This window comes from Halomonas sp. NCCP-2165 (assembly GCF_023708045.1).
Classification (GTDB): Bacteria; Pseudomonadota; Gammaproteobacteria; order Pseudomonadales; family Halomonadaceae; genus Bisbaumannia; species Bisbaumannia pacifica.
In genome coordinates this window covers 1-56,639 of sequence record NZ_BRCY01000011.1, presented here as the reverse complement: position 1 = coordinate 56,639, position 56,639 = coordinate 1, and the positions used below count along the sequence as shown (strand labels likewise).

Genomic DNA, 56,639 nt, shown 5'->3' with positions numbered 1-56,639 from the left:
GTGGCCCAGTAGTCCTCGCGGCCCCAGGCATCGAGATCGTCCACCCAGCGAATGCGCCGGTTGAAGAAGTCGTTGACCTCGCCAAGCCGGGTCGGCAGGTCCGCCTCCTGGAGCCGGCTCAGCAGGTTCAGCCAGGCCTCCAGCGCCGCCAGCCCCGGCTCCCCATAGCGCGATCGCATCTGCTGCCTGAGTCGCGAGGCATCCATGATCGCCGTGGCGGCGTGGGGCCCCAGCAGTCCGGCCAGCAGCACGCCGGCTCCTGCCATCAGGAAGCGGCGGCGAGTCAGCGATGACGGGGCCGGAGCATGCATCGGGCGGGCGACTCCCCTGGGTGACATACTGTTTCAGAATGTATCCAGTCTAGCAGTTGGGGAGCGCTGCCAGGGTCACCGTCGGGCGGTTTCTCCGGGGCCGACCCAGAGTCGCAGGCGACCCAGCCAGGTCAGGTGTGCCGCGCGTTGCCGCAGGCTGGCGGCCAGGGGTTCCAGGGCGACCTCGGCGGTGGACGCGTCGATATAGAGGGAAATATCGATACGGTTGTCCAGGTAATGCAGGTCCAGCGCCAGCCGTGATTGCCAGCAGGGCTCGTCGCCCCAGGCCTCGGCGAGCCGCGCCTCGACCTCACGGCGCAGGGGCAGGCCGGGCTGATGGCTATGGGCCAGCATATTCTGGTCGTCTTCGGGGTCGATATGGAAGGTCACGTCATGCAGGTCGGGGAAGGCCTGGCGCAGTCGCCGGCTCACCTCGTTGCCGATCTCATGGGCCTCGGAAACGCTGATGCGTGGCGGTACCACGATATGCAGATCGAGCAGCACATTCCCGCCCACGGTCCGGGTGCGCAGGTCATGGATGCCGCGGACCCCGGGCACCCCTTGCCCCTCCTGGCGCATCGCCGCCTGCTGGCTTTCCGGTAGGGCGGTATCGATCAGTTCCTGGCTCGACTCCCACAGCAGGCGCCCGCCGATCTTGCCTACCAGCAGGGCCACCAGCACCGCGGCCACGGCATCCAGCCAGCCATGGCCGAACTGGGCGCCGACCAGGCCCACCAGGACCACCACGGTGGACAGGGCGTCGCTGCGCGAGTGCCAGGCGTTGGCCTCCAGCAGCTTGGAGCCTATGCGTCGCGCGGTGCGCAGGGTGTAGTGGTAGAGCCACTCCTTGATGGCCAGGGCCACGACGGCCAGCAGGATGGCCCAGAGGCCCGGGGTGGGGATCGGCTCGCCGGTGGATAGCCGCATTACGCTGGCCCAGGCGATGCCCCCGGCCACGAAGAGCAGCACGCTGCCTAGCCACAGGGTGGCCAGGGTCTCGATGCGTCCATGGCCATAGGGGTGGTTGCGGTCGGGGGCCTGGTGGCCGAAATGGGTGGCGGCCAGCACGAAGGCATCGGTTCCCAGATCCGAGAAGGAGTGGATGCCGTCGGCCACCAGCGCCGCCGAGCCCACCAGGGTGCCGACCATGACCTTGAACAGGCCCAGCAGGCCGTCGAAGGCGGCGCCGACCAGGGTCACGCGGCGCGCTTCGCGTCCCTTGTCGGCCGGCTCGAGAGGGGAAGCATTAGCCATGGTCGGTGTCCTGGGCGGTTCGCCGGTTACAGCCTGCCGGCCCGGTTGAGCACCGGGTTGGCATATTGGGCCAGCCACCAGTCGCGCAGGTGGGCCGGCACCTCGGCCAGGCGCGCCTCGAAGCGGCGGCGATCCGCCTCGGTCACCTCGCTGAGATCGAGCAACTCCCGGCGCAGCCCTTCCTCGATGCCCTCGCTGGCCTCCAGGGCCAGGTAGTGGCTGGGGAAGAGGTGGTAGCCGGCCAGCACCTGGCGATCGATCTCGGCGGTCACCGCCTCGGCGGAGTCGAGGTCCTGTCTCAAGCCGACAGGCGTCCCGAAGTGAAGCCGGATGCGCCCCTTGGGGCCGGTGATGCCGGCAACGATGGAGCGGATGTCCTCATACTGGACCTTCTCGTAGCGTCCCTCGGTATGCAGGGCATGCAGCTCGTGGGCCTTCTGCAGGTCGCAGGGATCGTACTCGTAGCTGATCGACACCGGCACCAGGCGCAGCTCGCGGACCGCCTCGCCGATGCCCAGCGTCTTGTCCTGCTGGCGGCGCGCCATGGTCAGCATCTTGATGATCGCCGGGTCGGCACGGTCGATACCGTCCTTGGCACGCCCCTCCCGCTGGGCCATCCAGATGGAGTGGTTGTCCTCGATGATGGAGTGGCGGATATAGGCGGAGAGCCGCTGGTAGGCGGCCAGCATGGCGCGCTTGCCTCGGGCGCTGCGCGGCACGATAAAGCTCTTGTTGAGGCGCATCAGGTCGCTGACATAGGGCTTCTGCAGCAGGTTGTCGCCGATGGCGATGCGCACCGTGTTGCGCCCGGCCAGGTAGAGGGCGTAGTTGACGAAGGCCGGATCCAGGGAGATATCCCGGTGGTTGCCGATAAAGAGATAAGCGGTATCGCCATCCAGGGCATCCAGGCCGGTCACTTTGAAGGCGTCGGTGGTGGTGCGGATCATGCGCTGCATATAGCCGGCGATGCGCGCCTGGAAGTCGCGCACGCTGGTCACGCCGCGTACCTCACGGCGCACGACGAAACTGGCCAGGGTGCGTGCCAGGCCAGGGGCGAAACGGGCCAGGCGCGGCAGTTTGAACTGGGTCAGGGCGTCGAGCAATTCCGGGTCGCGGGCCAGGCGCGCCAGGACCTCGGCGACCTCGTCGTCATGGTAGGGGCGAATCTCGGCGAAGGGATCCGGGGTGTCGTTCGATGCTTGTGTCACGGGGCTATCACACGCTCGTTATTGTTGGGCCAGGGTGGCGGTGCCACCCTCCTGGGCACTGGCTTCACCGCCCAGCCAGCGGGTCAGTTGGCTGATGACCGGAGCCAGGGTCTGGGCCATCAGGGCGAAATCGGTCTCCAGGCGCAGGATGGCATCGTCGCCATCGTCGGCCTGGGCCGCCTCATCGATCACCGCATCGGCGAAGCGCAGCGACTTCAGGGCCAGGTCGTCATGCAGGGTCCAGGCGAGCTGGCCTTCCACCTCCAGGGCGAGACGCGTGACCTGGCGGTCGTTCTCCAGCAACTGCTTGATCTCGTCGCTGTCCAGGTCCATCTGCCGGGCGCGCACCACGCCCTCGTCCTTGGCCTTGAGCTCCACCTGATCACCGAGCACCAGCCCCTCGGGGCGCTGTTGGGGATCGCCGAGCCAGGCGGTCATGGCGCGGATCGGCAGCATCTGGGTGGCCAGGGGGGTGACCTTGAGGCTGCCCAGGGTCTGGCGCAGCAGGTCGAGGATCTCCTCGGCGCGCTTGCGAGAGCTGGCATTGACGCCGATCAGGCCGCCGCGAGTATCCCACCACAGGTCGAGGCGCTGGCTGCGCACGAAGGCGCGAGGCAGGAACTCCTCGTAGACCTGCTCCTTGATGGCCTGGCGCTCGCGGCGGGGCAGGGGGCGACCCTCGGCGGCCTCGCGGTCGGCGGCGCGTTCCTCGACCTCCTCGCGTACCACGGCGCTGGGCAGCACGCGCTCCTGACGCAGCGCCGAGAGCAGTCGATGGCCCTGCACCTCATGCACGAAACGGGGGCTGGTGCGCCCGCCCGGGGTGCGCCACCCCAGTCGGGTCGCCTCGCTGCCGCCCAGGGGGCGAAAGGCCTGTTCGGCGAGCCGCTCCTCCAGGGCCTCCAGCGGGATGACCTCGGTGTCATGCAGTCGATAGAGATGCAAGTGCTTGAACCACATAGCCAGTCCTGGGCGAAAAAAGGAGGCCTATTATGGCCAAAGGCAGCGACGGGTACCAGCGCGCGGGTGGCATATCGATCGTTTCAAACTTATGTTTGATTGCCACCGTTCGGGACCCTAGACTCGAGGTCGGCGTCACGATCACAACCCAAGGAGTCCCCGATGACCGCTCCCCTGACCCATACCCGGCTTCGCGTTCGCGGCTACCACCTGGATGGCTATGGTCACGTCAACAATGCCCGCTACCTGGAGTTCCTCGAGGAGGGCCGCTGGGCCTACTTCGACGAGCGTCCCGAGGTGGCGCGGTGGTTCGCCCCGGGGGAGGTGGCCCTGGTGGCGGTCAACCTGAATATCGATTACCGCCGGGCGGCGGTGGCCGGTGATGACCTGGAGGTGCAGACGGCTCTGGCGGCCCTGGGCGGGCGCAGCGCCAGGATGCGTCAGCGTATCCTGCGTCGCGGCGATGGCGACGTGGTGGCCGATGCGACCCTGACCTTCGTGCTGCTGGATGTCGCCAGCCAGCAGGCACTGCCCATCGAGGGGGCGCTGCGCGAGGCCCTGGCGCCGCTGGTGGTCGATCTCGATACCCTAGCCTGACCTAAAACAGTTGTTCTGGCGCTCCGTCAAGGTGTGGCTGAGGGGCGCTGGGGGCAGGCCGGAGCAAAGCGTCTTTTTCAAGGACGAAAAAGCCGAGCGCCCAGGGAGGGGTTCACAGCGTCTTTGCGCGGGGCCGGCCTTCCGGAGCGCCTGCCCGCAGGGTAGCCCCGGGCCTCTATAGAGAAGAACGCTAATGCGATAGCCCCGTGTGTCCCCGCCGCCCCGCTGCCCTTGAGGGTGGGGCGGTGGTATACTCCGCCCTTGCTGTCACGACGCTAACGCCGTCGCGCCAATCTGTCGCAGTACAAGGATTCGACGACCCATGGGTGAGATCGCCAGAGAGATTCTGCCAGTCAATATCGAGGACGAGCTGAAGCAGTCGTACCTCGATTACGCCATGAGCGTGATCATCGGCCGGGCGTTGCCGGACGTGCGCGATGGCCTCAAGCCGGTGCACCGCCGCGTCTTGTTCGCCATGAACGAGCTCGGCAACGACTGGAACAAGGCCTACAAGAAGTCTGCCCGTGTGGTCGGCGACGTCATCGGTAAGTATCACCCCCATGGGGATAGCGCCGTCTATGACACCATCGTGCGCATGGCCCAGGACTTCTCCATGCGCCATGTGCTGGTGGATGGTCAGGGCAACTTCGGCTCCATCGACGGCGACAGCGCCGCCGCCATGCGTTACACCGAGGTGCGCATGGCGCGCCTGGCCCACGAGCTGCTGGCCGACCTCGAGAAGGACACCGTCGACTGGGTCGACAACTACGACGGCACCGAGCGTATCCCCGAGGTGCTGCCCACCAAGGTGCCCAACCTGCTGGTTAATGGCTCCTCCGGCATCGCCGTGGGCATGGCCACCAATATTCCGCCCCATAACATGGGCGAAGTCATCGACGCCTGCCTGGCGTTGATCGACGACTATACCCTCAGCGTCGATGACCTGATGGAGTACATCCCCGGCCCCGACTTCCCCACCGGCGCCATCATCAATGGCCGCGCCGGCATCCTCGAGGCCTATCGCACCGGTCGCGGGCGCATCTATGTTCGCGCCCGCCACACCATCGAGCACGACGACAAGAGCGGCCGCGACCATATCATCGTCACCGAACTGCCCTACCAGGTGAACAAGGCGCGGCTGATCGAGAAGATCGCCGAGCTGGTCAAGGACAAGAAGATCGAGGGCATCGCCGAGCTGCGCGACGAGTCCGACAAGGACGGCCTGCGGGTGGTGATCGAGGTCAAGCGCGGCGAATCCGGCGAGGTGGTGGTCAACAACCTCTTCGCCCAGACCCAGCTGCAGAACGTCTTCGGCATCAATATGGTGGCCCTGGAGGACGGTCAGCCGAAGATCCTCAACCTCAAGGAGATCCTCGAGGCCTTTATTCGCCATCGCCGCGAGGTGGTCACCCGGCGCACCCTCTTCGAGCTGAAGAAGGCCCGGGAGCGTGGCCATATCCTCGAGGGCCTGGCCGTGGCCATCTCCAATATCGACGAGGTGATCGAGCTGATCAAGGCTTCGCCGAGCGCCGCCGAGGCCAAGGAGAAGCTGCTCGACAAGACCTGGCAGCCGGGGCAGGTGACCGCCATGCTGGAGCGTGCCGGGGCCACCTCCTGCAAGCCGGAGGAGCTCGGCGAGGGCTTCGGCCTGAGCCCCTCCGGCGGCGAGTACCGCCTCTCGCCGGGCCAGGCCCAGGCGATCCTCGAGCTGCGCCTGCATCGCCTCACCGGCCTGGAGACCGAGAAGCTCCTGGACGAGTACCTGAGCATCCTCGAGAAGATCGCCGAGCTGACGGCGATCCTCGCCTCCAGCGAACGCCTGCTGGAGGTGATCCGCGAGGAGCTGGTCGCGGTGCGCGAGCAGTTCGCCGACGCGCGCCGCACCGAGATCCAGGCCAGCCACCTGGACCTGTCCATCGAGGACCTGATCGCCGAGGAAGACATGGTGGTCACCGTGTCCCGCTCCGGGTACGCCAAGACCCAGCCGCTCTCCGACTACCAGGCCCAGCGCCGCGGCGGCCGCGGCAAGTCCGCCACCGCCATGAAGGACGAGGACGTCATCGAGCACCTGCTGGTGGCCTCCACCCATGACACCGTGCTGCTGTTCTCCAATCGCGGCAAGGTCTACTGGCTCAAGGTCTACGAGATGCCGGCGGCGAGTCGCGGCTCCCGGGGCAAGCCGCTGGTCAATATGCTGCCGCTGGAGGAGGGCGAGTCGATCAACGCCATCCTGCCGGTGCGCGACTACGACCCGGAGAGCTATATCTTCTTCGCCACCGCCAAGGGTACGGTGAAGCGCACCAGCCTCGAGCAGTTCTCGCGGCCGCGCAGCGTCGGCCTGATCGCCATCGACCTGGAAGAGGGCGACCGCCTGGTGGGCGCCGCCATCACCTCCGGCAGCGACCATGCCATGCTGCTCTCCTCCAACGGCAAGGCGATTCGCTTCGAGGAGACCGCGGTGCGTGCCATGGGCCGCACCGCCCGCGGCGTGCGCGGCATGCGCCTCGTCGAGGGCGCCGAGGTGATCAGCCTGATCATCCCGCAGAGTCAGCAGATCGATGCCGAGGCGGATAACGACGCCGATGCCGAGGAGGGCGCCGAGCTCGCCTCCGTCAATGGCAATGGTGGCCAGATCACTATCCTGACCGCCTCCGAGAACGGCTACGGCAAGCGCACCCGCCTGGAGGAATTCCCGCTGCGCGGTCGCGGCGGCCAGGGCGTGATCGCCATGCAGACCAGCGAACGCAATGGCTCGCTGGTGGCCGCCATGCAGGTCTACTCCGCCGACGAGATGATGCTGATCACCGACCGGGGCACCCTGGTGCGCACCCGGGTCGAGGAGGTCTCCACTAGCTCCCGCAACACCCAGGGGGTGATGCTGATTCGCCTCGGCGAAAGCGAGAAGCTGGTCAAGACGGTGCGGGTGGACGAGCCGGAAGAGCGCGAAACGCCGGCAGAGGATGTCGCGGAGGCGGACGCCGCCGGGCCGAGCGATGAGGCGGCGGGCGCCCCGGAATCCGCGCCATCCGACGACGACTGATACCGTGATGCGGGCCGCCGAGGGTGGCCCGCCTTCGCCTGGTGCCATGCCGGGCTACTAGGGAAATCTGGAAGCCAAACACCGATGACACGCCATTTCAATTTCTGTGCCGGCCCCGCCGCCCTGCCCACCGCCGTGCTGGAGCGGGCCCGCGATGAACTCCTCGACTATCAGGGGCGCGGCCTCTCGGTGATGGAGATGAGTCACCGCAGCGATACCTTCGTGGCGATCGCCGAGGCCGCCGAGCGGGACCTGCGCGAGCTGCTGGCCATCCCCGACAATTATCGGGTGCTCTTCCTGCAGGGTGGCGCCTCCATGCAGTTCGCCATGCTGCCCTATAACCTGTTGGGTCAGGGCGGCACCCCCAATTACCTCTACACCGGCATCTGGGGCAAGAAGGCGATCGCCGAGGCGCGCCACCTGGTCGGCGCGCATATCGCCGCCGAGAGCGGCCCGGGCCTGACCGCGGTGCCGCGCCAGGCGGATATCGCCCTCTCCGAGGACGCCGCCTACCTGCACTACACCGCCAACGAGACCATCGGCGGCCTGGCCTTCGACTACATTCCCGAGGCGCCGGTGCCGGTGGTCTGCGATATGTCCTCCAGCATCCTCGCCGAGCCCCTGGACGTATCGAAATTCGGCGTCATCTATGCCGGCGCCCAGAAGAATATCGGCCCCGCCGGCCTGACCCTGGTGATCGTCCGCGACGACCTGCTGGATCGCGCCCTCCCGCAGACCCCCAGCATGTTCAATTACCGGCTGATGGCCGAGAACGGCTCCATGTACAACACTCCGCCCAGCTATGCCTGGTACCTGGCCGGGCTGGTGTTCCAGTGGTTGAAGCAGGACGTGGGCGGCCTCGAGGCCATGGCCGAGATCAATGCCCGCAAGGCGGCCAAGCTGTATGGGGCCATCGACGCCAGCGACTTCTACTCCAATCCCATCGCCGCGGGCAACCGCTCGATGATGAACGTGCCCTTCGTGCTGGCCGATGACGCCCTCAATGGCGCCTTCCTGGCCGAGGCCGAGGCGGCGGGGCTGCTCAACCTCAAGGGGCATCGCAGCGTGGGCGGCATGCGCGCCAGCCTCTATAACGCCGTGCCCGAGGCGGCGGTGGATGCCCTGGTGAGCTTTATGGCCGACTTCGAACGGCGTCGGGGGTAGGGGCAGGCCCACGGCTTGCCAACGTTGAAGAAAAAATGGGGGCCTGGCTCCCATTGACCAAGAGAGAAGGGAACACCCATGAGTGATACCCCCATCGATCTCGATGCGTTGCGCCAGCGTATCGATAGCCTGGACAGCGATATCCTGCGCCTGATCAGCGAGCGCGCCCAGGCCGCCCAGCAGGTGGCCCAGGTCAAGACCGCCGCGGATCCCAAGGCGGTCTTCTACCGTCCCGAGCGGGAGGCCCAGGTACTGCGGCGCATCATGGAGCTCAACCCGGGGCCCCTGGACAGCGAGGAGATGGCGCGGCTGTTCCGCGAGATCATGTCCGCCTGCCTGGCCCTGGAGCAGCCCGTCAAGGTGGCCTATCTCGGCCCCGAAGGCACCTTTACCCAGCAGGCGGCCCTCAAGCATTTCGGCGACAGCGCCGTCAGCCTGCCCATGGCGGCCATCGACGAGGTGTTCCGCGAGGTCGAGGCGGGCGCCGCCAATTACGGCGTGGTGCCGGTGGAGAACTCCACCGAGGGGGTGATCAACCATACCCTGGACTCCTTCGTCGACTCCTCGATCCGTATCTGCGGCGAGGTGGTGCTGCGTATCCACCACCACCTGCTGGTCTCCAGCACCACCCGCCAGGACAAGGTGAGCCGCATCTACTCCCACCCCCAGTCCTTCGCCCAGTGTCGCAAGTGGCTGGATGCCCACTATCCGGGTGCCGAGCGGGTGCCGGTGGCCTCCAACGCCGAGGCGGCCAAGCTGATCAAGACCGAGTGGCACAGCGCGGCCATCGCCGGCGACATGGCGGCCAAGCTCTATGATCTTGAGAAGATCGCCGAGAAGATCGAGGATCGCCCGGACAACTCCACCCGCTTCCTGGTGATCGGCAACCAGGACGTGCCGCTCTCCGGCGACGACAAGACCTCCATCGTGGTGGCCATGCGCAACCAGCCGGGGGCCCTGCACGACCTGCTGGAGCCCTTCCATCGCCACCAGATCGACCTGACCCGCCTGGAGACCCGCCCGTCCCGCAGCGGCGTGTGGAACTACGTCTTCTTTATCGACTTCAAGGGGCATCGTGACGAGCCCCGGGTCGCCGCGGTGCTGGAGGAGGTGCAGCAGCGCGCCGCCGAGCTCAAGGTGCTGGGCTCCTACCCCGTGGGCGTGCTCTAGGCATGGGGACCCAGGAGGCCGCGCGGCTCGAGGAGCCGCGCCTGCTGATCGTCGGCCTGGGGCTGATCGGCGGCTCCCTGGCCGCCGCCCTCAGGGCCCGCGGCTTTGACGGCGAAATCCTCGCCTGTGACCGCGACGCCGACGAGATCGCCCGGGGCGTGGCCATGGGCATCATCGACGGCGGTGACACCCAGCTCGAGCCTTTGCTGGCCGGCGTCTCCCTGGTGGTGCTGGCGGTGCCGGTGCTGGCCATGGAGTCGGTGCTGTTGGCCCTGGGCCGGGGGCTCGGCGAGCGCCTCGATACGACGCCGATCACCGATGTGGGCAGCAGCAAGGTGGCGATTCGCGATGCCGCTCGGCGCGCCTTCGATCGCCTGCCGCCGTCCCTGGTGCTGGGCCATCCCATCGCCGGTTCCGAGAAGAGCGGGGTGGCGGCGGCCAATCCGGACCTCTATCGCCGCCACAAGGTGATTCTCACCCCCACGGCGGAGACCGCCGCCGGGGCCGTCGCCCGGGTGCGCGCCCTGTGGCGCGCCTGCGAGGCCGAGGTGCTGGAGATGCCGGTGGAGCGCCACGACCAGGTGCTCGCCCGCACCAGCCACCTGCCGCACCTGCTGGCCTTCTCGCTGGTGGATACCCTGGCCCGCCAGGACGAGCGCCTGGAGATCTTCCGCTACGCCGCCGGCGGCTTTCGCGACTTTACCCGTATCGCTGGCAGTGACCCGGTGATGTGGCGCGATATCTTCACCGCCAACCGCACGGCGGTGCTGGCGGCCCTGGACGACTTCGAGGCGGGCCTGGCGCGGCTGCGCCGGGCGGTGAGCGATGGCGACGGCGATGCCATGCTGGCCACCTTCGACCGGGCCAGCCATGCGCGACACTATTTCGATACTTTGCTGAATCAGACCAGGTACTACCCGACCATGGAACACAACAACGTACGCTACCGGGTCGCCCCCGGTGGTCAGGTCGCCGGGCGCATCCGCGTCCCCGGCGACAAGTCGATCTCCCACCGTTCGATCATGCTCGGCGCCCTGGCCGAGGGGGTCACCGAGGTAAAGGGCTTCCTCGAGGGCGAGGACAGCCTGGCCACCCTGCAGGCCTTCCGCGAGATGGGCGTGGCCATCGAGGGTCCCCATCAGGGTCGGGTGACCATCCACGGGGTGGGCATGCACGGCCTCAAGGCGCCGGCGGGGCCCCTCTACGTGGGTAACTCCGGCACCGCCATGCGGCTGTTCGCCGGGCTGCTGGCCGGTCAGGCCTTCGACAGCGAGCTGACCGGCGATGCCTCCCTCACCAAGCGCCCCATGGGCCGGGTGGCCGATCCGTTGCGCCTGATGGGCGCCGAGATCGACACCGCCGAGGGCGGGCGGCCGCCGCTGCGCATTCATGGCGGCAAGGCGCTCAAGGGCATTACCTACGACATGCCCATGGCCAGCGCCCAGGTGAAGTCCTGCCTGCTGCTCGCCGGCCTCTATGCCGAGGGCGAGACCCGGGTGCGCGAGCCGGCACCGACCCGCGACCATACCGAGCGCATGCTCAACGGCTTCGGCTATGCGGTCGAGCGGGACGGCGACACCTGCTGGCTCAGCGGCGGCGGCAAGCTCGGTGCCGGCCCCATCGACGTGCCCTCGGATATCTCTTCGGCCACCTTCTTCCTGGTGGCGGCGGCCATCACTCCGGGCTCGGACCTGTTCCTCGAGCACGTGGGCATCAACCCGACCCGGGTCGGCGTGATCAATATCCTGACGCTGATGGGGGCCGATCTCGAGCTCTCCAATCAGCGCGAGGTGGGCGGCGAGCCGGTGGCGGACATCCGCGTGCGCTACGCGCCCCTCAAGGGTATCGATATTCCCGTGGAGCAGGTGCCGCTGGCCATCGACGAGTTCCCGGCGCTGTTTATCGCCGCCGCCAATGCCGAAGGCATCACGCGGCTGCGCGGCGCCGAGGAGCTACGGGTCAAGGAGTCCGACCGCATCCAGGCCATGGCCGATGGCCTGGCGGTGCTGGGGGTCGAGCATACCGTGGTTACCGACGGCATCGATATCGTCGGCGGCAAGCCCGAGGGGGCCAACTACGGCGGCGGACGCATCGACAGCCTGGGCGATCACCGCATCGCCATGGCCTTCACCGTGGCGGGGCTGCGCGCCAGCGCGCCCATCGAGATCGATGACTGCGCCAACGTGGCCACCTCCTTCCCCGGCTTCGTCGAGCTGGCCGGCCGGGTCGGCCTGCGAGTGGACGAGGAGGGCGCATGACGGCCCCGGTCCTGACCATCGACGGCCCCGGCGGCGCCGGCAAGGGCACCATCAGCCGCTTGATCGCCGAGCGCCTGGGTTGGCACCTGCTCGACTCCGGCGCCCTGTACCGCATCACCGCCCTGGCGGCGCTGCGTCGTGAGCAGGCCCTGGACGACGAGGCGGCCCTGGCGGCCCTGGCCGCCGGCCTCGACGTCAGCTTCCTGCCCGGCGACAGCGGCGTGCGGGTGATCCTCGACGGCGACGAGGTGAGCGGCGAGATCCGCACCGAAACGGTGGGCGATGCGGCCTCCCGGGTGGCGGCACTGCCGCGGGTCCGCGAGGCGCTGCTCCAGCGCCAGCGGGACTTCCGCCAGGCTCCCGGCCTGGTGGCGGATGGCCGCGACATGGGCACGGTGGTGTTTCTCGATGCCCCGCTCAAGGTCTTCCTCACCGCCTCGGCGGAGGAGCGTGCCCAGCGCCGCTACCGCCAGTTGCGGGAGGCCGGCCTGAGTGCTAATCTTACGAGTCTTTTGAAGGAAATTCAGGCACGCGATGCGCGCGATACGCAGCGCAGCGTGGCACCGCTCAAGCCGGCAGATGATGCCATCACGCTTGACACCACGCGCCTGACGATACCGGAAGTGGTGGATCGGCTGATCGAGCTGCTGGCCCAACGGGGCCTGGCGCCGAACGCCTGACGATCCCTTGCGGCCCCCCGATGTGATGTCATGGCATGGTCAGGCAGGCAAGACGGTAAGCCTGGCCAGGTCCAACCAGCGCTAACATCCCCGGGGGATCTTGGTAGTAGGCCCGCACTCGCTGGTGGTGCGGAGAGGGCGGTAACCCCGCTAACCCGTTGATCACGTAGGAACATCATGAGCGAAAGCTTTGCCGAACTGTTTGAACAGTCACTCCAGGACATCAACATGGAGCCGGGCGCCATCGTCCTGGCTTCCGTCGTCGACATCGAAGGTGACTGGATCACCGTCAATGCCGGCCTGAAGTCCGAAGGTCAGATTCCCGCCGCGCAGTTCCGCGACGAGAATGGCGAACTGACCATCGCCATCGGCGACGAAGTCAAGGTCGCCCTGGAAGCCGTCGAGGATGGCTTCGGCGAAACCCGCCTGTCCCGCGAGAAGGCCAAGCGTGCCGAAGCGTGGAAGGAGCTGGAAGCCGCCTTCGAGAAGGACGAGATCGTCAAGGGCGTGATCAACGGCAAGGTCAAGGGTGGTTTCACCGTCGACGTCGCCTCCATCCGCGCCTTCCTGCCGGGTTCCCTGGTCGACGTTCGTCCGGTGCGCGATACCGCTCACCTGGAGAACAAAGAGCTCGACTTCAAGGTCATCAAGCTCGACCCGAAGCGCAACAACGTCGTCGTGTCTCGTCGTGCCGTCCTCGAAGCCGAGAACAGCGCCGAGCGTGAAGCCCTGCTCGCCACCCTCCAGGAAGGCCAGCAGATCAAGGGTATCGTCAAGAACCTCACCGACTATGGTGCCTTCGTGGACCTGGGTGGCGTCGACGGCCTGCTGCACATCACCGACATGGCCTGGAAGCGCATCAAGCATCCGTCCGAGATCGTTGCCGTGGGCGACGAGATCAACGTCAAGGTGCTGAAGTTCGACCGCGAGCGCAACCGCGTCTCCCTGGGCCTCAAGCAGCTGGGCGAAGATCCCTGGGTCAACATCAAGGATCGTTACCCGGAGAACACCAAGGTCACCGCCCGCGTCACCAACCTCACCGACTACGGCTGCTTCGCCGAGCTGGAAGAGGGCGTCGAGGGTCTGGTTCACGTCTCCGAAATGGACTGGACCAACAAGAACATCCACCCGTCCAAGGTCGTCAACATCGGCGACGAAGTGGATGTCATGGTGCTGGATATCGACGAGGAGCGTCGTCGTATCTCCCTGGGTATCAAGCAGTGCACCACCAACCCGTGGGAAGACTTCAGCGGCCGTTACAACAAGGGCGACCGCGTGGCCGGTACCATCAAGTCGATCACCGACTTCGGTATCTTCATCGGCCTGGAAGGCGGCATCGATGGTCTGGTGCACCTCTCCGACATCTCCTGGACCGAGTCCGGTGAAGAGGCCGTGCGCTCCTTCAAGAAGGGCGACGAGGCCGAGGCCGTGATCCTCTCCATCGATCCGGAGCGCGAGCGCATCTCCCTGGGCATCAAGCAGCTGGATACCGATCCGGTCGCCGAGTTCCTGGCGGTCAACGACAAGGGCTCCATCGTCACCGGCCGCGTGGTCGAGGTCGATGCCAAGGAAGCCCAGGTCGAGCTGGCCACCGACGTGGTGGCGGTGCTCAAGGCCTCCGAGATCAGCGCCGATCGCGTCGAGGATGCCCGCAACGCCCTGAGCGAGGGTGACAGCGTCGAGGCCCGTATCATCGGTGTCGACCGCAAGAACCGTCAGATCAACCTGTCCATCAAGGCCAAGGATCAGGAAGATACTCGCCAGAACCTCAAGAAGCTGCGCGAGCAGGATGTCGACGCGGGTGGTCCGACCACCATCGGCGACCTGATCAAGCAGCAGATGGGTCAGGACTAAGCCCTAGCGCTTGTTCCAGCCATTCTGGCTTGACGAAACGCCGCCCCTCGGGGCGGCGTTTTCGTGTCTGAGCGGTTGATACTCATCAAAGCGCCGCCGTCCCGGGTATTCCATACTTCAGCGAATCACCGAGGAGGCGCATCATGCGGCAACCCCTGGAGGCGGCACGGGTCTATCGGACCTGCCCGGAGTCGCGGTTCGAGTTTCGTTCCACCGCGGAGCTGGTTCCCCTGGATCCCCTGAGCGGGCATGGTCGCGCCAGCGAGGCCCTGGATTTCGGGACGGCCATGCGTCCGCGGGGGTTCAACCTCTTCGTGCTGGGGGAGGCGGAGCACCTGGCTCACCAGCTGGTGCTGCCCTACCTGCAGGCCCGCTCGGCGCGGGGTGAGGTGCCGCCGGACTGCTGCTACCTGCATAACTTCGATGACCCCTCCGCACCCCGCCGGCTGTGCCTGCCGGCGGGCATGGGTCGGGTATTGCGCGGCGATATCGAGCAACTGGTGGAGGAGCTGCGGGTGGCGATACCGGCCATCTTCGACAGCGACGAGTACCAGAATCGCCTCCAGGAGCTGAAGCAGGCGATGAGCGAGCGCCAGCGTGACCTGATCGAGGCGGTGCGTCGCGAGGCCAGGGAGCACGATATCGTGCTGCTCTCCACGCCCAATGGCTTCAGCCTGGCCCCCGCCGCGGGCGACGGCATGATGAGTCCCGAGGCCTACGAGAAGCTGCCCAAGGACGACCGCGAGCGCCTCGAGGGCACGGTGGAGATCCTGCAGCGCAAGCTGCAGCAGGCGATCCGCCAGATGCCGCGCCTGGCCAGCGAGCTGCGCCAGCAGATCCAGACCCTGAATGAGGAGATGCTGCAGTCGGTGATCGCCGCGCCCCTGGAGGAGCTGGAGGAGCGCTACCGGGAGCAGGAGGGGGTGGTCGCGCACTTTGCCGCCATTCGCGAGGCGCTGTTGCTGCACCTGGAGGCCTTCCTGGCGGAGGACCCGGAGATTCCTCCCGAGGCGATCTTCAGCCGCTGCCAGCTCAATCTGCTGGTCGACAACGGCCCCTGCGAGGGGGCGCCGGTGGTACAGCTGGACCTGCCCAGCCACCAGCACCTGGTGGGGCGCATCGAACACCATGTGCACCAGGGCACCCTGCTGACCGATTTCTCGTTGATCCGTGCCGGCGCCCTGCACCGGGCCAACGGCGGCTACCTGGTGCTGGATGCCCGGGCCCTGCTCCAGCAGCCGGGCGCCTGGGAGACCCTCAAGCGGGCGCTGCGTGCCGGCGAGATTCGCACCGAGTCCCTGGAGCAGGCCTATGGCCTGATCAGCACCGTGACCCTGGAGCCGGAGCCCATCCCGCTGGAGGTCAAGGTGGTGCTGTGCGGTGAGCGCCACTTCTACTACCTGCTCAGCGAGCACGACCCGGAGTTCCTGGAGCTGTTCAAGGTGCAGGCGGATCTCGACGACGAGTTGTCCTGGGGCGATGATTCCCTGGACGCGTATGCGCGGCTGATCGCCACGTTGGCGCAGGAGGCCGAACTGGCCCCCCTGGCCCCTTCCGGGGTGGCGGCGGTGATCGAGCGTGCCGCGCGGCTGACCGGTGATCAGCAGCGGCTGATGGTCCAGGTGCGCCCTCTCAATGATCTGCTCGCCGAGGCCGCCCACTGGGCCGGCGAGGCTCCCCTGATCACGCGCGAGCATGTGGAGCAGGCGGTAATCCAGCAGCGGCGTCGTGCCGGGCGCGTCTACGAGCTGAGCCAGCAGCGAATTCATCGCGGCACCGTGATGATCGCCACCGACGGCGCGGTGGTCGGCCAGGTCAATGGTCTCTCGGTAGTGCAACTGGGCGGTTACGCCTTCGGTCAGCCCAGCCGTATCACCGCCACGGCGCGCCCCGGGCCGGGGCAGGTGGTGGACATCGAGCGGGAGGCGAAGCTCGGCGGGCGCATCCACACCAAGGCGGTGATGATCCTCTCCCGCTGGCTGGCCAACCGCTATGCTCCGCGGGGTGCCTTGTCGCTCTCGGCGAGCCTCGCCTTCGAGCAGTCCTATGGCGGCATCGAGGGCGACAGCGCCTCGGTGGCCGAGGCCTGCGTGCTGGTCTCGGCCATCGCCCGGGTGCCCCTGGCCCAGTCCCTGGCCGTCACCGGCTCCATCAATCAGCATGGCGAGGTGCAGGCGGTGGGCGGCGTCAACGAGAAGGTGGAGGGCTTCTTCGCGGTGTGTCGGGAGGCGGGGCTGGCGGGGCAGGGGGTGATCCTGCCGGCGGCCAATGTGCCTAACCTGATGCTCGACGCCGAGGTGCGCCAGGCGCTAGCCGAGGGGCGCTTCTTCGTCTATGCCGTGACTCATCTGGACGAGGCCCTGGAATTGCTGACCGGCCTGGAGCCCGGGGAGCCCGATGCCGAAGGGGCCTTCCCCCAGGCGAGCCTCAATGCCCGGGTGGTGGCGCGGCTCGACGACTTCCGTCGCGCCCTGAAGCGTCATGACGAGGAGGGCGGGGGCGGCGGCGAGGCGTCCGGCGATGAGGGGCCTGGCCATGAAGACTGAGGCGCCGTTGCGCGTGGTGGCGCTGCTCGATGCCTCTCCGTCGAGCCTGGCGGCCCTGACGGCGGCGGTGGTTCTGGCCGCGAGTCGCGACGCCGAACTGCTGGCCCTCTATGTGGAGGAGCCGGAGCTGGCCCAGTGTGCGGCCCTGCCCTTTACCCGGGAGGTGGGGGCGAGTTCCGGGGCGATTCGCCCCTTCTCGCTGGTCGATATGGCGCGTGGCCAGGCCTGCCGCCTGGCGAGGATTCGCGAGGCCCTGCGCCGGGCCCTGGGCGAGCGCGAGCTGACGCATTCCCTGGAGATAGGGCGCGGCTCGGTGGTGGCGGAGGTGCTGCGCCTGGCCCGGGCCGCCGATCTGCTGGTGCTGGGGCGGGCCGGGCTCTCGGCGCGCTGGGGGCGCCCGCTGGGCTCGACCTGTCGCCGGCTGCTGCTGGAGGCTCCCTGTGCGGTGCTGATCTGGGACGAGGCCCTGGTCATGGCGCCGGGGGCCCTGCGGGTCCTGGGAGCGCCGGCACCGAGTGCCCTGCTCGATTGGCTGCTGGCCGGCCCGCTGTTCGACCGTGTCGAGGCGCTTGGCCCGGTGCCCGCCAGGGAGCTGGCCCTCCGCCTGGCCGGGGAGCGCCGGGGGGGGGTGTTGCTGCGGCGCCGGCAACTGGCCGCATTGCTGGCGGAGGAGCCGGACTGGCTGGCGCCGATTCGCCTGCCGGTGCTGGTGATTCCCTGAGTCAGGCGTCCCGATAGCGGTAGATGCGCAGGCTGGGCAGAAGGGGCTCGCTCTCTCTAGGGTGAGAGGCGGAGCGGCCGGGGATCAGCGATAGCGGTAGATGCGCAGGCTGGGCAGGAAGGGCTCGCTTTCCAGGCGGGCATCGCTGCGCAAGGCCCGGGTGCGGCTGGCAGGGGGCGAGGCCGGCGGAATATTGTGATCCGGCAGGCGGCCGTCGGGGCTGGGCACGAAGAGCGGCAGGGCCACGTTCACGGCCCGGCGGCCGCGACCATCCGGGAGTGGCTCGCGATAGAAGAGGTTGGCGCGCATCAACGGTGCCTGGTCCTGGACCCGGGCCAGGGGTTCGCCGTCGGGGATGCCGGCCAGTTGGCGCTGTTGGATGCGCACATGGGGCGCCTCCTGGTCGAGGTCGAGCAGCAGCTCCTGCGCCTCGCGTACCGTCAGCCGCTTGATGGAACGCCCGCTGCGATACCAGGCCAGGCGCACCCGGGCCAGGGGCGCCTCGGCCAGAGGGATGGCCCGCCAGCACTGCTTCAGGTGCAGTCGCGCCAGGCCCTGGCCGCGCAGGTGATCATGCAGGGCCGGGTGGCGGAAGGGCAGGACCGCCTTGAGTTCGGGGATCAGGTCGGCGGCGTCGGCGCGGATCCGGCGCAGCAGGGCGGCGAAGTCCGCCTTGGCGGCATTGGCCTCCCGCACGCGGCATAGCAGCGCCTCGTCGGCGGCCACCAGGCCCACGTGGCTGCGGGTGGCGCGGCCATCCTGGCCATCCTGGTACCAGAAGTCGAGCAGGGCGCGGCGCAGCCAGTCGGCGCCGGCATCCTCTCGATCCATGGCCCAGGTCGCACCGGGGGCCTGGGCATGCGTCGATACCAGCGCCTCGAGGCGCTCGATCAGCCGATCGAAGGCCGCCTCGAGCTCGGCCAGTAGCCGGTACTCTGGAGTGATCGGGGCGGGGGCCATCAGGGCTCCAGGCCGGCGTCACGCTCGGCGCGCAGCACCATCTCGTCGATCTCGGTCTCGTCCATGGCGGGTTCGCCGGCGATGCGATGGCTGCCGTCGGCCCAGGCGCCCAGGTCGATCAGCTTGCAGCGCTCGCTGCAGAAGGGACGGTGAGCATTGGCCTCGCTCCAGGCCACCTTCTTGTGGCAGGTGGGGCAGGGCACTTCCAGGGGGGCGGTCTGGCTCATGGGGAAATACTCCGATCTTGCGGGGGGCGGCTCAGCGACGGGCCTCGGCCAGCCGGCGAAAGCGGCGGTCCAGGGCTTCGACCTGGCGGGTCAGGGCCGCCTCGTCACCGCTATTGTCGATGATATCGTCGGCCCGGGCCAGGCGGGCCCGGCGATCCAGTTGGGCGGCGATAATGGCCCGGGCCTGGGTCTCGTCGACGCCGTCGCGGCTGGCGGTGCGGCGGACCTGCTCCGCCTCCGGGACGTCGATCACCAGGACGCGGTCCACCAGGGTCGCCTGCCCCGACTCGAGGAGCAGCGGCGAGACCAGCAGGTGATAGGGGGCGGAGCCGGCGGCCATCGCCGCCAGGCGCGCCTCCAGGCGCTCGCGGATGCGCGGATGGGTCTGGGACTCCAGCCAGCGGCGCTCCTCGGGGTCGGCGAAGACGATCTCGCGCAGGGCCCGGCGATTCAGCCCGCCGGCGTCGTCCAGCACCCGCGCGCCGTAGCGCTCGGCGATGGCGGCCAGGGCCGGCTCACCGGGCTCCACCACTTCCCGGGCGATATCGTCGGCATCCACCCAGGGAATACCGAGTGCGGCGAAGGCCCGGGCCACGGTGGACTTGCCGGAGGCGATACCGCCGGTGACGCCGATGGTCAGGCTCATTAGGCGCTCCTTGGGGGCACGACAGCCCGGTTAAAGTCCGGTCAGGCCCCGATAGAAGGCCAGCAGCGGGGCGCCGAACAGCAGCGCCACCCAGCCGGCCAGGGCCAGGAAGGGGCCGAAGGGCATGGGCGCGCCGCGCAGCCGCGGCAGGGCCAGTTGCACGGCGATGCCGATGATGGCACCGATGCCGGCGGAGAGGATCAGCAGCAGCGGCAGGAACTGCCAGCCCAGCCAGGCGCCCAGCGCCGCCAGCAGCTTGAAGTCCCCATAGCCCATGCCTTCCTTGCCGGTGGCCAGCTTGAACAGCCAGTAGAAGCCCCACAGCGACAGGTAGCCGGCCATGGCGCCGACCACCGCGCTGGAGAGCATCAGCGGCTGGAACAGCAACTGGTAGAGCAGCCCCGCCCAGAGCAGCGGCAGGGTGATCGCGTCGGGGAGCAGCTGGGTGCGGAAGTCGATGGCGGCCAGGGCCAGCAGCGCCAGGCAGGCGCCGAGCAGGAACAGCGCCGCCAGATCGGCGCCATGCAGGATCACCACCGCCAGGGCCAGGGCCCCCCCGGCCAGCTCCACCAGCGGATACTGGGGGCTGATGCGCATGCCGCAGTCGGCACAGCGCCCGCGCCGCTTCAGGTAGCCCAGCAGGGGGATGTTGTCATGCCAGGCGATGGCGGCGTCGCAGCCGGGGCAGCGGGAGGCGGGACGGGCCAGGCCGAGGCGTTCGCCGGCCTCGGGCTCAAGCTCCAGGGCCTCCCGGGCCTCGGCCCGCCAGCCCTGCATCAGCATCACCGGCAGGCGGGCGATCACCACATTGAGGAAACTGCCCAGGCAGAGCCCCAGTACCGCCGCCAGGGGCCATAGCAGGCTGGGGGGAAGCTCGGCGAGCATGGCGGGGCTCCTGAGGGTCGCTAGTCGATCAGAGGGTGAAGTCGGGCAGGCGGCGCTCGACCTTGGCCAGCTTCAGCTTGGCCACCTTGGGCAGACCGTTGTCGAAGGGCGGGAAGTCTTCGCCCTGGATCAGCGGCGACAGGTAGCGGCGGCACGCCTCGGTGATGCCGAAGCCATCCTCGCGGATAAACTCCTTGGGCATGAACTTCTCGCGGTTGGCGATCTCGGCCAGGGGCGCGGCTTCGATGGCCCACTCATAGGGTGCCTCGGAGACGCGCTTGATGGCGGGCATCATGGCGTTCTTGCCGGCCAGGGCCAGCTCCACGGCATGCTTGCCCACCGCATAGGCCTGGTCCACATCGGTCTTGGAGGCCAGGTGGCGGGCGGCGCGCTGCAGGTAGTCGGCGACGGCCCAGTGGTACTTGTAGCCGAGGTCCTGCTTGATCATGCCGGCCAGGGTCGGCGCCACGCCACCCAGCTGGCGGTGGCCGAAGGCGTCGGTGTTGCCGGAGTCGGCGAGGAAGGTGCCGTCGCCGTAGTGGGCGCCCTCGGAGACCACGATCACGCAGTAACCGTACTTGCGCACCGCCTCGTCGACGCGAGCCATCACGGCTTCCCGGTCGAAGGCCACCTCGGGGAAGATCACCAGGTGGGGCGGCTCGCCCTCGCCCTCGCCGGCCAGGGCGCCGGCGGCGGCGATCCAGCCGGCGTGGCGACCCATCACCTCGAGGACGAACACCTTGGTGGAGGTGGCGCACATGGAGGCGATATCCAGCGCCGCTTCCCGGGTGGAGGTGGCGATATACTTGGCCACGCTGCCGAAGCCGGGGGAGTTGTCGGTGATCGGCAGGTCGTTGTCCACGGTCTTGGGCACGTGGATGGCGGTCAGCGGGTAGCCGAGCTTCTCGGAGAGCTGGGAGACCTTGAGGCAGGTGTCGGCGCTGTCACCGCCGCCGTTGTAGAAGAAGTAGCGGATATCGTGGGCCTTGAAGACCTCGATCAGGCGCTCGTACTGGGCGCGGTGGGTCTCGATATCCTTGAGCTTGTAGCGGCAGGAGCCGAAGGCGCCGCCGGGGGTATGGCGCAGCGCCGCGATGGCCTCGTCGGACTCCTGGGACACGTCGATCAGGTCCTCGGTGAGGGCGCCGATAATGCCGTTGTGTCCGGCGTAGACCTTGCCGATGCGGTCGTCGTGGCGGCGGCAGGCCTCGATCACGCCGCAGGCGCTGGCGTTGATAACGGCGGTGACGCCACCGGACTGGGCATAGAAGGCGTTGTGCGTGGCCATGGGGGCAGCTTCGCTCCTGGATTTCTGATCGTCATAGGGGGGGTAAAGTCGGTGGCCTATCTTAGTCGAAAGTGGCGTTGGCTGCACCCGTCGCCGTGTCTGGGCGTTGTCGCTTGAGTGGCTGAGGGGCGCTGGGGGCAGGTCGGAGCAAAGCGTCTTTATCATGGACGATAAAGTCGAGCTTCCAGGGAGGGATTCACAGCGTCTTTGCGCGGGGCCGGCCTTCCGGAGTGCCTGCCCCCAGAAAAGCCTCGACTCGCCCATGGACAATCGCGGCTCGCTGGTGGCGATTTCGGGCCCATGCTAGTCTCCCGCCATCGTCAAGGAGGCTCGGGATGCATCTGCATATCATCGGAATCTGTGGCACCTTCATGGGCAGTCTGGCCCTGCTGGCGCGGGAACTGGGGCATACGGTCAGCGGCTCCGACGCCAACGTCTATCCGCCCATGAGCACTCAGCTCGCGGCGGCGGGAATCACCCTGCAGGAGGGCTACGCGGAAGCGAACCTTTCGCCGGCGCCGGACCTGGTGGTGATCGGCAACGCCCTGTCCCGAGGCAATCCGGAGGTGGAGGCGGTGCTGAATGCCGGCCTGGCCTATGTCTCCGGCCCCCAGTGGCTGGCCGAGCATGTCCTGCCGGGGCGGCGGGTGATCGCCGTGGCGGGCACCCACGGCAAGACCACCACGGCGAGCCTGACCGCCTGGCTCTTGGAGAGCGCCGGCTTGTCGCCGGGCTTTCTGATCGGCGGGGTGCCGCGCAATTTCGGCGTCTCGGCGCGCCTGGGCGACCCCGGGGCGCCCTTCGTGGTGGAGGCCGACGAGTACGACACCGCCTTCTTCGACAAGCGCTCCAAGTTCGTTCACTACCGCCCCGAGATCGCCGTGCTGGGCAACCTGGAGTACGACCACGCGGATATCTTCCCCGACCTGGCGGCCATCGAGCGGCAGTTCCACCACCTGGTGCGTACCGTCCCCGGCAAGGGGCGCCTGCTGGTGGCCGATAACGCCCCGGCCCTGGAGCGGGTGCTGACCCAGGGAGCCTGGAGCCCGGTGGTGCGCTTCGGCGGCGAGGCGGGCAGCGACTGGCAACTCGTGCTCGAGCACCCGGACGCCAGCCGTTTCCGGGTGATTCATGGCGAAGTGGACGCCGTGGTGGAGTGGTCTTTGAGCGGCGAATACAACGCCCGCAACGCCCTGGCGGCCCTGGCCGCCGCCCATGAGTGCGGCCTGGACCTGGCCCGTGGCGCGGCGGCGTTGTCGCGCTTCGAGACCCCGCGGCGGCGCCAGGAGCTGCGCGGCGAGGTGGCCGGTATCCGGGTGATCGACGACTTCGCCCACCATCCCACCGCCATCGCCGCCACCCTGGGCGGGCTCCGGGCCGCCGGCGAGGCCGGGCGCCTGCTGGCGGTGATCGAGCCGCGCTCCAATACCATGCGCCTGGGCAGCCTGCGGACCCGCCTCGGCGACAGCGTGAGCGAGGCCGATGCGGTCTGGTGGTACCAGCCGGCGGGACTCGACTGGTCGCTGGACGAGGTCGTGGCCACCAGCCCGGTGCCGGCGCGCATCGAGGCGGAGATCGAGGGCCTGGTCCATGCCCTGGTGGCCGAGGCGCGCCCCGGCGACCGTATCGTGGTGATGTCCAACGGCGGCTTCGGCGGCATCCACGACAAGCTGCTGGCCGCCCTGGAGGTGGCCCATGGCTGAGGAAGCGTTCGGCTCGCCGGTCACCGTGGCCCTGACCGGGGCCTCCGGTGCCCAGTATGGCCTGCGCCTGATCGAGGCGCTGGTGGCGGCCAACCGGGAGGTCTGGGTGATGATCTCCAAGGCCGCTCACCTGGTGATCAGTACCGAGACCGAGGTGAAGCTGCCGGCCCAGCCCGAGCGCCTGGCCGAGGCGCTGACCGAGCGCTGTGGTGCTCGCCCCGGGCAGATCCGCTGCTTCGCCCGGGAGGACTGGATGGCGCCGGTGGCCTCCGGCTCCGGGGCGCCGTCGGCCATGGTGGTCTGCCCCTGCTCGACGGGCACCCTGTCGGCGGTGGCCACGGGGGCCAGTAACAACCTGATCGAGCGCGCCGCCGATGTGGCCCTCAAGGAGCGTCGCCAACTGATCCTGGTCCCCCGGGAGGCGCCTCTCTCGGCGATTCACCTCGAGCATATGCTCAGCCTGACCCGCCTGGGGGCGGTGATCCTGCCGGCGGCGCCGGGCTTCTACCACCAGCCGAAGACGGTGGAGGACCTGGTCGACTTTATCGTCGCGCGGATCCTCAATCAGTTGGGCATCGAGCACCGCCTAATGCCCCGTTGGGGGGACCCGGCCTCGCCGTGAGCCTGAAGCCATAAGCTTGCAGCTGGAAGAAAAGCCGACCCGGCGGCGACCGGCCGTAGGGGGCGGCTCAGCCAATTGACAGGGAGGTTGTTGCGATGATGGGACTGGCCCAGTTGTCGGTCTTCGTGCCCACGTTTTTCCTGGTCTCGCTGACCCCGGGGCTATGCATGACCCTGGCCATGGTGCTGGGCATGACCCAGGGCGTCAGGCGCACCCTGTGGATGATGGCCGGCGAGCTGCTGGGGGTGGGGCTGGTGGCGGTGGCCGCCGGCGCCGGGGTGGCGACCCTGATGCTGCGTTACCCCGAGGCCTTCGCCCTGTTCAAGTGGCTGGGTGGGGCCTACCTGGCCTACCTGGGGGCGCAGCTATGGCGCTCCCGGGGGCGGCTGGCGATTCCCTCCGCAGAGGTGTCGGTGCCGCGGGCCTCGCGGCGTGAGCTCTTCACCCAGGGGCTGGTCACCGCCGTGGCCAACCCCAAGGGCTGGGCCTTCTTCGTTGCTTTGCTGCCGCCCTTCCTGGATGCCGGCCGTCCCCTGGGGCCGCAGCTGGCGGTGCTGGTGGCGATGATCCTGGCCATCGAGTTCACCTGCCTGCTGCTCTATGCCGGCGGCGGGCGTGGCGCCCGGCGCCTGCTGGGCGAGCGCGGCAAGGTGCGCCTGCTCAATCGCCTGGCGGGGGTGCTGATGGTCGGCGTCGGCGCCTGGCTGGCGCTGGGCTAAGCCGGCCCCCGCGCTGCGACCTTAGCCGCCCGGCTTCGCCGGCGCCGGAAGGGCGGTGCTTCGCGCCTGGAAGCCCGAAGAAACCTCGCCCCCATGGCCCTGCCATGGGGGCGATTCACATTAGGCTGCTATCCAGCTTCCAGCTTCCAGCTTCCAGCTTCCAGCTTCCAGCTTCCAGCTTCCAGCTTCCAGCTTACGTGGCTGGCAGCCAGGCCAGCCTGGCCGCCAGCAAGAATAGCGAGAGGATGACCAGCGCCGGCCAGGGGGCCGGGCTCAGGGGGCGATGGGGAAACCGCTGATAACTCAGGCGCACCAGGGCGCAGGCCACCAGGCCCAGCAGGGCGCCGCCCACCAGGTCGCTGGCCCAGTGCACGCCGATGGCCAGTCGCGACAGAGCCATGGGCACGCAGGCCAGGATCGCCAGCCAGTAGAGCCAGGCACGATGACGGGGCGGCAGCTCCTGGGCGACGAAGGCGGCGGCCAGGCCGAACAGCACCACGGCGGTGGAGGTGTGGGCGCTGGGGTAGGAGAGGGAGCCGCTCAGGTAGTCCGGGGCCTCCGGGCGAGCGCGGCCTCCCAGGTGCTTGAACAGCGTATTGGCCACGGCGATACCACCCAGTCCCAGGCCGAGATGCAGGAAGGCGGAGAGATGCCGGGCCCAGAGCAGCCAGGCCAGCCAGGGCAGGCTTAGCGCCAGGATACCGTAGGCATCGCCGATACGCGCCAGGGCCTGTCCCGTGGTCGTCAGCCAGGGCCACTCCAGGGCGGCGACCAGGGCATGAATCTCGCGGTCCATGGGCAGGGGGCCCTCGGCCTCCAGGACCCAGAGGCTCCACAGGCAGAGTGCCACCAGGCCGAGCATCAGCAGGCTCAGGGAGGCCAGGGGCACCTCGCCCTGGGGACGCGGGGCGCGCAGCCATTGCCAGAGGCGCCGCCGGTTGCCGCCGCCCCGCGCCAAGTGGGCCAGCCAGCGGTAGAGGCGCCCCTCCCGGGCCAACTGGTGGCGCAGCCAGCTGAAGCAGAGCGCCGCGCCGGTCACGATGGCGGCCAGCCATAGCAGCCACTGCTGGGCGCCGGGGGGGACCGCCAGCAACTGTTGCCAGGTGCGCCCGAGTAGGTAGCCGGGCAGCACATAGGCCGGTGCCCAGAGCAGCGCCGAGAGCAGGTTGACCCACAGGAAGGTCCAGGGCGACATGTGCAGGATGCCGGCGATCATCGGCACGATGGGGCGCACCGGCCCCACGAAGCGGGCGAAGAGTACCGACAGGGCGCCGTGGCGGCGAAAGAAACGGGCCCCTCGGGCCAGCCACTCCGGATGGCGGCGAAACGGCCAGAGGCCGGGCACGCGCTCGCGCTGGGCATGGCCGAGGGCGAAGCTCAGGCCATCGCCGATCACGGCACCGAGGAAGGCGACCAGCAGCAGCAGGGCCACCGGCAGCTGCATATGCCCGGCCAGGGAGGCGGCGGCGGTGATCAGGACCACCCCGGGCACGATCAGGCCCACCAGGGCCAGGCTCTCCACCAGGGCGATCGCGCCGACGATCAGCAGCAGCAGGCCGGGGGAGGGGGTGAGCTGGTAGAGCCAGTCGACGAGGTTCATGTGGTCGACTCCCGCAGCAGTCTTCCCTTCAGGCCCAGGCGCTCCTCGAAGGTGGAGAGGCTCTCCTGATCATGGGGCGCGCATAGCGCCACCCGGCAGGAGAGGTCGTCGCCGCCGGGCAGGGCGAGCCGCTCCACGGCGTCCAGCAGGCGCTGGCGCACCATCAGGGCGCCATTCTCGCCGGTGTCCGGCAGCAGTAGCCAGAAGAGATCATCATCCAGGCGCCCCAGCTGGTCCGGCGCCCGACAGCCGTGCTGGGTCACCTCGGCGAAGCGGCGCAGGCACTGGCGGCGGGTCAGCCTGTCGTAGGTATCGCCGGGGCCGTCCAGTTGAGGCAACTGGATCACCAGCACGCTGAGTCGCTGATCGAGGCGCCGGGCGCGGATGAACTCCTGGGCCAGGCGTTCGCGAATGGCGCTGGCGCGCAGCGCATCGCAGTCGTCGTCATGGGGACGGGTGGCCTCCAGCAGGTCGCGTTGGCGGGCCTGCTCGCCGCCGGCCAGGGCGCCCAGCAGGGTCAGCACCAGGTAGGCCATGGCCAGCTCGCCGGCCTGCTCCGGGCTGGCCAGCAGCACCAGCCATAGTCCCCCCAGCAGGATATTGAGCAGGATCGCCGAGCCCGGCGGCAGCACCAGGAAGGCCAGTACCGGCGGCAGGCCGAGCCACAGGCCCGCGCCGCCTTCGAGCTGGGCCACCTCCACGGCGATCAACAGGTAAGCACCGATCAGCACCAGATAGGCCGAGAGGTAGCGCTGCGGGTGATGGCTCAGGCGCAGCAGGGTGGCCCCGGCCAGCAGCAGCGTCAGCAGGGCGGGCAGGGTGATCTGGCCATAGTCGCCCATCAGGTAGTGCCACAGGGCGTATCCGCCCATCAGCACCGAGCCGGCGGCATAGACCAGGGCGAAGAGCCGTGAGGGCCAGAGTTTCTCCTCGCTAGGCATGATCGGTGGCCTCCGATGACGGCAGGGTGACCAGGGCTTGGGTCTGGTCCGCCAGGGCGCGCTCCTCCAGGGGCAGGGTATGGCGACTGCCGAGGTCGATGGCGCGAGCCTTCAGCGGCCAGGGCGGGGCCGCCAGCAGGGCGTCGCGGCGCCGCCGGCCGCTCGCGGCATCACGGCTGATCAGCAGGGTGGCCAGGGTGCGGCGATCGAGCCGGTAGAGGTTCTCGTCCGGCTCCAGGTGGCTGACCAGCCAGCGGGTCAGGGGCCAGCAGTGCCGGGGACGCGCGCGCAGCAGCAGCAGTTCGGCATGATAATCCTTGCGCTCGCAGCGCAGCCGCTCGCGATAGAGGTCGCGCACCAGTTGATCCCGTGACCAGAGGCGGGTGCCGGGCAGCAGGCGTCGCCGCCGGGTGACGCCTTGCCACAGGGGGCGCAGGTAGAGGGCGCGTCCCAGTCCCAGGAGCATCACCGCGGCCAGCAGCAGGCCCGTCAGGAGTCCCTGCTCGGGGATCAGGTCCTGCTGTATCCGCCACCAGCCGAGCGCCGCCAGCCCCCCCTGAAGCGGCAGCAGCCAGGTCGGCTGGGGCAGCATCAGCAGGATCGCCCACAGCCATAGCCAGGCGCCGTAGCGACTCGGCTCCACCCACAGCAGGGCCGCCAACAGGGCGCCGGGGACCAGTTGCCAGGGCAGCAGCGCCGGCCAGCGCAGGCTCTGCTCCTGGAGTAGGCCGGTGGTCAACAGCCACAGGCCGGCCAGCCCCAGCAGGGCGCGCGCACTGGTCTCCTCGGCGAGGCTCGCCTGCCAGCCCAGCAGCAGGGCGCCCCCCACCAGGCCGGCACGAAACAGACGGGCTTTGTACTTGCTATCCATGGTGACTTATATTGGTTCCCTTCTTGCTGATCATCGAAACGTCCCCGCCCCGGTGGACGGTCGTTACCGCGTTCTTTCTTGAGGAGATACCCTACGGCATGTCACGTCACCTCCCCCAGGTCAACGATGTCCCCGCGCTCGACGCCGAGATTACCGATATCGATGCCTATATGACCCAGCTCGGCCAGGCCGCCCGCCAGGCCGCGACCCAGATGCGCCGTGCCACCACCGGGCACAAGAATGCCGCCCTGCAAGCCATCGCGCGGCATCTCGAGGCGGCCCGGGCCGACCTGCTGGCGGCCAATGCCCGCGACCTGGAGCGCGGGCGCGAGAGCGGCCTGGACGCGGCCCTGCTCGATCGCCTGGCCCTCGATGAGGCGCGCCTCGATGCCATGATCGAAGGCCTCGGCCAGGTCGCGGCCCTGCCCGACCCGGTGGGCGAGATCGATGGCCTGCGGGCCCGGCCCAGTGGTATCCAGGTGGGGCAGATGCGCGTTCCCCTGGGGGTGATCGGTATCATCTACGAATCGCGCCCCAACGTCACGGTGGAAGCGGCCAGCCTGTGCCTCAAGTCGGGCAATGCCTGCATCCTGCGCGGTGGCTCCGAGGCCCGCGACAGCAATGCGGCGATCGCCGCCTGCCTGCGCGCCGGCCTCGCCGAGGCCGGCCTGCCGGACGCCGCCGTGCAGGTGGTGGCGACCACCGATCGCGCCGCCGTGGGCCGACTCATCGCCATGCCCGAGTTCGTCGACGTGATCATTCCCCGCGGCGGCAAGTCGCTGATCGAGCGTATTTCCGCCGAGGCCCGGGTGCCGGTGATCAAGCACCTGGATGGTGTCTGCCACGTCTATGTGGATGCCAGTGCCGATCTCGACAAGGCCCTGGCCATCGCCGTCAATGCCAAGACCCAGCGCTACGGCACCTGCAATACCATGGAGACCCTGCTGCTGGATGCCCCCATCGCCGAGGCCCTGCTGCCCAGGCTGGTGGCCGCCTATGCCGAGCATGACGTCGAACTGCGCGGCTGCGCGCGTAGCCGCGCCATCGTCGCCGAGCTGGCGGAGGCCGAGGAGGCGGACTGGGCCGCCGAGTACCTGGCGCCGATCCTGGCGATTCGTGTGGTGGACGGCATCGATGCCGCCATGGCGCATATCGGCCGTTACGGCTCCCACCATACCGATGCCATCGTCACCGAGAATTATGGCCTGGCGCGGCGGTTCCTCGCCGAAGTCGACTCCAGCTCGGTGATGGTCAACGCCTCCACCCGTTTCGCCGACGGCTTCGAGTATGGCCTGGGGGCCGAGATCGGCATCTCCACCGACAAGCTCCATGCTCGCGGCCCGGTGGGCCTGGAAGGGCTGACGACCCGCAAGTACGTGGTGCTGGGGGATGGTCATACCCGTGGTTGAGGAAGGCACGGCCGGCGCCCCGGCGGTGGCCATGCTCGGCGGCACCTTCGACCCGGTGCACCTGGGGCATCTGCGCAGCGCTGTGGAGCTGCGCGAGGTGCTGGGGCTGGATCGCGTGCATATGATTCCGGCCCATGTACCGCCCCATCGCGCCGCCCCCGGCGTCTCCAGTGCCGAGCGCCTGGCCATGCTGCGCCTGGGCATCGGCGAGACGCCGGGGCTGGTCGCCGATGATCGCGAGCTGCGTCGCCAGGGGCCCTCCTACTCGGTGGATACCCTGGCCAGCCTGCGCGCCGAGCTCGGCGCGCGGGCGCGGCTGATCATGGCGGTGGGCCATGACGCCTTCCTGCGCTTGGCCGAGTGGCGGGACCCCGAAGGGCTCTTCGCCCAGGCTCATGTGGTAGTGATCGAGCGCCCCGATCACCAGGCGCCGCTACCGGCGAGGCTCCGGGCCCTGCTGGCCGGCCGCGAGGTCGATTCCGTCGCGGCCCTGATGGCGGCCCCCCGCGGGGGGCTCCTGCGCCTGGCGTTGCCCACCCGACTGGCGATCTCCGCCACCGGAATCCGCCGTCGCCTCGCCGAGGGGCGCCCGGTGCATTACCTGCTGCCCGAGGCGGTACGGCGGCATATCGAATCCCGTGGCCTTTATCGTGGCGTCGGCGCTGCTCCCGGCGGCGAGACGCGATAGAATGGGGTTTTCGACTCCTGCCATGACACGAGGCGCTATGCATATCGATTCCCTGAAGACCCTGGTGGTGGATGCCCTGGAAGAGCTCAAGGCTCAGGACATCACCCTGCTGGACGTCTCCCATCTGACCAGCGTCACCGATCTGATGCTGGTGGCCAGTGGCACCTCCAATCGCCACGTGGCGGCGCTGGCCAATAACGTGGTGGAAAAGGCCAAGGCCGCGGGCCTGCAGCCCCTGGGCACCGAGGGGAGTGCCGGAGACGACTGGGTGCTGGTGGACCTGGGCGACCTGGTGGTGCATGTGATGCTGCCGGAGACCCGTCGTCTGTATGACCTGGAGCGGCTCTGGGCCGACCTGCCCAGCGATGCCGATGAGGGCCGTCGCGGGGGCCTGGCGTGAGGCTCAGGGTGCTGGCGGTGGGGCAGAAGATGCCCGCCTGGGTGGAGGCCGGGGTGGCCGAATACCGCAAGCGCCTGCCCCGGGACTTCGCCCTGGAGATCGTCGAGATCGCCCCGGGCATCCGCGGCAAGAACAGCGACCCGGCCCGCGCCATCGCCCAGGAGGCGGAGCGCATTCGCGAACGACTCAAGGGCAGCGAGCACCTGGTGGCCCTGGAGGTGGGGGGCAAGCCCTGGAGCACCGAGCAACTGGCCGGCGAGGCCGAGGGGTGGCGCCAGGAGGGCCGCGACGTGGCGCTGCTGGTGGGCGGTCCCGACGGCCTGGCGCCGAGCCTGTCGGCGAGTGCCCATCAGCGCTGGTCGCTGTCGCCGCTGACCCTGCCGCACCCGCTGGTGCGCATCCTGCTCGCCGAGCAGCTCTATCGCGCCTGGACCCTGCTGGTCGGCCACCCCTATCACCGTTGAGCGAGTTCATGTCGTCGAGCCTCCTGCATGCGTAAGTCCCGCCAGTTGAAGAACCCGGAACAGGAAGTGCGCATCTTTCGTGGCCGTGCGCTATTGGCGGCCTGCCTGGTGGTGGCGCTGACGGCCGCCTTGATGGGGCGGCTGGTCTATCTGCAGGTGGTGCAGCACGAGGTCTATATCACCCGCTCGGAGAAGAACCGGGTGCGTATCGAGCCGCTGCCACCGACCCGTGGCCTGATCTACGATCGCAACGGGGTGCTGCTGGCGGAGAATCGTCCCACCTATAACCTGACCCTGGTGCGCGAGCGGGTCGAGGACCTGGACGCCACCCTGGCCCTGCTGGTGGAGTTGCTCGAGTTGCCGGACGCGGAGGCCGAGGCGTTTCGCGAGCGCTCTCGGCAGCGTCAGCGGCCCTATCAGCCGGCGCTGTTGATGAGCGACCTCAGCGAGGCGCAGATCGCCCGCCTGGCGGTCAATCGCCACCGTCTGCCCGGCGTCGAGGTGGAGGCGCAACTGCTGCGCTATTACCCGGATGCCGAGATCATGGCCCATGCCCTGGGCTATGTGGGGCGCATCAACGCCGAGGAACTGGAGGACCTGGATGCCGGCAACTACGCCGGGACCCACTTTATCGGCAAGACCGGCGTGGAGCGCCAGTACGAGGAGGCGCTGCACGGCCAGGCGGGGCTGCGCCAGGTGGAGACCAATGCCCGCGGGCGGGTGCTGCGGGAACTGGGGCGCAGCGACCCGGTGCCGGGGCGGGATTTGACCCTGACCCTGGACAAGGAGCTGCAGACCCTGGCCTATGAGCTGCTCGACGGGCGCCGCGGTTCCATCGTCGCCATCGAACCGAGCAGCGGCGAGATCCTCGCCATGGTCTCGGCGCCGGGCTTCGACAGCAACCAGTTCGTCACCGGCATCGATGTGACCTCCTATCGGGCATTGCAGAACGATATCGATCTGCCGCTGTTCAACCGCGCCATTCGTGGCCAGTATCCGCCGGGCTCCACCATCAAGCCCTTCCTGGCCCTGGCCGGGCTGGCGGAGGGCGTGATCACCCCGGATACCGTGGTGCGCGACCCCGGCTACTATCAGTTGCCCAATGACAGTCGCCGTTATCGCAACTGGTTGCGCTGGGGACACGGGCGAGTCGACCTGGAGCGCTCCCTCGCCGTCTCCAACAACACCTACTACTACACCCTGGCCCATGAGCTGGGCATCGATCGCATCCATGAGCGTATGACGCGCTTCGGCTTCGGTCAGCGAGTCGGCGCGGACGTCTTCGGCGAGAGCTCGGCGCTGTTGCCGTCCCGGGAGTGGAAGCGCGGGCGCTTCAATCAGCCCTGGTATCCCGGCGAGACCCTCTCGGTGGGCATCGGCCAGGGCTACTGGATGGTGACGCCGCTGCAGCTGGCCGCCGCCACCGCCACCCTGGCCAATCGCGGGACCACGGTCACGCCTCACCTGGCCCGGGCGGTGGGGGAGGAGCCGCTGAGTCTGCCCGCCGATCAGACGCCCATCGTCCTCGACAACGATCAGTGGTGGGATCGCGTCTACGCCGGGATGGAGGAGGTATTGACCGGTCACGAAGGCACGGCGCGACGCACCGGCGCGGGGCTCGAATACCGCATGGGCGGCAAGTCGGGCACCGCCCAGGTCTTCTCGCTGGGTCAGGATCAGCGCTACAACGCCGAAGAGCTGGCCGAGCGCCTGCGCGACCATGCCCTCTTCATGGCCTTCGCCCCCCTGGAGGACCCGCAGATCGCCGTGGCAGTGATCGTCGAGAACGCCGGCGGGGGCAGCACCCATGCGGCGCATTTGGCGCGAGCCATGACCGATGCCTGGCTGCTGGAGGAGGAGGCCCCCGAGGTGGAAGCGCTTCGCGAGCGAATCGACAACGACGACGCCACGGTGACGGGGAACTGAGATGACGCGACTGGAACGGCTGGCCCCCTGGCGCACCCGGCCGGTGCGCCCCCCGGAGAGCGGCATCTCGCGGCGCCGCTCGCTGTGGAGCCGCCTGCACCTGGACCCCTGGTTGCTGGTGCTGCTGCTGATCCTGATGGGCGGAGGCCTGCTGGTACTCTACAGCGCCAGCGGCCAGCGCCTGCCGGTGGTCCAGGCCCAGGCGACCCGCTTCGCCGTGGCGCTGGCGGTCATGGCGGTGCTGGCGCGGCTGTCGCCGGCGACCCTGATGCGCTGGTCGCCGCTGGCCTATGGCGGCGGCGTGGCCATGCTGGTCGCCGTGGAGGTGATGGGCGACGTGGGCATGGGGGCCCAGCGTTGGCTGGTGATCCCCGGAGTGATGCGCTTCCAGCCCTCGGAGATGATGAAGCTGGCCATGCCGATGATGATCGCCGCCTACCTGTGTCGGCGGCCGCTGCCGCCGAGCTGGCGCGATCTGCTGATCTGCGGCCTGCTGCTGGGGCTGCCGGTGCTGTTGATCGCCCGCCAGCCCGATCTGGGCACCTCGCTGCTGGTCGCCTGCGCGGGGCTCTTCGTGGTCCTGCTGGCGGGGCTCTCCTGGCGCTTTATCCTGGCCATGGGGGCGCTGGCCGCCGCGGCCCTGCCGCTGCTGTGGATGAACATGCACGCCTACCAGCGCCAGCGGGTGCTGACCTTTCTCAATCCCGAGAGCGACCCCCTGGGCGCGGGCTGGAACATCATCCAGTCCACCACCGCCATCGGCAGCGGCGGCCTGACCGGCAAGGGCTGGCTGGAGGGCACCCAGTCGCAGCTGGAATTCCTCCCCGAGCGGCATACCGACTTTATCGTCGCCGTGCTGGGCGAGGAGTTCGGCCTGGTGGGCATGGTGACGATACTGCTGCTCTACCTGCTGATCATCGGTCGCGGCCTGTGGCTGGCCAATACCGCCCAGGACAGCTTCGGACGCCTGCTGGCGGGGAGCATCATCCTGACCTTCTTTATCTATCTCTTCGTCAATGTGGGCATGGTCAGCGGCATCCTGCCGGTGGTGGGGGTGCCGCTGCCACTGGTCAGTTATGGCGGCACCTCCAGCGTGACCTTGATGGCCGGTTTCGGTATTCTCATGGCCATTCAGGCCCACCGGCGGCTGCTGCCACGCTAGCGGCGGCAAACCAGGGAGAGGAGAGACCATGAAGCGAGTCAAAGCCGGCCCGGCCTGGCTGTTGGGACTGGGGACGGGGCTCGGCGTAGCGCTGTCGTCCCAGGCCGCCGATTTCGACCCGGCGACTCACCCGGGGGCGGCGACCCTGGTGGAGGCGCTGGCGGCCCGCGAGGTGCCAGCCGCCTGGACGAGCGAGCGACTGAAAGAGGCGGTGTTTCGTCAGGAGGTGCTCGATGCCATGGCCGGCGCCGCCGAGCGTCGCCTGCGCTGGGACGAGTACCGGGCCATCTTTATGCAGCCGGAGCGCATCGCCCGGGGCGTCGACTTTATCGCCGCTCACCGCGAGGCCTTCGAGCGCGCCGAGGCGCGCTACGGCGTGCCTCCGGCGATCATCGCCGCCATCATCGGCGTCGAGACTCGCTACGGGGAGGTGACCGGCCGCCACCGGGTGCTCGACTCCCTGGCCACTCTGGGCTTCCACCACCCGCGGCGCGGCGACTTCTTCCGTGGCGAGCTGGCCGCCTTCCTGGAGATCACCCATGAGCAGGGCGTGGAGCCCGGCGAGATGCGCGGCTCCTATGCCGGCGCCATGGGCTATCCGCAGTTTATTCCCACCAGCTACCGCGCCTATGCGGTGGATTTCGACGACGACGGCCTGCGCGATCTCTGGACCAATCCGGTGGATGCCATCGGCAGCGTCGGCAACTACTTCGCCGAACATGGCTGGCGCCCGGGCGAGGCGATCTACGCCGAGGCCGAGGGGCCGGTGGCGCTGCCCGCCGGCATCGACTTCAATCAGACGCGTCCCCCCTATGCCGACCTGGCGAGTCTCGCTGCCGCGGGAATCGAGCCGCGGCAGGACGAGCCGGCCCCGGCCGCCCGGGTGATCCCCCTGGCCCTGGACGCCCTGGATGACGCCGGCGAGGTGCGCTATCGCTATCGCCTGGGGCGGCACAACTTCTACGTGATCACCCGCTACAATCACAGCCATCTCTATGCCATGGCGGTCACCGAGCTGGCCGAGGCCATCGCGGCGGCTCGGGAGGCGCAGTCATGAGAGTCCCCTTCGCGAGCCTGCTGATCCTGGTCCTGCTGCTGGCCGGTTGTGCCGGGGGCGGGGGAGGCATCGCCACTCCCCCCGGCGCCGTGGAGGGTGACGAGAGCACCGAGCGGGCCACCGGACGCTATGCCCGGGTCAGCGATGCCTATCCGGAGGAGCCGCCGGACGTCTCCCGGGTGCCGGACGCGGTGCCGCGGATCGAGCCGCGCTCCCGGGGCGGTAATCGCTCCCCCTACCAGGTGTGGGGGCAGAGCTATCGGGTGCTGGACGATGCCCGCGGCTATCGCGGTGCCGGTATCGCCTCCTGGTATGGCGAGAAGTTCCACGGCTACGCCACCGCCAACGGCGAGATCTACGACATGTACAAGATGAGCGCCGCCCACCGCTCGCTGCCGTTGCCCACCTATGCCCGGGTCACCAATCAGGCCAATGGGCGCTCGGTGATCGTGCGGGTCAACGATCGCGGCCCCTTCCACGAGGATCGCGAGATCGATCTCTCCTATGCCGCCGCGGCGCGCCTGGGGATCCTCGATGCCGGCACCGGCCGGGTGGTGGTGGAGGCTATCGACCCCGAGGCGTGGCTGGCCGAGAATGGGCGTTCCGCCGCGCCTCGGCCGGCATCCGCCGAGCGCGGCCAGGCCCCGGCCGCCGCCCCGCAGGCGGCGTCCCCGGAGCCGGTCGTGGCCGCCGGCGACCCGGTGTTTCTGCAGGTGGCGGCCCTGGGGTCGGCGGGCAATGCCCAGGCCCTCAAGGCGCGCCTGGAGGCCGAGCTGGGTCAGCCGGTGCGGGTCACCAGTCAGGCCGGCATCCATCGCGTTCAGGTGGGGCCGCTGGCCGATGCCGGGCGCCTCGCCCCCCTGCGCGACGCCCTGCGCCGGGCCGGCTTCGCCCAGACCCTGATCATTCGTCCCGAGTAACGATTTCCCCATGCATCCTTCGATGAGATATCGCGTTATGAGTCAGCCGTTCCACCGTTCACCGTTGCGGCGCCTGCTCGCCACCCTGCTGCTCTGCCTCGCCACCCTGAGCCTGTCGGTCCAGGCCCAACAGCCGGCGCCCCAGGTGATGATTCCTTCGCCGCCGCAACTGGCGGCCAGTTCCTGGATCCTGATGGATGCCAACAGTGGCGAGGTGCTGGCGGAGCACAATGCCGATGAGCGCCTGCCGCCGGCCAGCCTGACCAAGCTGATGACCGCCTACCTGGTGGAGCGGGAGCTGGATCACGGCAACATCCGCATGGAAGATCAGGTCACCATCAGCGAGCACGCCTGGCGTACCGGGGGCTCCAAGATGTTCGTCGAGGTCGACACCCAGGTCTCCATTCAGGACCTGCTTTACGGCATCATCATCCAGTCCGGCAACGATGCCAGCGTCGCGGTGGCCGAGCACCTGGCCGGCGGCGAGCGGCCCTTCGCCGACCTGATGAACCAGCACGCCACCCGTTTGGGCATGCACAACACCAATTTCGTCAATCCCACCGGCCTGCCGGACGCCAACCACTACTCCTCGGCCCGGGACATGGCGACCCTGTCGCGGCATATCATCGACGATTACCCGGAACACTACGCCATCTACGCCGAGCGTTATTTCACCTACAACGAGATCCGTCAGCCCAACCGCAATCGCCTGCTGTGGCGTGACAGCTCCGTCGATGGCCTCAAGACCGGGCATACCGACGAGGCCGGCTACTGTCTGGTGGCCTCCGCCGAACGCGACGGCATGCGCCTGATCTCGGTGGTGATGGGCACCGCCTCCGAGGAGGCCCGGGCCCAGGAGACCCAGAAGCTGCTCAGCTACGGCTTCCGCTACTACGAGACCCTCGCGGTCTATGACGAAGGCGAGACCATCGCCACCCCGCGTATCTGGGGCGGTGCGGCAGACGAGCTGCGTCTGGGCGTCGAGCAGGCGCTGTGGGCCACCGTGCCCCGGGCCCGCAACGCCGAGCTCAATGCGCGGCTGAGCCTGCCCGAGTCCATCAATGCGCCGGTGGCCGCCGGCGAGACCCTGGGCACCCTGCAGGTGGTGCTCGGCGAGGAGGTGGTGGCCGAGCGCCCCCTGGTGGCCCTGGAGGCGGTGGAGCAGGGCGGGCTCTTCAAGCGCCTGCTGGATGCCATCCGCCAGTTTATCGGCGGCTTCTTCAACTGATCGCCTGCCTCGGGGCCCGAGCGTCATCGGGCCCCGACGTCTCCCTTGGTGGCAGGGGATAGGTTGAGTAGAATACTCGGACATGACTTGCGTCGAGTATTTCCCATGAGCGACAACTCCCTGCGTGACCTGCGCCAGGCCCCCGGCGGCGCGGCGCGCCCCAAGGTCGAATTCCCCTGCGATTACCCGCTGAAGATCGTCGGCGACGCCGCCGAGGATTTCCGCGAGACCGTGGTCACCATCGTCGAGACCCATGCCCCGGGCTTCGATCGCACCAGCGTGCAGGTGGTGGATAGCCGCAATGGTCGCTTCCAGTCGGTGCGCCTGACCATCACCGCCGAAGGGGAGGCGCATCTGCAGCGCCTCTTTACCGCCCTCAAGGCCACCGGCCGCGTGCATATGGTGGTGTGATGGCGAGCATCGAGCTGCATCGCCTCGGCCGCCGTCCCTATCTGCCGGTCTGGGAGGCGATGCGCGACGTTACCGACCGGCGTGACGCCGAGACCCCGGACCAGTTCTGGCTGGTCGAGCATGACCCGGTCTTTACCCAGGGGCGGGCCGGCAAGGCCGAGCACCTGCTGATGCCCGGCGAGATTCCGGTGGTGCAGAGTGATCGTGGCGGCCAGGTCACCTACCATGGGCCGGGCCAGGTGGTGCTCTACCCGCTGATCGATGTGCGCCGGGCCGGCCTCGGCGTGCGCGATCTGGTCACCGCCCTGGAGCAGGCGGTGATCGCCCTGCTCGCCGAGCAGGGCGTCGCGGCGCGTTCGCGTGCCGATGCCCCCGGGGTCTACGTGGGCGAGGACAAGATCGCCTCCCTGGGGCTGCGGATCCGCCGGGGCGCCAGCTTCCACGGCGTGGCCCTCAACGTCGACGGCGATCTCTCGCCCTTCCAGCGTATCAACCCCTGCGGCTATGCCGGCATGGCCATGACCCGCCTGGCGGATCTGGTCGACGACTGCCCGGACGTGTCGGCGGTGGGGGAGCGCCTGGCGCATTGCCTGGCCCGCGAGCTGGGCAGGGAGTTGGTCAGCGCCGAGCGCCCGGCTACGAGCGCCTAGTCGGCCAGTCACGGCCGGGAATGAATGCGAAAAACCCCATGGGTGTGTAACCCATGGGGTTTCTTCTATGACGCTAGCCTTGATGGTGCCCGGTCTTGCTGGGTGCGCTCAACCGACGTTAACCGCATCGATGCGATTGGGGTCGGCAGCCTGTCCGGGCACTTCGGCGGGGGCGGCCAGGCCCAGGTTGTTCTTCTCGAACACCCGGTCGGCGCGGTAGCTGGAGCGCACCAGCGGCCCCGAGGCCACTTCCATAAAGCCCTTCTCCAGGCCGATCTGGCGGAAGCGCTCGAACTCCTCGGGGGTGACGTAGCGCTCCACCGGCAGGTGGTTGCGGGTCGGGCGCAGGTATTGCCCCAGGGTGACGATATCCACGCCGATCTCGCGCAGGTCGTCGAAGGTGGCGAGGATCTCCTCCTCGGTCTCGCCCAGGCCCAGCATCAGGCTGGTCTTGGTCAGCACCTCCGGCTTGTGGCGCTTGGCGTGGGCCAGCACCTCCAGGGTCTTGCGATAGCCGGCACGGGGGTCGCGGACTCGCTCGGTGAGGCGCTCCACGGTCTCGACGTTCTGGGCGAAGACCTCCAGGCCCGAGTCGACCACCTGCTCGATGGCGGCGTGGACGCCGTCGAAGTCCGGGGTCAGGGCTTCCACCACCACCTCGGGGGTGTTGGCCTTGATGGCCCGGATGCAGGCCGCATAGTGAGAGGCGCCGCCGTCTTCCAGGTCGTCGCGATCCACCGAGGTCAGCACGATATAGCGCAGCCCCATCAGCTCCACGGACTCGGCGGTATTGGCCGGCTCCTCGGCATCCAGCCAGCCCTTGGGGTTGCCGGTATCCACGGCACAGAAGCGGCAGGCGCGGGTGCATACCGAGCCCATCAGCATGATGGTCGCCGTGCCGTTGCTCCAGCACTCGCCCATGTTGGGGCAGTGGGATTCGGCACAGACGGTGCTCAGGCGATGCTCGCTGACGTTGCGCTTGACCGCCTCGAAGCGCTCGCCGCCGGGGATCTGGGCACGCAGCCATTTGGGCTTGCGACCCAGCTCGGGGGCCTCGCCCTCCTGGCGGCGCTGCTTGATGCCGTCCTTGATGGCGGTGAAGCCGTGCTCGGTGCGGAACTTGGCGCCGCTGGAGATCGATTTCGAGGTGTCGTCTTTCATAAGGCTGTGAGCTCCTCCGCTGGGCGGCTGCCAGGGTCAGGCGCTGCGCCTCTCGTCTCCCGGGGCGGGGGACAAGCGGGGCGGGCCGGCGACCAGGTGGATTGCAGGCCGGTAATTTACCACAGCCGCGCCTGACTGGCACAGGCTGACCAGGGGGTAACCGCGATAAGGCGCATCAGGGTTGCAGCGGTAGGCAGGCCACGTCGTGGCCCGGCATCGGCGTCAGCGGTGCCTGGAAGTGGGTATTGAGCTCCGGGAGGATCTCCCGCACGAAGCGCAGGAAGAGCTCGGTGACCGGGGAGGGGGGCCTGTCCTTGGGGTGCACCGTGCACCAGGAGCGGCGCAGCGGGAAGCCCGGCAGGCGCGGCGAGGCGAGCAGCCCCGAGGCGATCTCCAGCTGCACCGCCAGGCGCGGCAGTACCGCCACCCCCAGGTGCGCCATGACCCCCTGCTTGATCGCCTCGTTGGTGCCCAGTTCGATGGTATGCGAGAGCGAGACCCGCTCCCGGGCGGCGAACTCTTCGAAGGCGGTGCGCGCCCCCGAGCCCGGTTCGCGCATCAGCACGTAGTGGTGGGCGAAGTCGTCCAGGGTCGGCGCCTTGGCGCCGAGCAGGGGATGGCCCGGCCACACCACCGGAATCAGCTCGTTGTCGAGGATCGGCATAAAGGCCAGGTTGGGATCGCTGGGCACCATGCCCATGATCACCAGGTCGTCGCGGCGTTCCGCCAGGCGCTCCAGGGCCTGGCCGCGGTTGCACACCCGCAGCCGTACCTGGACCTCCGGATAGCGGGCACGGAAGCGCGCCAGGATATGCGGCACCACGTACTGGGCGGTGGAGACCGCCGCCAGGTTGAGCTCGCCGCGGATGGTGCCGGCCAGCTCCGAGAGCTCCATCTGCAGGCTCGAGACCTGGCCGAAGATCGCCTGCACCGAGGCCGAGAGGGCGTCGGCGGCGGGCAGGATATGCAGGGTCTTGCCGGCATACTTGAACAGCGGCTGCTCCAGGACCTGCTCGAGCTGGCGAATCTGGGCGCTGACCGCCGGCTGGGTCAGGCCGAGTTGTTCCGCCGCCCGGGAATAGGACTGCTGGCGGTAGACCGCCTGGAACACCTGCAGCTGACGAAAGGTCAGGCGGTTGAGCAGACTGGGACGTGACATGGATGCGCTTCCGCTAGCTATAAGCCCTGCCTTATAGGTTGGCAAAAAAAATTCGGCTTTTCTATTGGTGTTGGCCCGGCTAGGTTAGGGGGTCGGGCTGGCCGCGGGCACAGTCTTCCCCATGCCCGCCATGGACGCAACCCTGGAGGGCCTGAGTGTTCACGAAGTTGTTGATCGCCAATCGCGGCGAGATCGCGGTGCGCATCGAGCGGGCCTGCGCCGAGATGGGCATCCGCTCGGTGGCCATCTATACCGAACCGGACCGCTTCGCCCTGCATGTCAAGCGCGCCGACGAGGCCTACTTCGTCGGCGACGACCCTTTGGCCGGTTACCTGGACCCGCGGCGCCTGGTGGACCTGGCCCGGGAGACCGGTTGCGAGGCCATCCACCCCGGCTACGGCTTCCTCGCCGAGAACGCCGAGTTCGCGCGGATCTGCACCGAGGCGGGCATCGTCTTTATCGGCCCCGACAGCGAGGCCATCGCCGCCCTCGGCGACAAGGTGGCGGCGCGGCGCGTCATGCATGGCGCCGGCATCCCCATTACCCCCGGGGGCATGGCGGCCCTGGGCGGCCTCGACGAGGCCCGGGCCCTGGCCGACGGCCTGGGCTACCCGGTGATGCTCAAGACCTTGCGCGGCGGCGGCGGGCGCGGCCTGCGTCGCTGCGACAATGCCACCCAGCTGGCCCGGGCCTGGGACACGCTGCCCGAGGAGAGCGGCGAGGCCGAGCTCTACCTGGAGAAGTGCATCGCCACCGCCCAGCATATCGAGGTGCAGGTGCTGGCGGATCGCCACGGCGGGGTGATCCACCTCTTCGAGCGGGACTGCTCCCTGCAACGCCGCAATCGCAAGCTGATCGAGGTGGCGCCCAGCCCCTGGCTGACCCCGGAGCAGCGCGCCTACATGGGCGAGCTGGCGATTCAGGCGGCCGCGGCGGTGGGCTTCGAGAACGCCGGCACCGTGGAGTTCCTGGTGCGTGGCAACGAGATCTACTTCATGGAGATGAACCCGCGTATCCAGGTGGAGCATACCGTCACCGAGGCGGTCACCGGGGTGGATATCGTCCGCGAGCAGATCCGTATCGCCGCCGGCCACAAGCTGGCCTTCCGCCAGGAGGATATTCGTCACCACGGCTACGCCATCCAGTGCCGCATCAATGCCGAGGACCCCAAGAACGACTTCCTGCCCTCCTTCGGCCGGGTGACCCGCTATTACGCCCCCGGCGGCCCCGGGGTGCGGGTCGATACCGCCATTCATACCGGCTACCGGATCCCGCCCCACTTCGATACCCTGTGCCTCAAGCTGATCGTCTGGGGCATGACCTGGGAGGAGACCCTCAACCGGGCGGTGCGGGCCCTGGACGACATGCGCTTGCAGGGGGTCAAGACCACGGCGGCCTATTACGAGGAAATATTGCGGCATCCGGCGCTGCGCGAGGGGCGCTTCGATACCGGCTTCCTGGCCAGCCACCCGGAACTGCTCGACTACTCGAGCAAGCGCCACCCGGAAGAGGTGGCCCTGGTGATCGCCGCCGCCATCGCCGCCCATGCGGGCCTGTAAGGACCAATAGAGAATGCCTGACACGACCGATCCGGTAAGACTCACCGAGCTGGTGCTGCGCGACGGCCATCAGTCGCTGATCGCCACCCGACTGCGTACCGAGGACATGCTGCCGGTCTGCCCGGCACTGGATGCCATCGGCTACCATGCCCTCGAGGTGTGGGGCGGGGCCACCTTCGATGCCTGCGTGCGCTTCCTCAAGGAGGACCCCTGGGAGCGCCTGCATCGCCTCAAGGCGGCGCTGCCCCGTACGCCCCTGCAGATGCTGCTGCGCGGCCAGAACCTGGTGGGCTATCGCCATTATGCCGACGACGTGGTGGAGGCCTTCGTGGCCCGGGCCGCGGCGGGGGGCATCGATATCTTCCGCCTCTTCGACTCCCTGAACGACTTCCGCAACCTGGAGGTGCCCCTGGCCGCGGTCAAGGCCAGCGGCAAGCATGCCCAGGCGGCGCTCTGCTACACGGTGAGCCCGGTCCACGATCGAGCCAGTTTCGTCGCCGATGCCAAGCGGCTGGTCGCCATGGGCGCCGACTCCATCGCCATCAAGGACATGGCCGGGCTGCTCACGCCTTACGCCACCTACGAGCTGGTGGCGGCGCTGGTGGATGCCCTGGAGGTGCCGGTGCACCTGCATACCCACGCCACCTCGGGGCTCGCCGCCATGTGCCACCTCAAGGCGGTGGAGGCGGGCTGTCGCCATCTAGATACGTGCAGCGGCGCCTTCGCCGGCGGTACCAGTCATCCGGCCAGCGAGGCGCTGGTGGCGGCCCTCCAGGAGACGCCCCAGGACACCGGTCTGGACCTGGCGGCGATTCGCCGCCTGGGCGATGGCCTGCGCGAGGTGCGCACCAAGTACGCGCGCTTCGAGAGCGAATTCACCCGGGAAGATATCGGCGTGCAGCTCAACCAGATTCCCGGCGGCATGATGTCCAACCTGGCCAATCAGCTGCGCGAGCAGAACGCCCTGTCGCGGATCCAGGAGGTGTTCGAGGAGATTCCTCGGGTGCGCGCCGAGCTGGGCTATCCGCCGCTGGTGACGCCCAACTCCCAGATCGTCGCCAGTCAGGCGGTGATGAACGTCCTGAGCGGCGAGCGTTACAAGGCGATCACCAATGAGGTGAAGCGCTACCTGCTGGGGGGCTATGGTCGGGCGCCGGGGCCGGTGGACGAGGCCCTGCGCAGCCGCGCGGTGGGCAATCAGCCGGTGGCCCAGGGGCGGCCGGCGGACCAGCTGCCGGCGGAGCTGCCGCGCTTGCGGGAGGCCATCGGCGACCTGGCCGAGCGCGAGGAGGACCTGCTGACCTTCGCGCTCTTCCCCGATATCGGCCGCGACTTCCTGGTCGGGCGCCGGGAGGGCAGCCTGGTGCCCGAGCCCCTGGAGGAGGCCGGCACCGCCCGCCGCCCGGTGGCCGAGGCGCCACCCACCGATTTCGTGATCGACGTGCACGGCGAGTCCTATGAGGTGCAGATCACCGGGGTGGGGCGCGACGTGGGTGGGCGTCGCCAGGTCTACCTGAGCCTGGACGGCATGCCCGAGGCGGTGGTCTTCGAGCCCCGCGCCAGTCAGCCGGCGCCGGCCGCCGCGCCCCGCGCCCGGGCCTCTACGGCCGGGCATGTCACCACCGCCATGCCGGGCACCATCGTCGAGGTGTTGGTGGGCGTCGGTCAGCGGGTCGAGGAGGGGCAGGCGATCCTGATCACCGAGGCGATGAAGATGGAGACCGAGGTGCATGCCCGCCTGGCCGGGCGGGTCGAGGCGGTGCATGTGGTCAAGGGGGATCGGGTGACCCCGGGGGAGGTGCTGGTGGAGATCGTCGGGGAGTCGGTCGGATAAGCGAGCCGCAGGCGAGCGCATCCGACATGGCGCCACCGAGGCTCGCGTACCCGACCTACGAGCTTCGTGAGCTGATCCAGCCGTCGGCGTCGGGGATCTCGATATCGACCGCCTCGGCCAGGCGCGGCGAACTCAGCAGAAAGTCGGCGCTGGCCATATTGCAGGCCACCGGCACGTTCCACAGCGCCGCCAGGCGCAGCAGCGCCTTGACGTCCGGGTCATGGGGCTGGGGGGCGAAGGGGTCCCAGAAGAACACCAGCAGGTCCAGGCGCTGTTCGGTGATGCGCGCGCCGATCTGCTGGTCGCCCCCCAGGGGGCCGCTCATCACCCCCTCGACCGCCAGCCCCAGCCGCTCGGCGACCCGCCGGGCGGTGGTGCCGGTGCCCAGCAGCTCGTGTTGGGCCAGGGTGTCGCGCCAGCGCTCGGCCCAGGCCAGCAGTTCATCCTTCTTGCCGTCGTGGGCGATCAGGGCGATGCGCTTGCGCTCGGGGAGCCGGCGCCGGCGCGCCTGGCGGGGACGGGATTCGCTCATGGGGCCTCCTCTCGCTGCTTACTGGACGGTCAGGATCTTCAGGGTATTGGTGCCGCCGTGGGCGTTCATATGGTCGCCGCGGGTGAGGATCACCAGGTCGCCGGGGCTGGTGATGCCGCGGGCCCGGAGCTCGTCCAGGGCGCGGGCGTTGAGCTCGGTGGCGTCCATGGCGCTGGTGTCGAAGAGCACCGAGACCACGCCCCGATAGAGGGCCATGCGGCGCTGGGCGATGGGGCTATGGGCCAGGCCGATGATGGGCAGGCCGGAGCGGATGCGCGAGGCGATCAGCGGCGTATAGCCGGTGGCGGTCATGCAGGCGATGGCGGCCACGCCCTCCAGGTGGTTGGCGGCGTACATGGCCGACAGCGCCACCGTCTCGTCGATCTGCGAGAAGCCCTCGTGGATGCGGTGCCCCGACTCCTGGGCGGTGCGCTCGCGCTCGGCGCCCAGGCACAGGCGGTGCATCGCCTCGATGGTCTCCACCGGGTAGTCGCCGGCGGCGGTCTCGGCGGAGAGCATCACCGCGTCGGTGCCGTCGAGCACGGCGTTGGCCACGTCGAACACCTCGGCCCGGGTGGGCAGGGGCGCGTTGATCATCGACTCCATCATCTGGGTGGCGGTGATCACCGCCCGGTTGAGCTTGCGGGCGCGGCTGATGATGCGCTTCTGCACGCCGATCAGCTGGGCGTCGCCGATCTCCACGCCGAGGTCGCCGCGGGCCACCATCACCGCCTCGGAGGCGCGGATGATGCCGTCCAGGGTCGCCGGGTCGGCCACCGCCTCGGCGCGCTCGACCTTGGCCACCAGGCCGATCTCCTTGCCGGCCTCGCCGAGCAGTTCGCGGGCCTCCTGCATGTCGGCGGCGCTGCGCGGGAAGGAGACCGCCAGGTAGTCGACGCCGATGTCGATGGCGGTCTTGAGGTCGGCCTTGTCCTTGTCGGTGAGGGCCGCGGCGGAGAGGCCGCCGCCCTGCTTGTTGATGCCCTTGTTGTTGGACAGGCGCCCGCCGACGGTCACGGTGGTATGCACCTCGGGGCCGTCGATCTGGGTCACCTCCAGCACCAGGCGGCCGTCGTCGAGGAGCAGGACGTCGCCGACCGCGACGTCGGAGGCCAGTTCCTTGTAGTCGCAGCCGACCCGCTCGGCGGTGCCCGCCTCGGTGTCCATGGCCATGTCGAGGACGAAGGCCTGGCCCTCGTCGAGTTCCACGGCGCCTTCGCTGAAACGGGCGATGCGGATCTTGGGGCCCTGAAGGTCGCCGAGGGCGGCGACGCTCTTGCCGAGGCGCGCGGCGATCTCGCGCACCGCCTGCAGGCGGCGGCGATGGTCATCGGCGGAGCCATGGGAGAAGTTGAGGCGAACCACGTCGACGCCGGCTTTGATCATCGCCTCGAGCACGCCTTCCTGGTCGCTGGCGGGACCCAGGGTGGCGACGATCTTGGTACGGCGCAGGGGGGAGGGGGCGATCGACATGCTAGGACTCCTCTGGAATCGGCGTAGTGTAAGGTCGGGCACGAGGGCCAGGCCGGTATTTTTTAATGTAGTGTTTTTACTACATCACAGTAGAGCATGCTCGAGGCCCGCTGAAAAGGGGCTCGCCCTGCGATGCCGAGGGAGTCTGTAACGCTTTGATGACGGTGAGATGACGCCTCGCACTCCTTGCCCGGCCCGGCATCGGCGGCTAGGTTCAGAAAGCGGCGGGCCTGGCGTGAAGGGATCGCCTGGGGTAGGGTAAGCGCATTTTTCCGTCGAAGAGCCCTTCGGCGAGGGATCGATGCCGGGACCCTCCGGTCTCGGGCACATAGAAAGTGGAGCACTATGGGCAAGTCACTGGTCATCGTCGAGTCACCGGCCAAGGCCAAGACGATCAATAAGTATCTCGGCAACGACTTCGTCGTTAAGTCGAGCGTGGGGCATATTCGTGACCTGCCGACCAGCGGCTCCGGCAAGGGTGCCGCGGATCCCAAGGAGCGCGCCCGCCAGGCGGCGGCGACCCGCAAGATGTCGCCGGAAGAGAAGGCCGCCTACAAGAAGCGCAAGGCCTGGGACCAGCTGATTCGGCGCATGGGCATCGACCCGGAACATGACTGGGAGGCCCATTACGAGGTGCTGCCCGGCAAGGAGAAGGTGGTCGCCGAGCTCAAGAAACAGGCCGAGAAGGCCGATGCCGTCTACCTCGCCACCGATTTGGATCGCGAGGGGGAGGCCATCGCCTGGCACCTCAAGGAGACCATCGGCGGCGATGCCTCCCGCTACAAGCGGGTGGTGTTCAACGAGATCACCAAGAACGCCATCCAGGAGGCCTTCAAGGAGCCCGGCAAGCTGCAGATGGAGCGGGTCGAGGCCCAGCAGGCGCGCCGCTTCCTCGACCGGGTGGTGGGTTTCATGGTCTCGCCGCTGCTCTGGAACAAGGTCGCCCGGGGCCTCTCCGCCGGCCGCGTGCAGTCGGTGGCGGTGCGCCTGATCGTCGAGCGGGAGCGGGAGATCCGCGCCTTCGTGCCGGAAGAGTTCTGGGACGTGCATGCCGACTTGGCCGCCGATGGCCAGGCCCCGATCCGCTTCGAGCTGGTGCGCCAGGATGGCAAGGCCTTCCGTCCCACCTCCGAGGCGGAGACCCTGGCGCGCATCGCCGCGCTGAAAACGGCGAGCCTGGCGATTACCGGCCGCGAAGACAAGCCGACTCGCTCCAAGCCCAATGCGCCCTTTATTACCTCGACCCTGCAGCAGGCCGCCAGTGGACGCCTGGGCTTCTCGGTGAAGAAGACCATGACCCTGGCCCAGCGCCTCTACGAGGCGGGCTATATCACCTACATGCGGACCGACTCCACCAACCTCTCCCAGGAGGCGGTGACCAGTGCTCGGGATTATATCGCCGAGGCGTATGGGGCGCGCTACCTGCCCGAGTCGCCCAATCGCTACTCCAGCAAGGAGGGCGCCCAGGAGGCCCACGAGGCGATCCGCCCCTCCGAGGTGACTCGCAAGGCCAGCGATCTGGCCGGCATGGAGCGGGACGCCGAGCGGCTCTACGAGCTGATCTGGCGCCAGTTCGTGGCCTGCCAGATGACCCCGGCGGAGTATCTCTCCAGCACCCTGACCGTCGAGACCCAGGGCTATGAGCTCAAGGCCAAGGGCCGGGTGCTCAAGTTCGATGGCTATACCCGGGTGATGAAGCCCGCCGGCAAGCAGGAGGACCAGTCGCTGCCGGACCTGGCCGAGGGCACGCCGCTGGAGCTGGTGAGCCTGGACCCCCTGCAGCACTTCACCAAGCCGCCGGCGCGCTTCACCGAGGCGAGCCTGGTGCGTGAGCTGGAGAAGCGCGGCATCGGTCGCCCCTCCACCTATGCGGCGATCATCTCCACCATCCAGGAGCGCGGCTACGTCAAGCTGGAGAACCGCCGCTTCTATGCGGAGAAGCTCGGCGATATCGTCACCGATCGCCTGGCCGAGTCCTTCCGCGACCTGATGGACTTCTCCTTCACCGCGCGCATGGAGGACAGCCTCGACCAGGTGGCCGAGGGCGAGCGCAACTGGCGGGAGCTGCTGGACGCCTTCTACGCCGACTTCAAGCGTCAGCTGGAGCGGGCCGAGAGCGACGAGGGCATGCGCCCCAACCAGCCGGTGCCCACCGATATCGACTGCCCCAGCTGCGGGCGCAAGATGCAGATCCGCACCGCGTCCACCGGGGTCTTCCTGGGCTGCTCCGGTTATAACCTGCCGCCCAAGGAGCGCTGCAAGACCACCATCGACCTGATTCCCGGCGAGGAGGCGGTGGCCGCCGACGCCGACGAGGAGGCCGAAACCGAGGCGCTGCGCGCCAAGCACCGCTGTGGGAAGTGCGGTACCGCCATGGACAGCTACCTGATCGACGAGACCCGCAAGCTGCATATCTGCGGCAACAGCCCGGACTGCGACGGCTATGAGGTGGAGCAGGGCAAGTTCCGCATCAAGGGCTACGAGGGGCCGGTGATCGAGTGCGACAAGTGTGGCTCTGAGATGCAGCTCAAGAGTGGGCGCTTCGGCAAGTACTTCGGTTGCACCAGCAGCGAGTGCAAGAACACCCGCAAGCTGCTCAAGAGCGGCGAGGTGGCGCCGCCGAAGATGGATCCGATTCCCATGCCGGAGCTGGCCTGCCAGAAGGTCGAGGATCACTATGTGCTGCGCGACGGCGCCAGCGGACTCTTCCTGGCGGCCAGCCAGTTTCCCAAGAATCGCGAGACCCGCCCGCCCCTGGTGCGCGAGCTCAAGGCCCATGCCGAGGCGCTGCCCGAGAAGTATCACTTCCTGCTCAAGGCGCCCAGCGAGGACCCGGATGGCCGCCCGGCCCAGATCCGCTTCTCCCGCAAGACCAAGAGCCAGTACGTGATGACCGAGGAGAACGGCAAGGCCAGCGGCTGGAAGGCGACCTTCGAGGGCGGCAAATGGCAGGTGGAGGACAAGCGCAAATGACCCGGGTCGAGGAGAACGGCAAGGCTCGCGTCTGGAACGTCACCTTTTCCGAGGGCGAGCATCGATGACCCCGGCGGGCCGTACCAACCAATTGCTCTATCAGGCCGAGCTGCTGCTGACGCTGTCGCCGGATGACGACGATGAACATGCCGAGGCGCGGCGGTGCGCCCTGGAGGAGGGCGCCTTGGCGACCCTGGAGCTGGCGCTCGACTCGCTGCTGCGGGAGGTCACCGAGCATGCTCGCCTCGAGCACCACGACTGGCGCCAACTGCTCGGTGGCGACGAGGCGGTGGCGGAGCTGACCCAGTTGCGTGCCCTGGCCGAGCGTCCCGAGAGCTGGCTGGCGCGGCTTTTGGCGCGCCTGGAGGCCCTGCATGGGGTCGAGGGGGCGGCCCGCCGCGAGGCCGGGGGCGGCCTGATCGCCGTCAGCGCCGGCGAGCCCCTGGCCCGGGAGCTCGCCGGGTGCCTCAAGGAATTCAAGGCGCTGCTGCCCGCCCTGCGCGAGACCAGCCAGGAGTGGTAGCGGGCTCGTACAGCTGGAGTGGCTGAGGGGCGCTCCTCGGCCATTCCCGCCGCGATCGTCTTGCAATAAGGCGCCCCCCGGTGTGTCGGGCCGCCATAACCGGTACAATCGCGGCCCCCTATGCACCGACCGGACCCTTATCCTTGATCTCCACCGCCAATATCACCATGCAGTTCGGGGCCAAGCCCCTGTTCGAGAACGTCTCCATCAAGTTCGGCAACGGCCATCGCTACGGCCTGATCGGCGCCAACGGCTGCGGCAAGTCCACCTTTATGAAGATCCTCGGCGGCGACCTAGAGCCCTCCTCGGGCCAGGTGATGATCGAGACGGGGGCCCGGCTGGGTAAGCTGCGCCAGGACCAGTTCGCCTACGAGAACGAGCGGGTCATCGATACCGTGATCATGGGCAATGCCGAGCTCTCGGAGGTGGCCGCCGAGCGCGAGCGCATCTATGCGCTGCCCGAGATGAGCGAGGAGGACGGCATGGCGGTGGCCGACCTGGAGGTGCGCTTCGCCGAGCTCGACGGCTACACCGCCGAGGCCCGCGCCGGGGAGCTGCTGCTGGGGCTCGGCATTCCCCTCGAGCAGCATGGCGGCCCCATGAGCGAGGTGGCGCCGGGCTGGAAGCTGCGGGTGCTGCTGGCCCAGGCGCTGTTCGCCGACCCCGACGTGCTGCTGCTCGACGAGCCCACCAACCACCTGGATATCAACACCATCCGCTGGCTGGAGGGGGTGCTGACGGCGCGCAACAGCACCATGATCATCATCTCCCACGACCGCCACTTCCTGAACAGCGTCTGCACCCATATGGCGGACCTGGACTACGGCGAGATCAAGCTCTTCCCGGGCAACTACGACGACTACATGACCGCGGCCACCGCCGCCCGCGAGCGCCAGCACGCCGATAACGCCAAGAAGAAGGCGCAGATCGCCGAGCTGCAGCAGTTCGTCAGTCGCTTCTCGGCCAACGCCTCCAAGGCCAAGCAGGCCACCTCCCGGGCGCGCCAGATCGACAAGATCAAGCTCGAGGAGATCAAGCCCTCGAGCCGGGTCAGCCCCTTTATCCGCTTCGAACAGGCTCGCAAGATCCATCGCAATGCGGTCAATGTGGAGGGGGTGACCCAGGGCTACCCCGGTGAGGCGCCGCTGTTCGAGGGCTTCGGCATGACCGTGGAGGCCGGCGAGCGCATCGCCATCATCGGCCCCAACGGTATCGGCAAGACCACCCTGCTGCGGACCCTGGCCGGGGAGCTTTTGCCCCAGGCCGGCAGCGTGAAGTGGACCGACAGCGCCGAGCTCGGCCACTTCGCCCAGGATCACGCCGACGACTTCGCCAATGACGCCACCCTGTTCGAGTGGATGTCCCAATGGACCGACGGCGGCGAGCAGGTGATCCGCGGGGCCCTGGGCCGCATGCTGTTCTCCAGCGACGATATCAACAAGTCGGTCAAGGTGATCTCCGGCGGCGAACAGGGGCGCATGCTGTTCGGCAAGCTGACCCTGACCCGGCCCAATGTGCTGCTGATGGACGAGCCCACCAACCACCTGGACATGGAGTCCATCGAGGCTCTCAACCTGGCCCTGGAGCACTACCCGGGGACCCTGATCTTCGTCAGCCACGACCGGGAATTCGTCTCCTCCCTGGCCACCCGCATCCTCGATATGAGTGAGTCGGGGATCATCGACTTCAGCGGCAGCTACGACGATTACCTGAGAAGCCAAGGCCTGTTCGGCTGAGCCGGCGTGCCCCGCCAAGCCCATCGTCGCCACCGATCCGCGGTGGTGGTCCCGCCCGGCCGGCGATGGTAGGCTAAGGGCATTACCGATAGCGGCCATGGATGTTGCCCATGGCCGCTTTCTTTTGTTATCGAATTGAGGAGGTTCGGGTGTCCGAGACCGCAGTCCTGGAAATCGTCGAGCTGGCCGATGGCGAGGTCGTGCTGCGCAGCGCTGAGGGAGAGGGCGAGCCTCTGGTGAGCATTCGCTTCTCTGCCGAGGCCGCCGACCTGCTGCGCCGCGCCCGTTTCGAGGTGGCTCAGGAAATGATCGACCACGCCCTGTCGCGCAGTCATCTGGTAGAGGGGGACGAGGAGGAAGCGCAGGCCGATCCGACGACCCTGCACTGACAAAGGCTTCCCCATGATCGCTCTCGCCGCCGCCCTCGGGCGGCGGCGTTTCCGCAGGGTTGAGGGGCGGGCTGGCGCAATTGGCCAAGCTTTGCTGGGATAAGGGTGAGTGCCCGCCCGGGACCGTCAGCATGGCACCCAGCGCATCGGGGTGCCTAAGGAGAGCGTCATGTCGAGACAGTATCTTTCGCTGGAGTTGCTTGGCTATTGGCGGGATGCCGACCGCACGGAGATCCCCAATGATGGCGGGGTCTTCTGCGTCTATGGGGGGGAGTACGATGAGGCCAGCGACGAGTATTCGCTGCATCGGTTGATCTATATCGGCGAGTCACGCAACGTGAACTATGCCATCGCACATCATGAGGCCCGCGAGCGCTGGCTCGCCAAGCTGGGTGAGCAGGAGGTGCTCTGCTACAGCATCGGGGTGGTCTACTACACCATGCGCGAGCGCTGTGCCGCGGCCCTGATCCATGAGCACCGGCCCCTGGCCAACGCTCGCGAGGCGATCGAGACCTTCGCCTACGACGAGACCGAGATGGTGCTGTCGGGGAAGACGCGGCTGCTCAATAACCACTTTGTCGTTTCCCCCGGAGGGGCCGAGGTGGGGTGAACTGAGCGCGGGGAATGGGTAGCATAGGCGTGAATTCCGCTCGGGCGCGAGGCCCCGAGTCCGTTTCGATGCCGCAAGAGAACCTCGAATGCGCTACCTCCTACGTTTCGCCGCCGTGGTGGGCCTGTTTGCCCTGTCGGCGTCTCCCGCGCTGGCCGGTCTCGACGACCTGGACCCGCGTTTCGCCCCCCGTCATGCCAACGAGCTCTGGCTGCTGGTGGACGATCGCAGCGCGACCCTCTATGTCTACCGCGGGGATCGTGAGCTGGAGCGGATGCAGCCGATCGCCCTGGGGCGGGCCGGGGTCGCGCCCATTCGCACCCGGGGCGATCGTCAGACGCCCAGCGGTGAGTTCCGTGTCGATCGCTTCAACTTCGACAGTCGCTTCCATATCTTCCTGGGGCTCGATTATCCGACGCCCTGGCATGCCCGCGATGCGCTCGAGGCCGGGATCATGAGCCAGCAGGAGTACGATGACTATTACGCCTATTTGCGACGCCACGGTCGCCCCCCTCAGGACACCATCCTCGGCGGGGATATCGGCATTCATGGCCTGGGGCAGGGAGACCCTGCCTTTCATCGGCAGTACCACTGGACCCAGGGTTGCGTGGCGGTGACCAACGAGCAGATCGAGCGCTTGTCGCAACTGGTCGACATTGGCACGCGGGTAGTGATCCGCTAGGCTAAGGAACGTGAAACCAAGATCTTCTGTAGTAGACAAAGGCACTAGGTCTATAATAAAACGGCGTTTGACTAAGACGGCTTGACCGTCCCGGTCGCGCTGGCCGAAGTGGAAGGCGAGAATCTCGCTTCGGTGGCAAGCAGATCTGCCCGGGGAGGCGTATCCCGTCCACCCCGGGCTAAACCAAGGAAGACCCTCAAGGAGAACGTTATGACCCTCAAGAGCACTCTGAAGCTGACCGCTGCTGCAGCCTCCCTGGCCGTCCTGGCCGGCTGTGCTTCTACCAGCGCCCTGGAAGAAGTTCGCATGACCGCCGAGTCCGCTCAGGCCGACGCCGCCGAGGCTCGCAGCATCGCCACCCAGGCTCAGAACACCGCCAACCAGGCTCAGCGTGACGCTCAGGCGGCCCTGCAGATGTCTCAGCAGAACCGCGAAGAGATGAACCGCATGTTCGAGCGTTCCATGTACAAGTAAGGCTTGTACTGGCAGTACACTGGCATCCCGGTGTGTTGCGGCAGGCATCCTGCCTGATTCAAGCCCCCCCGCCTCGGCGGGGGGGCTTGTTTTTATGCCCGATCGATAGGCTCGATTCAGCGAGACCGAGGCCTCAGGGGAAGCACCAGCGTGTAGCGGGGTGAGCCCCTGGCTCGCTGAATCACCCGCACCGGCTCACCGAGATAGCTTAACGGCTGGCTCGGTAGCCAGCGATCGAGCAGGTAGGCGTGTACTAGGGGGAGTCGTGATGGGTCATCGAAGGCGATCGAGGCGGCCAGGGTCTCGGGGGAGCTGAGGCGGTGATAACAGGGGCTCGGTGGCCAGGGGCGAGAGGCGTGGACTGGCAGGCCGAGATCGATGCGTTGACGGGCCCTGGGGGTGACGGCGGGATCATCCGCTAGTACCAGCACCGTGTCCTGGGGCTCGAGGTCTCGATGGCCATGATAGCGCTGACCAAGACAAGTCAGCTGTGCCGGTTCCGGGGCCCCTAGTGGCGTATTGCCCAGAGCGTTATTTCCGGATGGCGGCCAAGGATGACCTCGCCCATTTCATCCGGGAGTGGGCGGAGGGCCTTGGTATGCCGAAGGTGTCGTCGGCGAAATAGCGACGGGCTGATGCCGAAGTGTCGTTGAAAGGCGCGGCTGAAGATAGGGTGGCTGCGAAAGCCACAGTGGATGGCGATCTCGATAATGCGTCGTCGGCTGCGCAGCAGCAGGCGGGCGGCTTGTTCCAGGCGAAGGATGTTGCGATAGCGGCCGGGGCCCATGCCAAAGGCGCAAAGGAAGTGGCGTCGTATATGTGATTCCGAGTAGCCCAGGTAGGCGGCGAGCTCGCGGATGGTATTGGGCTGGGCCTTGGTGCTGTCCAGCCACAGTTCGGCGGCACGGATTTCGGCGCTGATAGCGGTATCGGGAGTGGGCCGGTGCCGGTCGGGAGCCTGATATCCATTCATCGTCTTTCGTCACGCCCCTGGCAGATTCCGCCCATAAAGAGAGTTCCGGTATGTCGGTCGATGGCGGGGTTTGATGCTCTCGCGGTGATGACCGGAACTGCAAAGCAATTGGATGCTGGTTATTTGATGCTCTTCAATAAATAACTGCCATTGCCGGGTTGTGAATGGCGGTGTAGTCCCATTTTGCAGTGTCATGTAAGCCATGTCCTCACTTCGTGTCCCGTGCCTTTCTGAATGGCAGAAGGGCGGCTTACGCTTGCCTCACAGGAAAAACTTAAATAATTGCGTGAGTGAGGTAAGCGATAATGAGTACGAAGGGAACTCGTCTATTTCCTCTGGCCGCCCTGGTGGTTGCCATGTCACTCGCCGGCTGCAGCGGGAGCAGCTCCCTCACCGTTCCGGGAGGCGGTGGCTCCGATGGCGGCTCGGACACTGGTGGCGGTGGCGGTGGCGGTGGCGATAACGGTGGCGGTGATACCGGCCAGACGACAGATACGAGCCTGGAACGGGTCGTACAGGATGCCGGCGATGCCACTCAAGGGCTTGGTGATACCGTCAAGGTACTGGGTGATGGCCTGAGCCAGCAGGAAGTTCCTCTGGTGGGTGGCGTCACCGATGGCACGGGCCAGGTGCTGGTGCACCTGGGCGATGGTGTCAATAGCCTTTCCTCCGGGTTGAATGATGGCCTGGGCAGCTTTTCCGAGAATGACAATGCCTTGGGTACCACCCTGGCCGGAGCCACCGGCGCCGTCTCCGATACGGGCCGAGCCGTAGGGGCCCTCGGGGCTACCGTCGAGTCACTCAATACCCTGCCCGTGCTGATGCAGGTCGATGCGTCGACCGGGCTGGTGACCACGCTCGGCAAGACCGTCGGCGAGCTTGGGGCGACCGTGACCCATGTTGGCGATGTGTTGACTCTGACGCTGACGGCCGAGGATGGCCATCTGGCCGGCCTGACCCGTGAGTTGAGCGCGGTCGTTCGTCCGGTCCTAGCCTCCGTCGAGGGAACCACGCAGCACCTTGGCGACGCCTTGATCGTGGGGCCGGTGGCCAATGACCTGCTGGGTCAGGTTGGGGGCGTGGTGATCGGGCTTGGCGACACCCTGGGAGGGTCGGATCCGCTGCTTGCCGGCCTGGGCGGCACGGTCACCGGTACGGGCAACCTGGTAGGCGACCTGGGGGGGCTGCTGACGGCAGGCGAGGGCACTGACCTGCTGGGCGACGGCCTGTTGGATGGCCTGCTGGGGGGAGAGGGCGGACTCCTCGGCAGCGAAGCCGGCTTGCTTGGTGGCTTGTTGGGCAATGATGGTGGTCTTCTCGGTGGGTTGACCGGTGATCTGCTGAATGGCGAGGGTGGCCTCCTCGGTGGGGTAACCGGCACCGTCGATGGCGTGACCGGCGGCCTATTGGGCGGTGAAGGTGGCCTGCTGGGCGGCGATGGTGGGCTCCTCGGTGGAGTGACCGGCACCGTCGATGGCGTGACCGGCGGCCTATTGGGCGGTGAAGGTGGACTGCTGGGCGGCGAGGGTGGCCTCCTCGGTGGGGTAACCGGCACCGTCGATGGCGTGACCGGCGGCCTGCTGGGCGGTGAAGGTGGACTGCTGGGCGGCGATGGTGGCCTCCTCGGTGGGGTAACCGGTACCGTCGATGGCGTGACCGGCGGCCTGCTGGGCGGCGATGGCGGCCTGCTCGGAGGAGTGACCGGCACCGTCGATGGCGTGACCGGCGGTCTCCTGAGCGGCGAAGAAGGCGGGCTGCTCGGAGGAGACCAGGGTGGGCTCTTGGGCGGTGTCACGGGTACCGTGGATGGCGTGACCGGTGGGCTCCTGGGTGGTGGCCTGCTGGGCGGCTCACGGGAGCCATAAGCTTAAGGCGGCGAATTATTTCGCCGCCTTAACTGTAGGGTCCCGGATGATCAAATGAGCTATAGGAGTTATCCTCTGCTGGCAGCCAGAGAGCTTCTACAGCAATTCATTTGGGAGCAGGTTCATGGACATCAAGCTGCATAAGCAGGCCACCAC

At 68.2% G+C, this 56,639-nt stretch carries 50 protein-coding genes (1 of these 50 running past the window's edge); 33 read left to right on the top strand and 17 right to left on the bottom strand.

The genetic code is table 11. The features are described 5' to 3' along the window. The 4 genes from NFU04_RS07730 to NFU04_RS07715 all read right to left on the bottom strand — a co-directional run. On the bottom strand, positions 1–311 hold the start of the coding sequence (locus NFU04_RS07730) for a transglutaminase-like cysteine peptidase (protein WP_251308925.1). The gene continues 382 nt to the left of window position 1, outside the view; the window shows 311 of its 693 coding nt (coding positions 1–311); the start codon lies at positions 309–311; its stop codon lies off the left edge, out of view. A 75-nt stretch (positions 312–386) separates the two neighbouring features. After that, positions 387–1,565 (bottom strand): cation diffusion facilitator family transporter, encoded by a 1,179-nt coding sequence (locus NFU04_RS07725; RefSeq protein WP_251308924.1) that lies wholly within the window; start codon positions 1,563–1,565, stop codon positions 387–389. A 26-nt stretch (positions 1,566–1,591) separates the two neighbouring features. After that, positions 1,592–2,773, bottom strand: a complete 1,182-nt coding sequence (locus tag NFU04_RS07720) for a 1-acyl-sn-glycerol-3-phosphate acyltransferase (protein WP_251308923.1) — start codon at positions 2,771–2,773, stop codon at positions 1,592–1,594. Positions 2,774–2,791: 18 nt separating this feature from the next. Then, complete coding sequence (locus tag NFU04_RS07715) at positions 2,792–3,733, bottom strand: recombination-associated protein RdgC (RefSeq protein WP_251308922.1); 942 nt, start codon at positions 3,731–3,733, stop codon at positions 2,792–2,794. 162 nt (positions 3,734–3,895) lie between these two features. Between NFU04_RS07715 and NFU04_RS07710 the strand changes: the two genes are divergently transcribed. From NFU04_RS07710 to NFU04_RS07670, 9 genes are all read left to right on the top strand, one after another. After that, positions 3,896–4,330 carry an acyl-CoA thioesterase gene (locus NFU04_RS07710; RefSeq protein ID WP_251308921.1) on the top strand — a complete coding sequence of 145 codons (435 nt, stop codon included), beginning with the start codon at positions 3,896–3,898 and terminating at the stop codon, positions 4,328–4,330. Positions 4,331–4,652: 322 nt separating this feature from the next. Further along, positions 4,653–7,370: a DNA gyrase subunit A gene (gene gyrA / locus NFU04_RS07705; RefSeq protein WP_251308920.1), complete on the top strand. Its 2,718-nt coding sequence runs from the start codon at positions 4,653–4,655 to the stop codon at positions 7,368–7,370. 84 nt (positions 7,371–7,454) lie between these two features. Next, entirely contained in the window at positions 7,455–8,534 is a 1,080-nt protein-coding gene (serC, locus tag NFU04_RS07700) for a 3-phosphoserine/phosphohydroxythreonine transaminase (RefSeq protein ID WP_251308919.1), read from the top strand. A 78-nt stretch (positions 8,535–8,612) separates the two neighbouring features. Then, positions 8,613–9,704 (top strand): prephenate dehydratase, encoded by a 1,092-nt coding sequence (gene pheA / locus NFU04_RS07695; RefSeq protein WP_251308918.1) that lies wholly within the window; start codon positions 8,613–8,615, stop codon positions 9,702–9,704. Between the two features lie 2 nt (positions 9,705–9,706). Further along, complete coding sequence (locus tag NFU04_RS07690) at positions 9,707–11,962, top strand: bifunctional prephenate dehydrogenase/3-phosphoshikimate 1-carboxyvinyltransferase (protein WP_251308917.1); 2,256 nt, start codon at positions 9,707–9,709, stop codon at positions 11,960–11,962. Continuing rightward, positions 11,959–12,642, top strand: coding sequence for a (d)CMP kinase (gene cmk, locus NFU04_RS07685; protein WP_198058535.1), 684 nt, complete (start codon positions 11,959–11,961; stop codon positions 12,640–12,642). Before NFU04_RS07690 ends, cmk begins: the two co-directional genes overlap by 4 nt. 177 nt (positions 12,643–12,819) lie before the next feature. Continuing rightward, positions 12,820–14,496 (top strand): 30S ribosomal protein S1, encoded by a 1,677-nt coding sequence (gene rpsA / locus NFU04_RS07680; RefSeq protein WP_251308916.1) that lies wholly within the window; start codon positions 12,820–12,822, stop codon positions 14,494–14,496. Positions 14,497–14,639: 143 nt separating this feature from the next. Then, the gene (locus NFU04_RS07675) at positions 14,640–17,042 is read left to right on the top strand and encodes a Lon protease family protein (protein ID WP_251308915.1); all 2,403 of its coding nucleotides are present in this window, start codon (positions 14,640–14,642) and stop codon (positions 17,040–17,042) included. Beyond that, positions 17,032–17,763, top strand: coding sequence for a universal stress protein (locus tag NFU04_RS07670; RefSeq protein ID WP_251308914.1), 732 nt, complete (start codon positions 17,032–17,034; stop codon positions 17,761–17,763). The genes NFU04_RS07675 and NFU04_RS07670 overlap by 11 nt, the downstream gene beginning before the upstream one ends. A gap of 84 nt (positions 17,764–17,847) precedes the next feature. On the opposite strand, the gene NFU04_RS07665 is transcribed toward NFU04_RS07670, so the two are convergent. From NFU04_RS07665 to NFU04_RS07645, 5 genes are read right to left on the bottom strand one after another with little or no spacing between them, the layout of a single operon-like run. After that, on the bottom strand, positions 17,848–18,723 hold the full coding sequence (locus NFU04_RS07665) for a DNA replication terminus site-binding protein (RefSeq protein ID WP_251308913.1): 876 nt from the start codon (positions 18,721–18,723) through the stop codon (positions 17,848–17,850). Continuing rightward, the gene (yacG, locus tag NFU04_RS07660; protein WP_251308912.1) at positions 18,723–18,950 is read right to left on the bottom strand and encodes a DNA gyrase inhibitor YacG; all 228 of its coding nucleotides are present in this window, start codon (positions 18,948–18,950) and stop codon (positions 18,723–18,725) included. Before yacG ends, NFU04_RS07665 begins: the two co-directional genes overlap by 1 nt. Positions 18,951–18,981: 31 nt before the next feature. Then, positions 18,982–19,596, bottom strand: a complete 615-nt coding sequence (gene coaE, locus NFU04_RS07655; protein ID WP_251308911.1) for a dephospho-CoA kinase — start codon at positions 19,594–19,596, stop codon at positions 18,982–18,984. Between the two features lie 30 nt (positions 19,597–19,626). Beyond that, the gene (locus tag NFU04_RS07650; protein ID WP_251308910.1) at positions 19,627–20,481 is read right to left on the bottom strand and encodes a prepilin peptidase; all 855 of its coding nucleotides are present in this window, start codon (positions 20,479–20,481) and stop codon (positions 19,627–19,629) included. Positions 20,482–20,509: 28 nt separating this feature from the next. Beyond that, positions 20,510–21,769: a 6-phosphofructokinase gene (locus tag NFU04_RS07645; protein ID WP_251308909.1), complete on the bottom strand. Its 1,260-nt coding sequence runs from the start codon at positions 21,767–21,769 to the stop codon at positions 20,510–20,512. A 335-nt stretch (positions 21,770–22,104) separates the two neighbouring features. Here NFU04_RS07645 and mpl point away from each other — a divergent pair, with 335 nt between their 5' ends. The 3 genes from mpl to NFU04_RS07630 all read left to right on the top strand — a co-directional run bounded on the left by mpl (position 22,105) and on the right by NFU04_RS07630 (position 24,813). Beyond that, on the top strand, positions 22,105–23,472 hold the full coding sequence (gene mpl / locus NFU04_RS07640; protein ID WP_251308908.1) for a UDP-N-acetylmuramate:L-alanyl-gamma-D-glutamyl-meso-diaminopimelate ligase: 1,368 nt from the start codon (positions 22,105–22,107) through the stop codon (positions 23,470–23,472). Continuing rightward, entirely contained in the window at positions 23,465–24,094 is a 630-nt protein-coding gene (locus NFU04_RS07635; RefSeq protein ID WP_251308907.1) for a flavin prenyltransferase UbiX, read from the top strand. Before mpl ends, NFU04_RS07635 begins: the two co-directional genes overlap by 8 nt. 95 nt (positions 24,095–24,189) lie before the next feature. Next, positions 24,190–24,813 (top strand): LysE family translocator, encoded by a 624-nt coding sequence (locus NFU04_RS07630; RefSeq protein WP_251308906.1) that lies wholly within the window; start codon positions 24,190–24,192, stop codon positions 24,811–24,813. 193 nt (positions 24,814–25,006) lie between these two features. On the opposite strand, the gene NFU04_RS07625 is transcribed toward NFU04_RS07630, so the two are convergent. The 3 genes from NFU04_RS07625 to NFU04_RS07615 are packed head-to-tail and all read right to left on the bottom strand — an operon-like array spanning position 25,007 to position 28,225. Then, positions 25,007–26,413 (bottom strand): bifunctional DedA family/phosphatase PAP2 family protein, encoded by a 1,407-nt coding sequence (locus NFU04_RS07625; protein ID WP_251308905.1) that lies wholly within the window; start codon positions 26,411–26,413, stop codon positions 25,007–25,009. Further along, positions 26,410–27,354 (bottom strand): GGDEF domain-containing protein, encoded by a 945-nt coding sequence (locus NFU04_RS07620; RefSeq protein WP_251308904.1) that lies wholly within the window; start codon positions 27,352–27,354, stop codon positions 26,410–26,412. Before NFU04_RS07620 ends, NFU04_RS07625 begins: the two co-directional genes overlap by 4 nt. Then, positions 27,347–28,225, bottom strand: coding sequence for a hypothetical protein (locus tag NFU04_RS07615; protein ID WP_251308903.1), 879 nt, complete (start codon positions 28,223–28,225; stop codon positions 27,347–27,349). Before NFU04_RS07615 ends, NFU04_RS07620 begins: the two co-directional genes overlap by 8 nt. A 98-nt stretch (positions 28,226–28,323) precedes the next feature. Between NFU04_RS07615 and NFU04_RS07610 the strand changes: the two genes are divergently transcribed. From NFU04_RS07610 to lipB, 11 genes are all read left to right on the top strand, one after another. After that, positions 28,324–29,634, top strand: coding sequence for a glutamate-5-semialdehyde dehydrogenase (locus tag NFU04_RS07610; protein WP_251308902.1), 1,311 nt, complete (start codon positions 28,324–28,326; stop codon positions 29,632–29,634). 31 nt (positions 29,635–29,665) lie between these two features. Next, on the top strand, positions 29,666–30,322 hold the full coding sequence (gene nadD, locus NFU04_RS07605; RefSeq protein ID WP_251308970.1) for a nicotinate-nucleotide adenylyltransferase: 657 nt from the start codon (positions 29,666–29,668) through the stop codon (positions 30,320–30,322). 37 nt (positions 30,323–30,359) lie between these two features. Beyond that, positions 30,360–30,722: a ribosome silencing factor gene (gene rsfS / locus NFU04_RS07600; protein WP_251308901.1), complete on the top strand. Its 363-nt coding sequence runs from the start codon at positions 30,360–30,362 to the stop codon at positions 30,720–30,722. After that, complete coding sequence (gene rlmH / locus NFU04_RS07595) at positions 30,719–31,186, top strand: 23S rRNA (pseudouridine(1915)-N(3))-methyltransferase RlmH (protein WP_251308900.1); 468 nt, start codon at positions 30,719–30,721, stop codon at positions 31,184–31,186. The genes rsfS and rlmH overlap by 4 nt, the downstream gene beginning before the upstream one ends. Positions 31,187–31,213: 27 nt before the next feature. After that, positions 31,214–33,112 (top strand): penicillin-binding protein 2, encoded by a 1,899-nt coding sequence (gene mrdA, locus NFU04_RS07590; protein WP_251308899.1) that lies wholly within the window; start codon positions 31,214–31,216, stop codon positions 33,110–33,112. A gap of 1 nt (position 33,113) precedes the next feature. Next, positions 33,114–34,274: a rod shape-determining protein RodA gene (gene rodA, locus NFU04_RS07585; RefSeq protein ID WP_251308898.1), complete on the top strand. Its 1,161-nt coding sequence runs from the start codon at positions 33,114–33,116 to the stop codon at positions 34,272–34,274. 28 nt (positions 34,275–34,302) lie between these two features. After that, a complete protein-coding gene (mltB, locus tag NFU04_RS07580; protein ID WP_251308897.1) occupies positions 34,303–35,331 on the top strand; it encodes a lytic murein transglycosylase B in 1,029 nt (342 codons plus the stop codon). Continuing rightward, a complete protein-coding gene (locus NFU04_RS07575) occupies positions 35,328–36,251 on the top strand; it encodes a septal ring lytic transglycosylase RlpA family protein (RefSeq protein ID WP_251308896.1) in 924 nt (307 codons plus the stop codon). The genes mltB and NFU04_RS07575 overlap by 4 nt, the downstream gene beginning before the upstream one ends. A gap of 37 nt (positions 36,252–36,288) precedes the next feature. Beyond that, positions 36,289–37,479 (top strand): D-alanyl-D-alanine carboxypeptidase family protein, encoded by a 1,191-nt coding sequence (locus NFU04_RS07570; protein ID WP_251308895.1) that lies wholly within the window; start codon positions 36,289–36,291, stop codon positions 37,477–37,479. Between the two features lie 105 nt (positions 37,480–37,584). Beyond that, a complete protein-coding gene (locus NFU04_RS07565) occupies positions 37,585–37,890 on the top strand; it encodes an HP0495 family protein (RefSeq protein ID WP_251308894.1) in 306 nt (101 codons plus the stop codon). After that, positions 37,890–38,540, top strand: a complete 651-nt coding sequence (gene lipB / locus NFU04_RS07560; protein ID WP_251308893.1) for a lipoyl(octanoyl) transferase LipB — start codon at positions 37,890–37,892, stop codon at positions 38,538–38,540. Before NFU04_RS07565 ends, lipB begins: the two co-directional genes overlap by 1 nt. Before the next feature lie 108 nt (positions 38,541–38,648). Here lipB and lipA read toward each other — a convergent pair whose 3' ends face one another. Both lipA and NFU04_RS07550 read right to left on the bottom strand, forming a co-directional pair. Then, positions 38,649–39,701 carry a lipoyl synthase gene (gene lipA, locus NFU04_RS07555; RefSeq protein WP_251308892.1) on the bottom strand — a complete coding sequence of 351 codons (1,053 nt, stop codon included), beginning with the start codon at positions 39,699–39,701 and terminating at the stop codon, positions 38,649–38,651. 175 nt (positions 39,702–39,876) lie between these two features. Then, a complete protein-coding gene (locus NFU04_RS07550) occupies positions 39,877–40,860 on the bottom strand; it encodes a LysR family transcriptional regulator (protein ID WP_251308891.1) in 984 nt (327 codons plus the stop codon). A 155-nt stretch (positions 40,861–41,015) separates the two neighbouring features. On the opposite strand from NFU04_RS07550, the gene NFU04_RS07545 reads away from it, so the two are divergent. Then, complete coding sequence (locus NFU04_RS07545; RefSeq protein ID WP_251308890.1) at positions 41,016–42,419, top strand: acetyl-CoA carboxylase biotin carboxylase subunit; 1,404 nt, start codon at positions 41,016–41,018, stop codon at positions 42,417–42,419. 13 nt (positions 42,420–42,432) lie between these two features. Further along, on the top strand, positions 42,433–44,253 hold the full coding sequence (gene oadA / locus NFU04_RS07540) for a sodium-extruding oxaloacetate decarboxylase subunit alpha (RefSeq protein WP_251308889.1): 1,821 nt from the start codon (positions 42,433–42,435) through the stop codon (positions 44,251–44,253). A 55-nt stretch (positions 44,254–44,308) separates the two neighbouring features. Here oadA and NFU04_RS07535 read toward each other — a convergent pair whose 3' ends face one another. Continuing rightward, complete coding sequence (locus tag NFU04_RS07535) at positions 44,309–44,785, bottom strand: methylglyoxal synthase (protein WP_251308888.1); 477 nt, start codon at positions 44,783–44,785, stop codon at positions 44,309–44,311. 18 nt (positions 44,786–44,803) lie between these two features. After that, positions 44,804–46,258: a pyruvate kinase gene (gene pyk, locus NFU04_RS07530; protein ID WP_251308887.1), complete on the bottom strand. Its 1,455-nt coding sequence runs from the start codon at positions 46,256–46,258 to the stop codon at positions 44,804–44,806. Between the two features lie 345 nt (positions 46,259–46,603). Between pyk and topA the strand changes: the two genes are divergently transcribed. The 7 genes from topA to NFU04_RS07495 all read left to right on the top strand — a co-directional run bounded on the left by topA (position 46,604) and on the right by NFU04_RS07495 (position 53,645). Further along, entirely contained in the window at positions 46,604–49,231 is a 2,628-nt protein-coding gene (gene topA, locus NFU04_RS07525; protein WP_251308886.1) for a type I DNA topoisomerase, read from the top strand. A gap of 64 nt (positions 49,232–49,295) precedes the next feature. Continuing rightward, positions 49,296–49,754, top strand: coding sequence for a DUF6586 family protein (locus NFU04_RS07520; RefSeq protein ID WP_251308885.1), 459 nt, complete (start codon positions 49,296–49,298; stop codon positions 49,752–49,754). A gap of 143 nt (positions 49,755–49,897) precedes the next feature. After that, entirely contained in the window at positions 49,898–51,490 is a 1,593-nt protein-coding gene (locus NFU04_RS07515) for an ABC-F family ATPase (protein WP_251308884.1), read from the top strand. Between the two features lie 149 nt (positions 51,491–51,639). Further along, positions 51,640–51,879, top strand: a complete 240-nt coding sequence (locus NFU04_RS07510; protein ID WP_251308883.1) for a hypothetical protein — start codon at positions 51,640–51,642, stop codon at positions 51,877–51,879. Positions 51,880–52,048: 169 nt separating this feature from the next. Beyond that, complete coding sequence (locus NFU04_RS07505; RefSeq protein WP_251308882.1) at positions 52,049–52,489, top strand: hypothetical protein; 441 nt, start codon at positions 52,049–52,051, stop codon at positions 52,487–52,489. Between the two features lie 88 nt (positions 52,490–52,577). Continuing rightward, positions 52,578–53,171 carry a L,D-transpeptidase family protein gene (locus NFU04_RS07500; RefSeq protein ID WP_251308881.1) on the top strand — a complete coding sequence of 198 codons (594 nt, stop codon included), beginning with the start codon at positions 52,578–52,580 and terminating at the stop codon, positions 53,169–53,171. Between the two features lie 210 nt (positions 53,172–53,381). Then, positions 53,382–53,645, top strand: coding sequence for an Lpp/OprI family alanine-zipper lipoprotein (locus NFU04_RS07495; protein WP_146803191.1), 264 nt, complete (start codon positions 53,382–53,384; stop codon positions 53,643–53,645). Positions 53,646–54,153: 508 nt separating this feature from the next. Here NFU04_RS07495 and NFU04_RS07490 read toward each other — a convergent pair. Next, positions 54,154–54,618: a helix-turn-helix transcriptional regulator gene (locus tag NFU04_RS07490; protein ID WP_251308880.1), complete on the bottom strand. Its 465-nt coding sequence runs from the start codon at positions 54,616–54,618 to the stop codon at positions 54,154–54,156. Between the two features lie 356 nt (positions 54,619–54,974). Between NFU04_RS07490 and NFU04_RS16370 the strand changes: the two genes are divergently transcribed. Then, positions 54,975–56,483 carry a collagen-like triple helix repeat-containing protein gene (locus NFU04_RS16370; RefSeq protein ID WP_285835130.1) on the top strand — a complete coding sequence of 503 codons (1,509 nt, stop codon included), beginning with the start codon at positions 54,975–54,977 and terminating at the stop codon, positions 56,481–56,483. The last annotated feature ends 156 nt before the right edge of the window (positions 56,484–56,639 follow it).

Excerpts from the sequence above, each read along its gene's own strand:
- NFU04_RS07725 (WP_251308924.1), bottom strand. The coding sequence starts at position 1,565 with ATGGCTAATGCTTCCCCTCTCGAGCCGGCCGACAAGGGACGCGAAGCG.
- NFU04_RS07715 (WP_251308922.1), bottom strand. The coding sequence starts at position 3,733 with ATGTGGTTCAAGCACTTGCATCTCTATCGACTGCATGACACCGAGGTC.
- NFU04_RS07710 (WP_251308921.1), top strand. The coding sequence starts at position 3,896 with ATGACCGCTCCCCTGACCCATACCCGGCTTCGCGTTCGCGGCTACCAC.
- gyrA (WP_251308920.1), top strand. The coding sequence starts at position 4,653 with ATGGGTGAGATCGCCAGAGAGATTCTGCCAGTCAATATCGAGGACGAG.
- serC (WP_251308919.1), top strand. The coding sequence starts at position 7,455 with ATGACACGCCATTTCAATTTCTGTGCCGGCCCCGCCGCCCTGCCCACC.
- pheA (WP_251308918.1), top strand. The coding sequence starts at position 8,613 with ATGAGTGATACCCCCATCGATCTCGATGCGTTGCGCCAGCGTATCGAT.
- NFU04_RS07690 (WP_251308917.1), top strand. The coding sequence starts at position 9,707 with ATGGGGACCCAGGAGGCCGCGCGGCTCGAGGAGCCGCGCCTGCTGATC.
- cmk (WP_198058535.1), top strand. The coding sequence starts at position 11,959 with ATGACGGCCCCGGTCCTGACCATCGACGGCCCCGGCGGCGCCGGCAAG.
- rpsA (WP_251308916.1), top strand. The coding sequence starts at position 12,820 with ATGAGCGAAAGCTTTGCCGAACTGTTTGAACAGTCACTCCAGGACATC.
- NFU04_RS07675 (WP_251308915.1), top strand. The coding sequence starts at position 14,640 with ATGCGGCAACCCCTGGAGGCGGCACGGGTCTATCGGACCTGCCCGGAG.
- NFU04_RS07670 (WP_251308914.1), top strand. The coding sequence starts at position 17,032 with ATGAAGACTGAGGCGCCGTTGCGCGTGGTGGCGCTGCTCGATGCCTCT.
- NFU04_RS07665 (WP_251308913.1), bottom strand. The coding sequence starts at position 18,723 with ATGGCCCCCGCCCCGATCACTCCAGAGTACCGGCTACTGGCCGAGCTC.
- yacG (WP_251308912.1), bottom strand. The coding sequence starts at position 18,950 with ATGAGCCAGACCGCCCCCCTGGAAGTGCCCTGCCCCACCTGCCACAAG.
- coaE (WP_251308911.1), bottom strand. The coding sequence starts at position 19,596 with ATGAGCCTGACCATCGGCGTCACCGGCGGTATCGCCTCCGGCAAGTCC.
- NFU04_RS07650 (WP_251308910.1), bottom strand. The coding sequence starts at position 20,481 with ATGCTCGCCGAGCTTCCCCCCAGCCTGCTATGGCCCCTGGCGGCGGTA.
- NFU04_RS07645 (WP_251308909.1), bottom strand. The coding sequence starts at position 21,769 with ATGGCCACGCACAACGCCTTCTATGCCCAGTCCGGTGGCGTCACCGCC.
- mpl (WP_251308908.1), top strand. The coding sequence starts at position 22,105 with ATGCATCTGCATATCATCGGAATCTGTGGCACCTTCATGGGCAGTCTG.
- NFU04_RS07635 (WP_251308907.1), top strand. The coding sequence starts at position 23,465 with ATGGCTGAGGAAGCGTTCGGCTCGCCGGTCACCGTGGCCCTGACCGGG.
- NFU04_RS07630 (WP_251308906.1), top strand. The coding sequence starts at position 24,190 with ATGATGGGACTGGCCCAGTTGTCGGTCTTCGTGCCCACGTTTTTCCTG.
- NFU04_RS07625 (WP_251308905.1), bottom strand. The coding sequence starts at position 26,413 with ATGAACCTCGTCGACTGGCTCTACCAGCTCACCCCCTCCCCCGGCCTG.
- NFU04_RS07620 (WP_251308904.1), bottom strand. The coding sequence starts at position 27,354 with ATGCCTAGCGAGGAGAAACTCTGGCCCTCACGGCTCTTCGCCCTGGTC.
- NFU04_RS07615 (WP_251308903.1), bottom strand. The coding sequence starts at position 28,225 with ATGGATAGCAAGTACAAAGCCCGTCTGTTTCGTGCCGGCCTGGTGGGG.
- NFU04_RS07610 (WP_251308902.1), top strand. The coding sequence starts at position 28,324 with ATGTCACGTCACCTCCCCCAGGTCAACGATGTCCCCGCGCTCGACGCC.
- nadD (WP_251308970.1), top strand. The coding sequence starts at position 29,666 with ATGCTCGGCGGCACCTTCGACCCGGTGCACCTGGGGCATCTGCGCAGC.
- rsfS (WP_251308901.1), top strand. The coding sequence starts at position 30,360 with ATGCATATCGATTCCCTGAAGACCCTGGTGGTGGATGCCCTGGAAGAG.
- mrdA (WP_251308899.1), top strand. The coding sequence starts at position 31,214 with ATGCGTAAGTCCCGCCAGTTGAAGAACCCGGAACAGGAAGTGCGCATC.
- rodA (WP_251308898.1), top strand. The coding sequence starts at position 33,114 with ATGACGCGACTGGAACGGCTGGCCCCCTGGCGCACCCGGCCGGTGCGC.
- mltB (WP_251308897.1), top strand. The coding sequence starts at position 34,303 with ATGAAGCGAGTCAAAGCCGGCCCGGCCTGGCTGTTGGGACTGGGGACG.
- NFU04_RS07575 (WP_251308896.1), top strand. The coding sequence starts at position 35,328 with ATGAGAGTCCCCTTCGCGAGCCTGCTGATCCTGGTCCTGCTGCTGGCC.
- NFU04_RS07570 (WP_251308895.1), top strand. The coding sequence starts at position 36,289 with ATGAGTCAGCCGTTCCACCGTTCACCGTTGCGGCGCCTGCTCGCCACC.
- NFU04_RS07565 (WP_251308894.1), top strand. The coding sequence starts at position 37,585 with ATGAGCGACAACTCCCTGCGTGACCTGCGCCAGGCCCCCGGCGGCGCG.
- lipB (WP_251308893.1), top strand. The coding sequence starts at position 37,890 with ATGGCGAGCATCGAGCTGCATCGCCTCGGCCGCCGTCCCTATCTGCCG.
- lipA (WP_251308892.1), bottom strand. The coding sequence starts at position 39,701 with ATGAAAGACGACACCTCGAAATCGATCTCCAGCGGCGCCAAGTTCCGC.
- NFU04_RS07550 (WP_251308891.1), bottom strand. The coding sequence starts at position 40,860 with ATGTCACGTCCCAGTCTGCTCAACCGCCTGACCTTTCGTCAGCTGCAG.
- oadA (WP_251308889.1), top strand. The coding sequence starts at position 42,433 with ATGCCTGACACGACCGATCCGGTAAGACTCACCGAGCTGGTGCTGCGC.
- NFU04_RS07535 (WP_251308888.1), bottom strand. The coding sequence starts at position 44,785 with ATGAGCGAATCCCGTCCCCGCCAGGCGCGCCGGCGCCGGCTCCCCGAG.
- pyk (WP_251308887.1), bottom strand. The coding sequence starts at position 46,258 with ATGTCGATCGCCCCCTCCCCCCTGCGCCGTACCAAGATCGTCGCCACC.
- topA (WP_251308886.1), top strand. The coding sequence starts at position 46,604 with ATGGGCAAGTCACTGGTCATCGTCGAGTCACCGGCCAAGGCCAAGACG.
- NFU04_RS07520 (WP_251308885.1), top strand. The coding sequence starts at position 49,296 with ATGACCCCGGCGGGCCGTACCAACCAATTGCTCTATCAGGCCGAGCTG.
- NFU04_RS07505 (WP_251308882.1), top strand. The coding sequence starts at position 52,049 with ATGTCGAGACAGTATCTTTCGCTGGAGTTGCTTGGCTATTGGCGGGAT.
- NFU04_RS07500 (WP_251308881.1), top strand. The coding sequence starts at position 52,578 with ATGCGCTACCTCCTACGTTTCGCCGCCGTGGTGGGCCTGTTTGCCCTG.
- NFU04_RS07495 (WP_146803191.1), top strand. The coding sequence starts at position 53,382 with ATGACCCTCAAGAGCACTCTGAAGCTGACCGCTGCTGCAGCCTCCCTG.
- NFU04_RS07490 (WP_251308880.1), bottom strand. The coding sequence starts at position 54,618 with ATGAATGGATATCAGGCTCCCGACCGGCACCGGCCCACTCCCGATACC.
- NFU04_RS16370 (WP_285835130.1), top strand. The coding sequence starts at position 54,975 with ATGTCACTCGCCGGCTGCAGCGGGAGCAGCTCCCTCACCGTTCCGGGA.